The sequence below is a fragment of the Mangrovibacter plantisponsor genome (assembly GCF_003182475.1).
Taxonomy (GTDB): Bacteria; Pseudomonadota; Gammaproteobacteria; order Enterobacterales; family Enterobacteriaceae; genus Mangrovibacter; species Mangrovibacter plantisponsor.
The window spans coordinates 1-57,671 of record NZ_QGTS01000010.1 but is presented as its reverse complement, the minus strand read 5'-3'; the positions used below and the strand labels follow the sequence as shown (position 1 = coordinate 57,671).

The window sequence follows — 57,671 nt, the reverse complement described above, 5'->3', positions numbered from 1 at the left end:
CGCTGGCGCTGAAAGTAGCGGCGCGCATGGTGGAAGATGGTGAGCTGGATAAACGCGTTGCGAAACGTTACGCAGGCTGGAATAGCGAGTTTGGTCAGCAAGTGCTGAAGGGCCAGCTCAGCCTGGAGCAAATTGCGCAATATGCCGCACAGCATAACCTGGCACCACAACACCAAAGCGGCCACCAGGAGCTGCTGGAAAACCTGGTGAATACCTGGTTGTTTGACCGTTAAGGGCCAGGGCTGCCAGAAAGCGCCCTGATAAAATCAGGCGGGAGGATACGCGGTGTGTGCTGGCGTATCCTCTGTGCTATCTGCCTGTCGGGGCTATGCACGCTGTTTATTGCCGGGAGGGTGTGGCGCAAATGTATATTGGTATTGATTTAGGTACATCTGGCGTTAAAGCCATTTTATTAAGTGAAGAAGGAGCCCTGTTAGCAACCCAAACCGAGTCGCTGGCAGTGTCGCGGCCACACCCGTTGTGGTCGGAACAGGATCCCCTGCAATGGTGGGCGGCAACCGACCGGGCGATGAAAGCATTAGGCCGCCAGCACGCTTTGCAGGGTGTAAAGGCAATCGGCCTGACCGGGCAAATGCACGGCGCAACGTTGCTGGATAATCAACAAAACATCCTGCGCCCGGCGATTTTGTGGAACGATGGGCGTTGTGCTGCTGAGTGTGTGCAACTGGAGCAGGCGGTGCCGTCTTCCCGCAGAATTACTGGCAACCTGATGATGCCCGGGTTTACTGCGCCCAAGCTGTTGTGGGTGAAAAATCATGAGCCGGAAATTTTTCGCCAGATAGATAAAGTACTGTTACCCAAAGACTATTTGCGTCTGTGTATGACAGGTGATTATGCCAGCGATATGTCCGACGCAGCAGGGACCATGTGGCTGGATGTCGCACGGCGTGACTGGAGTGATGAACTGCTGGCGGCCTGCGGCCTGACGCGCGATAACATGCCTGCACTGTATGAAGGTAATGAGATTACAGGTGAACTGCATGCTGGCCTCGCCGACGCCTGGCACATGCCGGTGGTGCCGGTTATTGCAGGTGGCGGTGACAATGCTGCAGGGGCTGTTGGGGTTGGTATGGTGGATGCCGGGCAGGCGATGTTGTCATTAGGCACGTCCGGGGTTTACTTTGCTGTCAGTGAAGGTTTTCTGAGTAAGCCTGAATGCGCAGTGCACAGCTTTTGCCATGCTTTACCGGAACGCTGGCACCTAATGTCAGTTATGCTGAGTGCTGCTTCCTGCCTGGACTGGGCCGCAAAATTAACCGGGCAGCCTTCAGTTCCTGCTTTGCTGGCAGCGGCAGAACAGGCCAGTGACACAGCAGGCGCGCTGTGGTTTTTACCTTATCTTTCCGGCGAACGTACTCCGCATAATAATCCTGCTGCCAAAGGTGTCTTTTTCGGCCTGACACACCAGCATGGCCCGGCGGAACTGGCACGGGCGGTGCTGGAAGGTGTGGGGTATGCCCTGGCGGATGGTATGGACGTGGTGCACAGTTGCGGGTTGAGCCCTGAAAGCATCACTCTGATTGGCGGTGGTGCCCGCAGCCCTTACTGGCGGCAGATGCTGGCAGATATCAGTGGCCAGGTACTGGATTACCGCACCGGGGGCGATGTTGGCCCGGCGCTGGGTGCGGCCCGGCTGGCACAGGTGGCACTAAACCCAGGTGCACCGTTAACGGCATTATTGCCGCAGTTGCCGCTGGAGCAGCGCCACCACCCGGATGTACCGCGTAACCAACAGTATGCGGCGCGCAGAGAAACTTTCCGCCAAATTTACCGGCAGCTTGCGCCACTGATGGTGTGACTATGCAAGCCTTCTGAGCATAACCGGCGGTGCCGGGCGAATTCAGCCCTGCGCCGCCGTTTTTTTATGCTGACCCCGTTCCTGTTTCCCGCTTGTCCGCCCGTACCCCTGTTCTGTCCGTTTTTGGTATTCGCCAGGTAATTTTTTCTTGCCAGAATAGCTTCAGGTTTCCAAATGAGGCGAATGACCATGGCACGTAGCGCATTACTGAATATCGATACTCAATGTTCCTTTTTCCAGCGTGATTTCTGGGAAGACAGTAATTTTGCTGATTTTTCCCGGAACATGAATACGCTGATAGCGGGTTGTTCTGAGCACCGGATCCCGGTGGTGGATATTTTCCATGTCGATGACAGCGGGCCGTTTTCAATTGAGTCCGGTTTTGTCACGCCGATGCCGTTTTTAACCCATAAACCCGCCACGACTTTTCATAAACACGTGCATAATGCTTTTACCGATACCGGGCTGGATAACTGGCTGCGTCGCCAGAATATCGGCCATGTGATTATCTGTGGTATGCGCACTGAACAGTGCTGTGAAACCACGGCACGGGTGGCGTCCGACCTGGGGTACAAAGTGACATTTGTTAGTGAAGCCACACTGACATTTGCCATGACATGGCAAGGGGTTACGCTGGGCAGCGATGCATTGCACCACCGTACTGAAACGGTGTTGACCGGGCGTTTTGCCACAATCAGTACGGTTGAAGAGTGTCTGGCGGGTTTAACCATGCAGGAGTAATAACGATGGCGGTGGATGTCTGGTTTGTGGTGTTGCCCGGGGTGCTGGCTTTAGATTTAACTGGCCCGGCAGAAACCTTTGGGCTGGCGGGGGGAGCATTTCGCCTGCATTACATTGGGCCGCAACCTGAAGTGGTCAGTTCGATTGGGCTGACACTGGGCGGTATTGCGCCATTGCCAGATACCCTGCCGCCTGGTAGCTTACTGGTCATTCCCGGCGTGACGGATTCCTCACGGCATTTCTCAACCCCGGAGGCTGAGCTGGTCCGGCGCTGGCTGACTCGCCTGCAACCCGCCATTCATCACCAGCAATTAGCGCTGTTATGTATTTGTTCCGGGGCATTAATGGCAGCACGGGCCGGGCTATTGCACCAGCGCCAGTGCACCACTCACCATGATGTTATTGCGCGCCTGAAGCAGGCAGCACCGGACGCCCAGGTCAAAACCAACCGGATTTTTGTTGCTGACCGGGGTATCTGGACCAGTGCTGGCATTACTTCGGGTATTGATGTCAGCCTGCATTTAATCAGCCACCTGTGTGGCCCGCATCAGGCGCTGGAAGTTGCCCGGGAAATGGTGGTGTGGTTCCGGCGCGCGGGAGATGACCCGCAGCTCTCGCCCTGGCTGCGTTACCGCAACCACCTTCACCCGGCACTGCACCAGGCACAGGATTTATTGTCTTCTGCGCCACAACAGGCGTGGTCGGTTCCGGCCCTTGCGCAACAGGTACATGTCAGCGCCCGCCACCTGGCTCGCCTGTTTCAACTGCATCTTGGCGTAACGGTACGGGATTACATTGAACAGTTGCGCCTGGCGCTGGCAGAGCAATACCTGCGCCAGGGGTTGCATGGTGAGCAGGTGGCGCTCAAGGCGGGGTTTTCGTCCCGCCGCCAGTGGCAGCGGGCATTGCTCCGTGTACCGGCTAACTCACCCAGCGCTTACGATCCACCCACTGGGTAACCGTTGCCAGAGCCAGGCTGCCGGCAAGTGTCGCGCTGAATACCCATAGCATGTCCAGCAGCGGATAACGGGTAATCTCGATATCCCGGGTGCGCAGGAAATGGATGAAAAAAGCATGGAAGCCATAAATACCCAGTGAATAGCGCGCAATGGTGGCAAGACCGGGCACCGGGCCGCCGCTCAGGGTATTTTTTACCAGAATAAACAGGCTGATTGCCGCAAGCAGCACCAGCGGGCTGGCATAACGATACCAGGTGTCTGCGAAATCGCCATGGGTATGTAAGGCATGTTGTGTTCCTTTAATAATCCCCACCACACAGGCGATAAAACCTGCCAGTGCCAGCAAAGTAACCCAGCCCCGTTCAGTTTGTAGTTGCCCCAGCGAATAACCCAGCACACCGTACAAAATGTAGTAGAACACATCGCCCTGAATATATAAGTCGACAGGTAACAGGCGGGTATGCCAGCCATAAACGGACTGCATATTCGGGTTGGCGATGACACCTAACACTGCAACCAGCAGAATCAGCACTGGCGCGCTGACTTTTCGGGCGTTGATTAATGGCGACATCAGGTAAAGCACAAATAGCGCGTAGAAAAACCATAAGTGATAGAACACGGGCTTTTGCAGAATATGCAGCCATGCCTGCCAGGCGTTGATTTGCGTGAGTGTGCTCATATAAAGAAGCGCAATGGCACTGTAAAACACCAGGCACAAAAACAGCCGGGCAATGTGCCTCGGTTGGGCGCTTCGTTCACCAAAGAACAGGTAGCCAGAAATCATAAAAAATAACGGGACACACACCCTTGATGCAGAGTTCAGGACATTCGCAACATCCCAGGTCATCAGGCTGACTTTATCGACATTGGTGAGATACCAGGTTGTGGTATGAATAACAATAACCATCAGGCAGGCAATACCGCGCAAGTTGTCAATCCAGGCGACTTTTTGATTCATCCGGTCCTCGGTTTCCGTGAATGTAGAGCCAGTGTGTTGGTTGAAACCCGCTTTGCCTCCAGGAAAAAACCGAGTTTCTTGTGGGTGACTTGCATCCGCCTGGTTCGCCCTGCACACTGGTAAATTATTACTAACATATTGATGCGGCTGGGCAGAAAACCCGGCCCGGGTTACCTGCACCCCATGCCTTTTCGCGGCTGGCCGTGGGGAGTTTGTTGGCACGAGGCGCATCGCACAGCACAACCTTTTTGATACAGAACTTATGATGACTGCGCTTTTTCGATGGCCGTTGGCAGGCCTGCTATTGCCCGTCAGCCTGCTCCTGGCAGGATGCCAGAGTGCCTCCCGGCCTGACCACACAACTTCTCGCCACTTTACACCCGCCCCGGTTGAAATGATGGCAGCACAATGCCGGGACCAGGTCTCCAGGCGCTATAACACAAAGTCCGACACGGTTGTATTCGATGCCCCGGAAGCGTTTCAGCGCAGCTATGAGATACGTGGCGCCACGCAACACCATGAGCGTTTTACCTGCACTTTTGACGACTCCGGAAAGTTTATGTCGTTATCTATGCGTTGATTGCTCAGTTAAGCAGGAAAAATGCGCATAAATGGTGTTATTTGTACGGTACAAATGATGTGTAAGGTTTTGTCGGAGGATTTGGGCTGTATATCTTGCGCCCAACGGGTATACTGACCGCTTCTTTATAAACCCACTCGTATCGCGTGCGAAATCAACATGCAAAAGTTTGATACCAGGACCTTTCAGGGCCTCATCCTTACATTACAGGATTACTGGGCTCGCCAGGGCTGTACCATTGTTCAACCGTTGGACATGGAAGTTGGTGCAGGCACTTCTCACCCAATGACTTGCCTGCGGGCACTGGGGCCAGAGCCCATTGCCGCCGCTTACGTACAGCCGTCTCGTCGCCCTACAGATGGGCGTTATGGCGAAAACCCGAACCGCTTACAGCACTATTATCAGTTCCAGGTGATCATCAAACCTTCACCGGACAATATTCAGGAACTCTACCTTGGCTCACTGAAAGAGTTGGGTATGGATCCCACGATTCACGATATCCGCTTTGTTGAAGACAACTGGGAAAACCCGACACTGGGTGCCTGGGGGCTGGGCTGGGAAGTTTGGCTCAATGGGATGGAAGTGACTCAGTTCACTTACTTCCAGCAAGTTGGCGGCCTTGAGTGTAAACCGGTTACCGGCGAAATCACTTACGGCCTGGAACGCCTGGCGATGTATATCCAGGGCGTTGACAGCGTATATGACCTGGTGTGGAGCGATGGCCCACTGGGGAAAACCACCTACGGCGATGTATTCCATCAGAACGAAGTAGAGCAATCTACCTACAACTTTGAATACGCCGATGTGGATTTCCTGTTTACCTGTTTCGAGCAGTATGAAAAAGAAGCGCAGCAGTTGCTGGCGCTGGAAAAACCGCTGCCATTGCCCGCCTATGAACGTATTCTCAAAGCGGCTCACAGTTTTAACCTGCTGGATGCCCGTAAGGCTATCTCGGTAACGGAGCGCCAGCGCTATATTCTGCGTATTCGTACTCTGACTAAAGCTGTGGCTGAAGCCTACTACGCTTCCCGTGAAGCGCTGGGTTTCCCTATGTGTAACAAGGACAAGTAAGAGGCTGCCATGTCTGAAAAAACCTTTCTGGTGGAACTCGGCACTGAAGAGTTGCCACCAAAAGCCCTGCGCAGCCTGGCCGAGTCTTTTGCTGCGAATTTTACCGCTGAACTGGATGCGGCTAATTTAGCCCATGGTGAAGTTCAGTGGTTTGCTGCACCGCGCCGCCTGGCGCTGAAAGTTATGGCTCTTGCGGCGACACAACCCGATCGCGAGCTGGAAAAACGCGGCCCGGCAATTGCTCAGGCCTTTGATGCCGAAGGTAAGCCGAGTAAAGCGGCTGAAGGTTGGGCCAGGGGCTGCGGTATTACAGTTGATCAGGCTGAACGCCTGGTGACCGATAAAGGCGAGTGGTTGTTATACCGTGCTCACGTGAAAGGCGAAACTGCAGAGAAACTGCTGCCTGCGATGGTCGGCAATGCGCTGTCTAAGCTGCCTGTCCCTAAACTGATGCGCTGGGGTGCTTCTGACGTGCAGTTTGTGCGCCCGGTTCATACGCTTACGCTGCTGCTGGGCGATACCGTGGTGCCAGCCACCATTTTGGGTATCGACTCTGACCGTGTGATTCGTGGCCACCGCTTTATGGGCGAGCCTGAATTCACCATTGATAATGCCGACCAGTACCCGCAAATTCTGCTTGAGCGTGGCAAAGTCATGGCGGATTACGCAATGCGTAAGGCCAAAATTAAGCAAGATGCCCAGGCCGCAGCCAGCCAAATTGGCGGTAACGCCGACCTGAGCGAAAGCCTGCTGGAAGAAGTGGCTTCTCTGGTGGAATGGCCGGTTGTGCTGACCGCGAAATTTGAAGAAAAATTCCTCGCGGTGCCTGCCGAAGCGCTGGTTTACACCATGAAAGGCGACCAGAAGTATTTCCCGGTGTATGACAACGACGGGAAACTGTTGCCCAATTTCATCTTCGTGGCAAATATTGAATCGAAAGACCCGCAGCAAATTATCGCCGGTAACGAGAAGGTGGTGCGTCCTCGCCTGGCGGATGCGGAGTTCTTCTTCAATACTGACCGCAAAAAACGCCTTGAAGATAACCTGCCGCGCCTTGAAACCGTGCTGTTCCAGAAACAGCTGGGTACGCTGCGTGACAAAACTGGCCGTATTGAAGCGTTGTCTGGCTGGATTGCCCGCCTGATTGGCGCGGATGTCACCCATGCTACGCGTGCGGGTTTGCTGTCCAAGTGCGACCTGATGACCAACATGGTGTTCGAATTCACCGATACGCAAGGCGTAATGGGGATGCACTATGCACGTCATGACGGCGAAGCGGAAGATGTGGCTGTTGCCCTGAACGAGCAGTATATGCCGCGTTTTGCCGGTGATGCCCTGCCATCCAGCCTGGTTGCCTGTGCTGTGGCTATCGCTGACAAAATGGATACACTGGCTGGTATCTTCGGTGTTGGTCAGCACCCGAAAGGCGATAAAGACCCATTTGCTCTGCGCCGTGCTGCACTGGGCGTACTGCGTATTATCGTTGAGAAAAACCTGCCTCTTGATCTGCAAACACTGGCTGAAGAAGCGGTGCGTTTGTATGGCGATAAACTCACCAATGCGCAAGTGGTGGATGACGTTATCGACTTTATGCTGGGCCGTTTCCGCGCCTGGTATCAGGAAGAAGGCCATGCGGTTGATACCATTCAGGCTGTTCTGGCGCGCCGCCCGACACGCCCGGCTGATTTCGATGCCCGCATGAAAGCGGTTTCTCACTTCCGAACGCTGGATGCGGCACAAAGCCTGGCTGCGGCCAACAAGCGTGTGTCTAATATTCTGGCAAAAACCGATGAGCCGCTGAATGAGCGGGTGAATGCATCGGTGCTGAAAGAAGATGAAGAAATTCGCCTGGCGATGCAGGTAACTGTATTACGTGACAAGCTGGAACCGTATTTCGCAGAAGGCCGTTACCAGGAAGCACTGGTGGAACTGGCTGAACTGCGCGACACCGTGGATGCTTTCTTTGACAAAGTCATGGTGATGGATGAAGACCCGGAACTTCGGGTTAACCGTTTGACGTTGTTAGAAAAATTGCGCGAGCTTTTCCTTCAGGTTGCGGATATTTCCTTACTGCAGTAAGGTTCTGCTCTGCTAAAAACAAAAACCCGCCTAATGGCGGGTTTTTTTGTCTCAGCTCAGGGTTTACAGGGAAGGTTAAAAAAACAGCTAACGTTTTATTGGAGTAACGGTTTTTTTGCCTGAATCAGGCGCATCAGTTTTAACTCGGTTGTGGAAGGCTGTGTCCGCCGTTCTTCCCACTCCAGGACATGGGCACGGGTAACGCCCATTGCACTGGCAAATTCATCAAGTTGCAGACCTGTGCCCTGACGTAATTGTTCATACTCCGAAAAAATGCTGTTCCGGTTTGCCAGGTTGGCCTGAGGCATATCTTTAAAAATCATCTGCTCAAGGCTTGTTAATAGTTCAGCTCCAGGGTCTTTTAATTCCATTGAGAACTCCTCAAATCTCACAGCGGAAAGGGCATACCTGTGGCACTGGGAATGAGCAAAAACAACGTGCGTTTTCCGGGGCCGCATTTTTAATAATAGACGGAAAATTGCTTGCAACAGCACAATTCATGAACGAAAAATGCGCATTGGTTTTTCGGCTTTCTGCTGGCTGGTTTTGCGAATAAATTCGTCGGATTCATAAGGAAAGGCTATTCAGTGTGCGCTGTCTGGACTATCCTTGTGTGCGTTGAATTTACGGTCGCGCTTGCGCGTTTTAAGGGTGTAAGGAGTAGAAAATGGCGACAGGAAAGTCCTGCTCTCGCTGGTTTGCGCCGTTTCTGGCGTTGTTGATGGTGGTCAGTTTGAGTGGGTGTTTTGATAAAGAAGCTGATCAGCGTAAGGCGTTCATTGATTTTCTGCAGAATACAGTGATGCGCAGTGGTGAGCACTTACCCACGTTAACCACCGATCAGAAAAAACAGTTTGGTAACTTTGTTTCTGACTACGCCATTCTGTATGGCTTTTCCCAGCAGATGAACCAGGCGATGGATTCCGGTATTAAACCGCTGGTGGACAGCATTAATGGGATTCGTGCGCCGCAGGATTATATGGCGAACCGCGACACATTACGCCAGATTAATGGCTCCCTTGGCGTATTGAGCCAGCAAATTCAGAATGCAAAAATGCAGGCTGATTCCGCGCGTTCCGGGCTGCAACTGGCAGATGACCTGAAGCCGGTATTTGACCAGGCTTACCAGAAGGTGGTGACTGCACCGTCAAATGCGGTTACCCCACTGATTCCGGCAGCACAAGTCTTGTCGCAGCAACTGGTTCAGGTGGGTGATTTTGTCCAGCAGCAGGGCGACAAAGTGAGCTTTGTGGCGAATGGTATACAGTTCCCAACCACAGAGCAGGCTAACCAGTATAACTCGCTGATTGGGCCGCTTACCGCACAACACCAGGCATTCAGCCAGGCATACTCCAGCGCGATGAGCGCCATGCAGTAAATTGTTTTTCCGCTCTGTGCCATAAACACAGAGCGGTTATTCCTGGTTTAGCTTTCCCAGTCTTGCTTTCCTCAGGCCTGTTTTGCAACAGCCGGGTTCACGCAGTTTTTCTCAACCTTACCTTCCAGCGCATTAAGCAGGTTCTCCACTGCTGTGGCCGCCATGTTGTAACGTGTTTCATGGGTGGCCGAACCAATATGTGGCAGGGCGACAACATTGGGCAGACTCAGAAGTGGGGAATCCACCGGCAGAGGCTCCTGTTCGAACACATCCAACCCGGCTGCGTGAATTTTTCCGCTTTTCAGGGCATCAACCAGCGCAGGTTCATCAATGACCGGGCCACGACCCGCGTTAATCAAAATGGCAGAAGGCTTCATCAGCGCCAGTTTTTCTGCATTCAGCACATGGTAAGTTTCATCGGTTAGCGGCAGGATACTGCACACAAAATCCGCTTCACTCAGCAGTGTATCAAGGTCACAATAGCGGGCGCCAAAGCGTGATTCTGCTTCGGTGTGATGACGGCGTGCGTTATACAACACCGGCATACCAAACCCAAAGTGCGCGCGTTGTGCCAGTGCCATACCAATGCGACCCATGCCAATAATACCGATAGTTTTATGGTGCACGTCCACGCCGTACCAGTCTGGCCCAATACTGCTGGTCCATTCACCTTTTTTTACCCGTTCGGCCACTTCCAGTACCCGACGGGCCGTTGCCAGAATCAGTGTCATCAGCGTATCTGCCACAGTTTCTGTCAGTTCGGTAGGTGTGTGCATCAGCAGGACATTGCGCTGAGTGAGGGCATCGACATCAAAGTTGTCGTAACCTACAGAAACGGTTGAAGCGGCGCGTAAAGCAGGCATGGCAGTTAACAGCGCCCCGTCCACTTTTCCCCCCGCACCTAACAAACCTGCCGCGCTGGCAAAAGCATCAGCATTGGCCTGAACAGTTTCCGGGCTCAGGTTATTCACCTGGATAACATCCACTTTTTCTTTCAGGCGGGCAACCAGGTTTTCGGGCAGTGTTTTATAGAGAATAATGGACGGCTTCATACAGGTCTCCGTAAATTCAACTGAATATTAACGGGCGGCAAATGCCGGCCACACGTTGTGATTTTGCCTGGAAAGGCTGATATGACGTTACGATTCTACTATTAGAGTACAGTGTTTGCGGAGCGGAAAAGTGCGAAAAAAGACAGATAATCACACTGTTTTTTGTGCAGATGCCCATTTTTGATGCGTTTATTCTTGGTGGGTATTTTTGTTTACTGGCAGCAGTAAAGGCAAAAACCGCATGCCGTACATATCTGGCATGAATATATATCGCCCGGCCTGAGTCTGTGCAACACAGAATGATCTTCTGGCTAAGGGGGGGGTATTTCTGATTCACTGCGCAACGGGTGGAAATACCAGAAAAAGACATGGGTAGAAAGTGTTATAAGTCAGAGTATTACCCGGGCTAATCTATAACCCGGGCGATATGTGTTACTGCAACGGCGACAAGGTAATTTCTACCCGGCGGTTTTGGGCTTTACCTTCTTCGGCTGTGTTACTGGCGACCGGGTTGGCCGGGCCCATACCAGAAGTGTGCACCCGGTTACCGGCAACACCTTGAGTAATCAGCGCACTGCCAACGCTGTCTGCGCGCTGTTGCGAAAGGCGCATGTTCAGGTCGTGCCCGCCAGTGCTGTCTGTATAACCCACCACGTTAACGGCGGTTTTCGGGTACTCTTTCAGCACCATTGCGACACCCGTTAGCGTATTGGCACCAGCAGGTTTCAACACAGCACTGTTGCTGTCAAAGGTGACATTATTGGGCATGTTCAGCACAATGTTATCGCCATGGCGCGTAACGCTCACCCCGGTCCCTTGCATTTTTTCCCGCAGCTTCGTTTCCTGGGCATCCATATAGTAGCCAATGCCACCGCCCAGTGCAGCACCGGCTGCCGCGCCAATCAGCGCACCTTTCCCCCGGTCACTTTTTGAAGAAGACAGTGCTCCCACACCGGCACCGACCAGCGAGCCAATACCTGCGCCAACGCCGGATTTTGCGGCCTGGCTCTCACCGGTATAAGGGTTTGTTGTACAACCGGAAATGACGAGTGTGGCGCATACTAATGTTGCGACCATAACCTTATGTTTTTTCATGTTATATCCTTATGCCGAAATTGAATTGTCGTAATGCGGATGGCGGTAGATTATGACGGCTTTACCGAAAGAAAATTTCGTTGAATAGTCTGATTTTGTAAAATGCGCCCACAGAGCGCGGCAAAACAACAACACTTAACACCTGCAAAGATCCCGGAGCCCATTGTGGATAAAAAACGATACCAGGTACTGACAGCAGCCCACTGGGGGCCTGTGTTGGTAGAAACTGATGGCGAAACGGTATTTTCGTCTCGTGGTGCCCTCAATACCTCGCATGAAAATACGCTCCAGACCGTTGTGGCAGACCAGGTTCACAGTCCAACCCGGGTGCGTTACCCCATGGTGCGTAAGGGCTACCTGGCATCACCGGACAATCCCCAGGGTATGCGTGGTCAGGATGAGTTTGTTCGGGTCTCCTGGGAAGATGCGCTGGCACTGGTTGACCGCCAGCACCGCCGTATCCGCCAAACCTGGGGCGCGTCGTCAATTTTTGCCGGTTCATATGGCTGGCGTTCCAATGGTGTGATGCACAAAGCCGCCACACTGTTACAGCGCTACATGAGTCTGGCTGGCGGGTATACCGGGCATTTGGGCGATTACTCGACCGGAGCGGCCCAGGTGATAATGCCGTATGTCGTGGGGGGTAACGAAGTTTACCAGCAGCAAACCAGCTGGCCTCTGGTGCTGGAGCACAGCGATGTGGTGGTTATGTGGAGTGCCAACCCACTCAATACCCTGAAAATTGCCTGGAACGCCAGCGACGAGCAAGGCATGAAGTATTACGAGGCGCTGAAAAAAAGTGGCAAACGCCTGATTTGTATTGATCCGATGCGTTCAGAAACCCACGATTTCTTTGGCGAGCAGATGACCTGGCTGGCTCCGTATATGGGGACAGATGTTGCAATGATGCTGGGCATCGCCACCACGTTGCTGGAAAATCAGTGGCATGACAGTGCTTTTCTGGACAAATACACCAGCGGGTTTGCTACCTTCCAGGGTTACCTGTTGGGTGAGCCGGATGGCATCAAAAAAGACGCCGATTGGGCTGCTGCGATTTGTGGCATACCAGCACAAACCCTGCGCGAGCTGGCACAGTTGTTCAGCCATAACCGCACTATGCTGATGGCCGGGTGGGGCATGCAACGCCAGCAATATGGTGAGCAGAAGCACTGGATGCTGGTGACGCTGGCCGCAATGTTGGGGCAAATTGGCTTGCCCGGCGGTGGTTTTGGGTTGTCTTATCATTTTGCTAATGGTGGTAACCCGACCAGGCGTGCAGCGGTGCTGGCGTCCATGCAGGGGAGTGTGGCGGGCGGAACTGATGCGGTAGATAAAGTGCCGGTCGCCCGGATTGTCGAGGCGCTGGAAAACCCGGGTGGTGCTTACCAGCACAATGGTGAAAACCGCATATTCCCGGATGTGAAAATGATTTGGTGGGCAGGTGGTGCTAATTTTACTCACCACCAGGATACCAACCGCCTGATTCGGGCGTGGCAAAAACCTGAGCTTATTGTTATCTCGGAATGTTTCTGGACCGGGGCGGCGAAGCATGCCGATATCGTTTTGCCGGTGACAACGAGTTATGAACGCAATGATATGACCATGACCGGGGATTACAGCCAGCAGCACCTGGTCCCCATGAAGCAGGTTGTGGCTCCTCAATATGAAGCCCGCGATGATTTCACTATTTTTGCCGACCTGAGTGAATACTGGGAGAAAGGCGGAAAACAGCGCTTTACGGAAGGCAAAGGTGAAATGGCCTGGCTGGAGACATTTTATCAAATGGCTGCCACAAGGGGGGCTGCCAACCAGGTATCGCTAATACCTTTTGCCACTTTCTGGGAACAGAACCAGCTCATCGAAATGCCAGAAAACCCGGCGAACAGCCAGTTTGTGCGGTTTGGTGATTTCCGGGCAGACCCACAGGCACATCCACTGAAAACCGAAACCGGTAAAATTGTGATTCATTCAGAGCGAATTGCCAGTTACGGCTACCAGGATTGCCCGGGGCACCCCACCTGGCTGGCGCCTGATGAGTGGCACGGTAATGCGCAACCAGAACAATTGCAGTTGTTGTCTGCCCACCCGGCTCACCGGTTGCACAGCCAGCTAAATTACAGCCGGTTGCGTGAACGCTATCAAATTGCCGGAAGGGAACCTGTGACACTCAATGCCACTGATGCGAAAGCCCGTGGTATTCGCCATGGTGATGTTGTTCGGGTATGGAATGGCCGTGGGCAAGTACTTGCCGGGGCGCATGTGACTGATGGCATTAAACCTGGTGTGATTTGTATTCACCAGGGTGCATGGCCGGATTTACAGGATGGCGAAGGTAGCCTGTGTAAACACGGCGCAGTGAATGTGCTGACCAAAGATATACCTTCGTCGCGCCTGGGGAATGGTTGTGCTGCGAATACTTCGTTGGTGTGGATGGAGAAGTTCACCGGAGAGTTACCAACGGTGACGGCTTTCACCCCGCCTGCCAGCTCATGATCCAGGTGGGCTCCTGGGTGTCGTCCTGCCAGGCGCTTTCAATAATACGAAAGCCCTGGGCATGGTAAAAACTCACTGCCCGGCTGTTTTTCTGGTATACCTCCAGGCTTAGCAGCGGGTAGCGATTTTTAACGTGGCTGAGTAATTCTCGCCCAATCCCATGGCCTACTGAATGGGGCGCGATAAAAAGCGCCCCAATAAAGCGCGATTCCAGTACGCTGACAAAGCCCTGTAACTCTCCCTGCTCATGGTAAACCCAGGTGGTGGCATGGGGCAGGTAAATATCCCGGACAACAGGCACACTTGCCTGCCAGTAACTGACCGGAATAAATTCGTGGGCTGCCGTTGTGCTGGCAAGCCAGAGTGACAGAAGTTCCGGCATGTCTCGTGCGCGGCTGCGACGAATCATCTGCCTGCCTCCGGGTGGCAGGCGCAACTGATTACATGGTCATTCACCAGCCCGCAAGCCTGCATGAACGCATAGCAAATGGTCGAACCAACAAATTTGAAACCCCGCTTTTTCAACGCTTTAGACATCGCTTCTGATACTGGCGTACTGGCCGGGACCGCAGACAATGTTTCCGGGCTGTTAATCACCGGCTGGTGGTCGACAAAACCCCAGATAAAATCTGAAAATGACTCGCCATTTTGTTCCATCGCGACCCATGCCCGGGCGTTCGTTATGATGGCTTCAATCTTACCCCGGTGGCGAATGATACCGGCATTTTGCAGCAGTTTTTCTACGTCATCCGCCTGCATTTCGGCGACTTTTTGCGGGTTGAACTGGTGGAATGCTGCACGGTAATTTTCCCGTTTTTTCAACACAGTAATCCACGACAAACCAGCCTGTTGGCCTTCAAGGCATAACATTTCGAATAATTTTTCGCCTGACTTTTGCGGTATGCCCCATTCATTGTCATGATAATCAATATAAAGTGAATCCTGGGTAACCCAACCGCAACGTTGCATGGTGCCAGTCCTTAATTGTGATGTGGTAAATCGTTATTATCGGCTATACGCTTAAAATATATACCCTGCGTTTTTGACATTGTTCAGGTAACACGCAGGTAAGAGGTAAAACTGGACGGACATCACACCATCCCGTGAGGCCCGTGGCAATCTCGGCAGGTAAATAAATCCTGTCGCAGTTGTGTTGTATATAAAAAAATACCGATAAAGAAAAAATAAAACCGAATATTTGCAGGCGTCCACCATGAACAGCATCTCCTTTAGCAGTGGCAAAGCAGTCAGTTATGCAGCCTGTTGTGGGTTGTGCGTGTTTTATTCGTCGGCGGCACTGGCGCTGGATACGCGCAGCGATAATGTCAGCACTGTTCCGGTTGCCCCACAGGAGAGCGTTGCCCGGGTGGATTACAACACTATTCTGGCACAGCACATCAAAGCGTCTCATGCACCAATGGGCAATATGGTCATGTGGCGTGACTCTTCATTGCCCGGTGAACAGTCCGTGAGTACGCACTGGCAATTCCCGTTAAACAATAACTTTGCCACAGGCCCCGTTGCCGGGTGGGATCAATACCGTGCACCCTGGTCTGGGTCGTCTGCTGAGGCGTCGAATGTGAGCCGTATTGGCTGGCGACTGGACTACGCCTGGGGTGTGATCCAGCCCTGGGCGCAGGTTGATCTTATTTCAGGTTCATCTTCGTGGTCTGAACCCTATACTGCCCAGAGTGGCCAGCAGGATGAGAAAATTGGCTTCTCAATGGGAGCAAATCTTCCATTAAATCAAAATATTGCTGCTTATGCGCGTTTGTCTCAGGGCAACACACAGCCAGGTAATGACCTGGCCACATGGCAACTGGGGCTGGACGTCGCGTTTTAAGCCAGGCCCGGAAATGGTGCAGCCTTATTTTGCCTCTGAACCTTGCGCACTAAAAAAGTGCATTTCTTGCTTGCCGCGTTTCAGCATCTTGCCTGTTCCCGATTAACTCAGTGACTTTATGGGTATTTAAGACCTGGTACACACTTTGCAACACCTTCGCCAGTTGCGTTTATTTTTGATTAATTTTATGGCGAGGTCGTTATGTCTGAACAACCGACAACATTAAAACGCTCACTGGGGAGCTTCCGGTTATGGGGCATCGCTGTTGGGCTGGTGATATCAGGTGAATATTTTGGCTGGAGTTATGGCTGGTCTGCGGCAGGAACCCTGGGGTTCCTGATAGTCGCTGTGTTGATTGCGGCCATGTACTGCGCGTTTATTTTTAGTTTTACTGAACTGACAACTGCTATTCCGCACGCCGGTGGGCCGTTTGCTTACGCTTTTCGCGCCTTCGGGCCAACCGGTGGTTTTATTGCCGGGTTTGCAACCCTGGTCGAGTTTGTCTTTGCTCCACCGGCCATTGCGATGGCGATTGGTGCCTACCTGAATGTGCAATTCCCTTCACTGGATCCCAAATGGGTAGCCTGTGGCGCCTACCTGGTATTTATGGCGCTGAATATTTTGGGCGTTGGCATTGCGGCAACCTTTGAATTGTTCGTTACATTGCTGGCAATTTTTGAGTTGCTGGTCTTTATGGGTGTGGTGGCTCCTGGGTTCCAGTGGAGCAATTTTGCCAGCCACGGCTGGGCAGGCAGTGACACGTTCTCTTCCGTAGCGCTTTCAGGTATGTTTGCTGCCATTCCTTTTGCGATTTGGTTCTTCCTGGCTATTGAAGGTGCATCCATGGCGGCGGAAGAAGCAAAAAATCCACGTCATACCATTCCTCGCGCACTGGGTGGCGGAATTATCACGTTGACGGTGCTGGCCGTAGGCGTGATGATCTTTGCTGGTGGTGTGGGTGACTGGCGTGCATTATCCAACATTAATGACCCATTACCTCAGGCAATGAAACTGCAGGTAGGTGGCAGCAGCGGCTGGTTACATATGCTGGTTTGGCTGGGGCTGTTCGGCCTGGTCGCCTCGTTCCATGGCATTATCATGGGGTACTCCCGCCAGATTTTCTCCCTGGCACGGGCCGGGTACCTGCCGGCTTCTTTGGCGCGTGTTAACCGCCGTACACAAACACCTGTTCTGGCAATCCTTGCCGGTGGTGTGATTGGTATCGCCGCTATATTTTCCGACTCCCTGATTACGATTAATGGCATGCCGCTGACTGCCAGCATCGTTACCATGTCTGTATTCGGTGCGATTGTTATGTACATCACGTCGATGGCGGCACTGTTCAGGCTGCGTCGCACGGAACCTGAGCTGGAACGCCCCTTCAAAGCACCGGGATTCCCGGTAGTTCCGGCATTTGCACTGGCTGTATCGGTACTCTGCCTGGTGGCGATGGTGTACTACAATTTTGAACTGGCGGTGATTTTCGCCGTAATGATGCTGGCCGGTTATGTATGGTTCCGAATGACAGCCACTGCTCGTGCCCGTGCTGCGCTGGATCCGCAACTGACAGTGATGTAATAAAGGTTATCCCATGTATAAAACCACTCTGGCGCACAACACATGGACATTCGCCAGTCTGAAAGAGGTTATGGCTAAGGCTTCCCCGGCGCGTTCCGGGGACCAACTGGCAGGCGTTGCCGCGGCAAGTGCGGAAGAGCGCATGGCTGCGAAATTCGTGCTGGCGGATTTACCGTTGACGACGTTTCTGAACCAGGCGCTGGTGCCTTATGAAGAAGATGAAGTCACCCGGCTTATCGTGGATACCCATGATCGGGAGGCGTTCGCTCCCATCAGCCACCTGACGGTAGGGGAATTTCGTGACTGGTTACTGGAAGATGGAACGGATCATGCGCTGTTAACCCGGGTTGCTCCGGGTATTACGCCTGAAATGGCTGCGGCAGTCAGTAAACTGATGCGCAACCAGGATTTGATCCTGGCGGCCAGCAAGTGCCAGGTCATCACCCGGTTTCGCAACACCATTGGTTTGCCTGGCCACTTAAGTGTGCGCCTGCAACCGAATCACCCCACCGATGACCTGCAGGGTATTGCCGCCAGCATGCTGGATGGCCTGCTGTACGGTAGTGGCGATGCGGTGGTGGGGATCAACCCGGCAAGCGACAGCCTGCCAGTACTTGAGCGGCTGAATTATATGCTGGACGATGTTATCAGCCGTTTCGAGATCCCCACACAGTCTTGTGTGCTGACCCATGTGACCAACACTCTGCAGTTAATGGAGCGCGGTGCGCCGGTTGACCTGGTGTTTCAGTCGGTTGCAGGTACGCAGGCGGCGAATACCGGTTTTGGTATTGACCTGGCGATGCTGGCTGAGGCGCGTGATGCCGCGCTGTCACTCAAGCGCGGTACGCTGGGCGATAATGTGATGTACTTCGAAACCGGCCAGGGAAGTTGCCTGTCGGCAGATGCCCATCATGGGGTGGATCAGCAAACCTGTGAAGCCCGTGCTTACGCGGTGGCCCGCCACTTTAAACCCCTGCTGGTTAATACGGTGGTTGGGTTTATCGGCCCGGAATATTTGTACGATGGTAAGCAAATTATTCGTGCCGGCCTGGAAGACCATTTTTGCGGTAAATTACTTGGCCTGCCACTGGGGTGCGATGTGTGCTACACCAACCATGCTGAAGCCGACCAGGATGACATGGATACCCTGCTGACATTACTGGCCGCTGCCGGGCTGACCTTCCTGATAGGGGTGCCGGGAGCCGATGACATTATGCTTAATTACCAGAGCACCTCATTCCATGATGCGCTCTATATTCGGCGTTTACTGGGGCTTAAACATGCACCAGAGTTTGCCGCCTGGTTAGAGCGGATGCAGATTATTGACCGCACAGGGCAATTACGCCTGACCGGTGCGAGCCACCCGCTGCTGAGTGCGTTACCTAAAGGAGAAGTGGCATGACATTACCGGATGCCTGGCGCTCCCTTACGCAGTTTACCGATGCCCGTATTGCGCTGGGGCGCAGTGGGGCAAGTTTACCTACCCGCGAAGTGCTGAAATTTGGCCTGGCGCATGCGCAGGCCCGGGATGCGATTCACCAGCCGTTTGACAGCGACAAAGTGGCTCAAAGTCTTGAATGTTTAGGGTTGAGAACTCTGACGGTGCAAAGTGCCGCGCCTGACAGGCACAGTTTTCTCCAGCGCCCGGATTTGGGCCGCCAGCTTAGCCTTGAAAGCCGAAACCAGCTCACCCAACTGCGTAATGATTCACCGGATCTGGTGCTGGTGGTGGGAGACGGTCTGTCATCCTGGGCGGTACATCGCCAGGCCTGTGAACTGGTTCGCGCATTACTGCCTTATCTTTCTGAACTGGGTATTTCACTGGGGCCAGTGGTTTTGGCTCATCAGGCGCGTGTTGCCCTGGCGGATGATGTTGGTGAGTGCTTACATGCAAAAGCAGTCGCCATGTTGATTGGCGAGCGTCCGGGCCTGTCTTCGCCAGACAGCCTTGGGGTGTATATGACCTGGTCACCCAGCCGGGGGCGGCGTGATGCTGAACGAAACTGTATTTCTAATGTGCGCCCGGAAGGGCTTAACTGGGATGCCGCTGCCTTTAAACTGGCGTGGTTACTGGAGCAGGCATTTATTCGCCGCCTGTCGGGGGTCAAGCTGAAAGATGAAAGTGATAACCCGGCTTTGTACGGGCGTGTTAAACCTCATTTGACACAGGTTAACGCTTTACGCGAGAAGTGAAAATCGTGATCTGCATCAAAGACAATTTTCACAATTAATATACAGGAATGGCGCGTAATACAGAGATAGTAAACACTCACATCGGTGGTTTGTGTTACGTGTCGTTCATGCATTTCAAGGCTGTTTATACCGCCTGAGATGCATTTCATTCCGCACTCAGTGCATTTCATGCCGTTTTTACCCAGTAAATTCCTCCCAAAGCGTAAGGTTACAGGCAGATAAATACCTTTCCTTATTCAGTAATGCAGGACATCTGCCATGAAAACATCAATTTCAAACCAAACGCGCTGGTTGACACTTGTGGGTACCATCGTGACTCAGTTCGCACTGGGTTCGGTTTATACCTGGAGCCTGTTTAATGGTCCGCTTTCTGAAAAACTTAATGAACCTGTCAGCCAGGTGGCATTCTCTTTCGGCCTGTTAAGTCTGGGCCTGGCGCTGGCTTCTTCTGTTGCCGGTAAGCTCCAGGAACGTTTTGGTGTCCGCCGTGTCACTATCGCTTCCGGGGTGTTATTAGGGCTGGGGCTGTTCCTGACCGCACACTCCAATAACCTGCTGATGCTCTGGCTGAGTGCTGGTGTGCTGGTTGGCCTTGCGGATGGGGCGGGTTACCTGCTGACGTTATCGAACTGTGTGAAATGGTTCCCGGAACGTAAGGGCCTGATTTCTGCCTTCTCTATTGGTGCTTATGGGTTGGGTAGCCTGGGGTTCAAATTTATCGACTCTCAGTTACTGGCTTCCTTTGGCCTGGATAAGACCTTCATGATTTGGGGTGGTATTGCACTGGTCATGATTGTGTTTGGCGCCTTATTAATGAAAGACGCACCGGTACAGGCGGTGAACCGTATCAATGGTGTCAGTAACAGTGATTTCACTCTGGCTGAATCCATGCGCAAACCACAGTACTGGATGCTGGCACTGATGTTCCTGACTGCCTGTATGAGTGGTTTGTATGTTATTGGTGTGGCGAAAGATATTGCTCAGAGCCTGGCGCATCTGGATGTCATGACGGCAGCCAACGCGGTTACGGTGATTGCGATTGCTAACCTGAGTGGCCGCCTGGTTATGGGGATCCTGTCCGATAAAGTGACCCGTATCCGTGTGATTACTTTCGGCCAGATTATTGCGCTGGTGGGTATGGCGGCATTGCTGTTCGCGCCTCTGAATGCGGTGACTTTCTTTGTGGCCATTGCCTGTATCGCCTTTAACTTTGGTGGCACCATCACCGTTTATCCTTCACTGGTAAGTGATTTCTTTGGCCTGAACAACCTGGCAAAAAATTATGGTGTGATTTACCTTGGCTTCGGGATTGGCAGTATCTGTGGTTCCATCATTGCATCGCTGTTTGGTGGCTTCCATGTGACTTTCCTGGTCATTTTCGCACTGTTGATTGTTTCTCTGGCGCTCTCTTCAACCATTCGCCAGCCTAAAGCGGATGTTTATGAAGGCGATGCTGCACATTCCCACGCCTGATGCGATAAGCTGAATTCAGCCAGATACAATTGATTGCATCTGTAAACAACGGCAACCGCGGTTCTTCCCCGGTTGTCGTTTGTTTTATCCGGCCGCGCAGGTTTACCCGCTTTCAGGTATTCCAGACTGCCTGCCAGGCAACCCTCAATTATTCCTCTGACGCCCCGCCGGCTGGCGGAACAATCCTATATTGTGGTGCAGGTTCTGTTTCCGTGCCGGTTTTTATTAATTTGTGCTGAACTTCGTCCCCCTGTCACCTGTCAGACTGCTGATTATGGCCAGTCTGGATTATTGAATGAAGATTTCTCGTCGTATTACACAGGTACAGCTCAGTTGCTTTCTTGCGCTGTATATTGGGTTGTTTCTTAACTGCTCGGTATTCTGGCGGCGTCTGCATGAGTCGATGGATATCACTCCGTTCTTCAAAGCCTTTGCGCTGACAACCGAGGTGTTTGCTACTGTTCTGGCGAGTTTCTTTGTGTTGCGCCTTTTTTCCCTTGGCGGGCGGCGTGCCTGGCAGGTATTAAGCTCATTTTTGGTGCTCTGCTCTGTTGCGGCCAGTTACTACATGGCGGTAATGAATATCACCATTGGCTACGGCATTATTGCGTCTGTGATGACGACCGACATCGATCTGACCAAAGAAGTGGTGGGCTGGCGTTTCTATTTATGGGTGCTGTTAATCGGCATTCCCCCGTTGTGGTTTATTTGGCGTAACCAGGGGCAGGATTCATTAATAAGGCAACTGTCAACGCGGCGGGAAGCCTTACGTCACCTGGGCGTGTTGTTTCTGGTTGCACTGGTTGTATGGGCGCCTGTTCGTCTTCTGGGAAACGTTCAGAAACACCACGAAAAAGGTTCCCGGGAAGATTTACCGAGTTATGGCGGTGTGGTGACCAGTGCTTATTTACCGGCAAACTGGCTTTCTTCTTTGGGGCTCTATGTGTGGGCTAAGGTGGATGAAACCCTGGATCACCGTTCTCTCATTAACCCGGCAACCCGCAACCACTGGAACGTACCAGCGAACCTGAACGATGTGCAGGTGGTGTTTATCATTGGTGAGACAACGCGCTGGGACCATATGGGCCTGTTTGGTTACTCAAGGAATACCACGCCCAAACTGGCACAGGAGAAAAACCTGGCGGCATTCCGCGGCGAGTCCTGTGATACCGCGACCAAACTCTCATTACGTTGCATGTTTGTGGGCAAGGGTGGTGTCATGGATAACCCACAGCGAACCTTACTGGAGCAAAACGTCTTTGCCGTGTTGAAACAACTGGGGTTCTCCAGTGATTTGTATGCGATGCAAAGCGAAATGTGGTTCTACAGTAATACGATGGCCGATACCATTGCCTGGCGGGAACAGATTGGTGCGGAAGGCCATAATCAGGGCAAAACTGTGGATGACATGTTGCTGGTGGATGAAATGGTCCGGTCGCAGTTGCAACACGCACAGGGTAAACACCTGGTTATCCTGCATACCAAAGGGTCGCATTATTCGTATGTTCAGCGTTATCCCCGTGAGTTCGCCATCTGGCAACCAGAATGTATGGGGGTTAACAAGCACTGTTCGGCGCAAACACTGATCAACGCATATGATAATTCAGTACGCTATGTGGACAGTTTTATCAGTTCGGTTATCGACCAGGTGCGTGATAAGAACGCGATAGTGTTCTACGCTGCTGACCATGGGGAATCGATTAGCGACAGCCTGCATTTACACGGCACACCGCGCAACATTGCACCGCCAGAACAATTCCGGGTACCGTTACTGGTCTGGGCTTCTGATAAGTTCCTGCAGACGCCAGAAAATGCGCAGCGTTTTGGGCAATTGCAGCAACAGGCCAAAGAAGGTGTGGTGCATAAACATACCGAATTATTTGACTCGGTGTTGGGGTGCCTGGGGATAACATCCCCGGATGGGGGAATTGACGCTTCACGCAACTGGTGCGCACTGCAAAATACCAAAGGGAAAAGCGACCCCACTTTGTGATGCTGGCTTTCCAGGCGATCAGAAGTCTTTTTTAAATAAGGGATTGACGCGATGCAGTGCCGGCAGTAATATGCGCCCCGCATTCGGCGAGTAGCGCAGCCTGGTAGCGCAACACGTTCGGGACGTGTGGGTCGGAGGTTCAAATCCTCTCTCGCCGACCAAATTCAGACCCGCAGTGATATCACTGCGGGTTTTTTGTATCTGGAACATTTAACAACTTTTAGAAAAGTTCTTAAATAACGACTTTGCCCGAGTGCGACGCTCAAGCGCCTTATTTTCCCCAGTTTCCTATCACGTTTTGTTATCTTTACCGCGTGGTTATTTTTATTGTCTTATGGATAACAACAGCATTTTTTACTGAAATGCCTGTCGTTGGCACTATTTTTTGTTCATATATTCACCATTCAGCCAAAAAGTTGTCATAAATCACATTGGGTTATTGCACTGCTTGTGATTCATTTGTTGGTTTTTTGTTTTGGTTTTATTGTCATAGCATAAATTTATGTGCTGTAAATAACACAAACTCCTTTTTTTCATCTTTGTTTTCACTTTCTCACATTCCGTGTAAATACCCGTTACGTATATTGACGTTTGGCTCATCAGTTGACAGATTGTAGGGCGTGAGAGGCCATTTACGGACAGTCTGTCCTGCGAGACAGTGGCCCTTGTGGAAGGATTCCCCATCCTCATCAAGCTTTACGGGCTTGCCCGAGCGAACCGGGTAAAAAATAAGAAAGGTTCGCCGGTTTAACACAACACATATCACATTGGAGCAGAAGAATGAGTATTTCCTTGAAGAAGTCAGGGATGCTGAAGCTTGGTCTGAGCCTGGTGGCTTTGACAGTTGCAGCAAGTGTTCAGGCAAAAACCCTGGTTTACTGTTCAGAAGGCTCGCCAGAAGGCTTTAACCCACAGCTGTTCACTTCCGGTACTACCTATGATGCCAGCTCAGTGCCCATCTACAACCGCCTGGTTGAATTTAAGATTGGCACCACCGAAGTGATCCCGGGCCTCGCTGAAAAGTGGGATGTAAGCGCTGACGGGAAAGTGTATACCTTCCATTTGCGTAAAGGCGTTAAATGGCAGAGCAATAAAGAATTCAAACCGACTCGTGACCTGAATGCCGACGACGTTGTCTTCTCCTTCGACCGCCAGAAAAACCCTAAAAACCCTTACCACAATGTCTCTGGCGGCAGCTATGAGTACTTTGAAGGTATGGGTCTGCCTGACCTGATCACTGACATCAAGAAAGTTGATGATTACACCGTTCAGTTCGTACTGGCTCGCCCTGAAGCACCGTTCCTTGCTGATATGGCAATGGACTTCGCTTCTATTATGTCTAAAGAATATGCTGATGACATGATGAAAGCGGGTACACCGGAAAAAGTGGACCTGGACCCAATCGGTACCGGCCCGTTCCAACTGGTTCAGTACCAGAAAGACTCCCGTATTCTGTATAAAGCGTTCCCGGGCTACTGGGGCACCAAACCGCAGATTGATCGTCTGGTCTTCTCTATTACGCCGGATGCTTCCGTGCGTTACGCAAAACTGCAGAAAGATGAATGCCAGGTTATGCCGTACCCGAACCCGGCTGATCTGGAGCGTATGAAGAAAGACCCCAAAATCAACCTGATGGAACAGCCTGGACTGAACGTTGGCTATCTGTCCTTCAACGTTGAGAAAAAACCGCTGGATAACGTGAAAGTACGCCAGGCGCTGACCATGGCTGTTAACAAAGAAGCGATTATCAAAGCGGTTTACCAGGGGGCTGGTCAGGCTGCTAAAAACCTGATCCCGCCAACCATGTGGGGCTACAACGATGCGGTTAAAGATTATCCGTATGATCCGGTAAAAGCTAAAGAGTTGCTGAAAGAAGCGGGTCTGCCGGATGGCTTCAGCATCGATCTGTGGGCAATGCCGGTTCAGCGCCCGTATAACCCGAATGCCCGCCGTATGGCAGAAATGATCCAGGCTGACTGGGCGAAAATTGGCGTGAAAGCCAAAATCGTTACCTACGAATGGGGTGAGTACCTCAAACGTGCCAAAGCCGGTGAACACCAGACCGTTATGATGGGCTGGACCGGGGATAACGGGGATCCGGATAACTTCTTCGCCACACTGTTCAGCTGTGATGCGGCGAAAGACGGTTCTAACTACTCTCGTTGGTGCTACAAGCCGTTCGAAGACTTGATCCAGCCAGCACGTGCTACAGAAGACCACAACAAACGTGTGGAACTCTACAAGCAGGCTCAGGTTGTGATGCATGATCAGGCTCCTGCTCTGATTATTGCTCACTCCACGGTTTTCGAGCCGGTGCGCAAAGAAGTTAAAGGCTATGTGGTGGATCCGTTGGGCAAACACCACTTCGAGAACGTATCCTTAGAGTGATACACCCGCGTGCCTTTCTGCGGTAATGGGTGCCAATGGCTTGTTCACCCGTTCCCGGAAAGGCCCGGATGTATTCCTGATATTTCAGCCGGCCAAACACGCGTGTGCGCCAGCCAACTGAAATATAAAGGGTATAAGACCGGACTTGTTCTGCCAGCACCCCTCTCCCGGCGGGAGGGGGTCAGGGTGAGGGAACATATATTATGTACCTCACCCTTGCTGTCTGTAATGTGGGCTGATTTCCCCGTTGCGGCAGAACCGATGTACGTTGTGAGCAATACATTTCGCTGCCCCCGGTAGCGGAAGATGATAGAGAATCCGGCTAATGTTGCAGTTCATTCTCCGACGTCTGGGATTGGTTATCCCAACGTTTATAGGTATAACCCTTGTTACTTTCGCTTTCGTCCACATGATTCCGGGTGACCCGGTGATGATCATGGCGGGTGAACGCGGGATCTCCCCCGAACGCCACGCTCAACTGCTGGCTCAATTAGGGTTAAACAAACCACTCTGGCAGCAATATGTCACCTATATTTGGAACGTATTGCACGGGGATTTAGGTATCTCCCTGAAAAGCCGCCTGCCTGTCTGGCAAGAATTCGTTCCGCGTTTCCAGGCCACTCTGGAACTGGGTGTGTGTGCCATGATTTTTGCTATTGCTGTGGGTATTCCTGTTGGGGTACTGGCAGCGGTAAAACGCGGCTCCATTTTTGACCATACCGCCATTGGCCTGGCGCTGACGGGTTATTCCATGCCGATTTTCTGGTGGGGGATGATGCTGATTATGCTGGTGTCGGTGCACTGGAACCTGACGCCAGTTTCCGGGCGTATAGGCGACACGGTCTTCCTTGATGACTCGTTACCCCTGACCGGATTTATGTTGATAGATACCGCGATTTGGGGCGAACCGGGCGATTTCCTGGACGCACTTGCGCATATCGTTCTGCCTGCCATTGTGTTGGGTACCATCCCACTGGCGGTTATTGTGCGTATGACCCGTTCCGCCATGCTGGAAGTGCTGGGTGAAGATTATATCCGTACTGCCCGCGCTAAAGGCCTGAGCCGCCTGCGAGTGATTGTGGTCCATGCTTTGCGTAATGCCATGCTGCCAGTAGTCACTGTTATTGGTCTGCAGGTTGGTACTTTGCTGGCAGGGGCAATCCTGACTGAAACCATTTTCTCCTGGCCTGGACTTGGCCGCTGGTTGATTGAAGCACTGCAACGACGGGATTACCCGGTGGTGCAGGGCGGTGTGCTGTTGGTCGCGACACTCATCATTCTGGTTAACCTGGTTGTCGACCTGTTGTACGGCGTGGTGAACCCGCGTATCCGGCATAAGAAGTAAGGGGTTATCATGACGCAAGTAACTGAAAACAACGTGGTGGCAGCCCCGGTGCCAATGACACCGTTCCAGGAGTTCTGGCACTACTTTAAACGTAACAAAGGTGCAGTAATTGGGTTGGTTTACGTCACCCTGATGCTGCTGATAGCGCTGTTCGCCAACTTTGTGGCCCCCCATGATCCAGCTATGCAGTTCCGTGATGCATTGTTGCACCCGCCGGTCTGGGAAGACGGTGGTAGCTGGAAGTTTATTTTGGGCACCGATGATGTGGGCCGCGATATTCTCTCCCGCCTGATGTATGGCGCACGCTTATCCTTGCTGGTGGGCTGCATGGTAGTGGTACTGTCTCTGATTATGGGGATTGTACTGGGCCTGGTTGCTGGCTATTTCGGCGGCACGGTGGATACCATCATCATGCGTGTGGTGGATATTATGCTGGCCCTGCCGAGTCTGCTGTTGGCACTGGTGCTGGTGGCGATTTTCGGCCCCTCGATAGTCAATGCTTCCATGGCACTGGCCTTCGTCGCGTTACCGCACTATGTGCGTTTAACCCGTGCTGCGGTGCTGGTTGAAGTGAACCGCGACTATGTAACCGCTTCGCGGGTTGCTGGTGCCGGCGCGGTACGCCAAATGTTCGTCAATATTTTCCCTAACTGCCTGGCTCCGCTGATTGTGCAGGCATCTATGGGCTTCTCTAACGCCATTCTGGATATGGCTGCGTTGGGCTTCCTGGGTATGGGTGCACAACCGCCAACACCAGAATGGGGCACCATGCTTGCTGACGTTTTGCAATTTGCACAAAGCGCCTGGTGGGTGGTGACCTTCCCGGGGCTGGCGATTTTGCTGGCCGTGCTGGCTTTCAACCTGATGGGTGATGGCCTGCGTGATGCACTTGACCCCAAACTCAAGCAGTAAGAGGCACCCGATGGCGTTATTGAATGTAGACAGTTTATCGGTGCACTTCGGTGAAGAAGATGCGCCATTCCGTGCCGTTGACCGCATTAGTTATAGCGTGGACCAGGGGCAAGTTGTGGGGATTGTCGGTGAGTCCGGTTCGGGCAAATCCGTCAGTTCTCTGGCAATTATGGGCCTGATTGATTTCCCTGGCCGGGTAATGGCAGACAGCCTGGAGTTTAATGGCCGCGACCTACGGAAAATTTCCGAGCGCGAGCGCCGCCAGTTGGTGGGCTCTGAAGTGGCGATGATCTTCCAGGATCCGATGACCAGCCTGAACCCTTGCTACACCGTTGGCTACCAGATAATGGAAGCCATTAAAGTGCACCAGGGTGGCAATAAAAAAACCCGCCGCCAGCGGGCAATCGACCTGCTGGATCAGGTGGGGATCCCCGACCCGGCATCACGTCTGGATGTGTATCCGCACCAGCTTTCCGGGGGGATGAGCCAGCGTGTAATGATAGCCATGGCAATAGCCTGCCGGCCAAAACTGCTGATTGCGGATGAACCAACAACCGCACTGGATGTGACCATTCAGGCCCAGATTATTGAACTGCTTCTGGAATTGCAGCAGCAGGAAAACATGGCGCTGGTGCTTATCACCCATGACCTGGCGTTGGTTGCTGAAGCGGCGCATAAAATCATCGTGATGTATGCCGGCCAGGTGGTGGAAGCGGCCAGTGCGCAGGATATTTTCCGTGCGCCCCGTCACCCATACACCCAGGCGTTATTACGCGCCTTACCTGAATTTGCTCAGGATAAAGCGCGCCTTGAGTCGCTCCCGGGTGTGGTTCCCGGCAAATATGACCGCCCGCAAGGCTGCCTGCTTAACCCGCGCTGCCCGTATGCCACGGATAAATGCCGGGCTGAAGAGCCTGCGTTACATGCGCTGGAGCACGGGCGTCAGTCTAAATGCCACTATCCCCTTGATGATGCCGGGAGGCCGACAGTATGAGTACCCATGAGGCCGACACGCAACAGCACTTGTTGCAGGCTATCGATTTAAAAAAACACTACCCGGTGAAGAAGGGGATGTTTGCCCAGGAGCAGCTGGTTAAAGCGCTTGACGGCGTCTCCTTCACACTGGAACGTGGCAAGACCCTGGCCATTGTTGGCGAATCAGGTTGTGGGAAATCCACGCTTGGCCGCCTGCTGACGATGATAGAAACGCCTTCTGGCGGGCAGTTGTTCTACAAAGGGCAGGACTTACTTAAGCCAGACCCTCATGCGCAGAAGTTACGTCGCCAGAAAATTCAGATTGTGTTCCAGAACCCTTACGCGTCATTAAACCCGCGTAAGAAAGTGGGGCAGATCCTGGAAGAGCCTTTGCTTATCAATACTGATTTGTCAAAGCAGGAACGGCGTGAAAAAGCTCTGTCGATGATGGCGAAAGTTGGCCTGAAAACCGAACATTATGACCGTTACCCGCATATGTTTTCCGGTGGGCAGCGCCAGCGTATTGCCATTGCCCGTGGCCTGATGCTGGACCCGGATGTCGTGATTGCCGATGAACCAGTGTCTGCACTGGATGTTTCTGTGCGTGCACAGGTACTGAACCTGATGATGGATTTGCAGCAGGAAATGGGGCTGTCTTATGTCTTTATTTCACACGACCTATCCGTGGTTGAGCACATTGCTGATGAAGTGATGGTGATGTACCTCGGCCGTTGTGTGGAAAAAGGCAGCAAAGACGCCATTTTTGACAACCCGCTGCACCCTTACACCCAGGCATTGCTGTCTGCCACACCGCGCCTTAACCCGGAATCCCGGCGAGAGCGTATTAAATTGACGGGTGAACTACCCAGCCCGCTCAGCCCACCTCCGGGTTGTGCGTTTAATGCGCGTTGTACCCGCCGTTTTGGGCAGTGCACACAGTTACAGCCACATCTGAAAGATTACCGTGGCCAGCTGGTTGCCTGCTTTGCGGTTGACCAGGATGAAAATGCGCACACAGTTTAAGTAGTGTGTTACCTGCAGGCTCGCCATCCTGGTGGCCTGCTTATCCTTGAAGTACCTTTTCCCCTGCGGTTTCTCTTTCCTCACTTCACTTTCTGATGTGCACCCGGCGTGCTACTTCACATGTACGAAAAAAGTTGCCATTCCCCTGGCATTTTGTGCTGCCGCTATCTATAGCTATCAGTAGGTTGTTAGTATTGCCATGATGGTGATGGCAAGTTGTGTGCTTTTAATGGCAATTTCATTGGAGATAAACCTCTTTGAGGTTTATCTGAATTGCGGCCTACGAAAATTGGTAGGTCAGAGGCCTGAGTTGTAATTAGGTTGTTCTCGAACCATCTCTGAGGTGTTTTATTGATAGAGAAAATATATTTCTAGATATTTCTCTGGGTAAAAATTTATGTATACAGCATTAAATGCTAACAGATTAATATTTTGTATAAAAAATAATTAATAGTTTTATTGGCTGGTTTTTTAGTGAAGTATCAATGATAAATTCATTAATGTTTGAGTTTTGTAGTTATAAAAAATTTGTATATTTTGTGCTAAAAAAAAGATGGCGTGATGACAGTGAGAGTCGATATATTAACGCTAAATATCGGCGCAAATTTTGAACAGCGCGTTCTTGCTCAAAATGACGCAGGTTATTACGCATATTTCCTCTCTGCGCTTTACTCATAATCATAATATGTATGTCAGGTTTCGTTGTTATCCTGACATGAATACACTTGCAACTTAGAGTACTCCTATGAACAGCTATGATGATCTGCAGCGGTTTAAAGATAAAACCCACACCGGTTCTATCGATTTTAAAGATATGTCAGCTGAGAAACAGGGACTCGGTGCGGGAAACAGCGCAATCTTTAGCCAGTTAACACAAGGGAACAGTGATGATGCGCAGGGCTCGCCATTTCGTGGTGCAGGCCATACATCAGTTACTGCACCGGATGCAGTTAAACCGGGTACGTTTGATGTACCTGCTGGCTCCAGTGCTGCAGTAACACCGTCAAATTCATTACCACCGGTGACCTGGACTACTGAGGTGATTAATACTGCACCCCGTCCGGTGGATGAATCCGCACCTTCTTTGCTGAAAGAAATGGCGATGATGCCCAAAGTCGTGCCAGTAAAAGTCCCGGCCAGTTCAACATCTCCGGTGGAATCCGGCAGACCGGCTGAATCGCTACAACAGGGCCATGCGCCCCTGCCAAATAGCACTCAAGCGGTGAAACCGCTGGAAACTGACGCCCCCATTATGGCGGCTCTTGCTGCCACACCACCAGGCGATGTGCCGGTTCCTACACCTGAAGCCATGCCTGAACCTCTGGTGACGCGACCATCTGCCCGCCACCCTGAACCTGTTTCTGTCCCACCTTCCTCTGACGGGAAGATTAACTTTGCTCAGCTGTTTGCTCCGTCTTCTGCGGGTAACGCACCACGCTCAGCGGTTAAAGAAATGCCATTAAAACCTTTGCTGGAAAGGATCGCCTCATGCCGTTAATTTGCGTCTGCTCACCTAAAGGCGGTGTCGGTAAGACCACCGTAGCAGCGAATTTGTCTTATGCCCTGGCACGTTCAGGCATCAAAGTTCTGGCTATTGATTTTGACGTACAAAATGCTCTGCGCCTGCATTTTGGTGTGCCGTTGTCTGACGGGCGTGGTTATGTTGCCAAATCAATGGAAAACCCCGACTGGAGTCAGTATGTGCTCACAACTGGCGGGAATATTTTTGTGCTGCCTTATGGCGACAGTACAGAAGAGCAACGCGTTGCATTTGAAGACCGTCTGGCGAATGACGAACACTTTTTAGCGCGTGGCCTTAGCACCCTGTTGAATTACCCCGGGCTGGTGGTTGTTGCCGATTTTCCTCCAGGCCCCGGGCCTGCGCTGAAAGCGATTGCCTCTATCGCTGACCTCAATTTAGTCACCATGCTGGCAGATACCGCCTCGTTGTCGTTGCTTCCTCAGGTTGAGAATCAGCGCATGATTGGCGGGCCTCTTAATCACCGTGCCGGCCACTATTTTTTAATTAACCAGGTGGATACTCGCCGCAATATTAGCCGCGATGTTACTGCGTTTATGGAAGAGCGGTTGGGCGAGCGTTTGCTGGGTGTGGTCCACCGTGATGAAAGTGTTGTGGAAGCTCATGCAGCGCAAAAATCGATTTTTGATTTCAGCCCGGCATCGGCAGCGGCGTTTGACATCGAAATCATTAGTAAAAAAGTCGCCAGTATTTTGGGTGTCAAAGTCGGGGATGGTGAGGTACATGCCAGCCCCAAACTATCGGGCTATTAATTACCCTCGGAATTTGCCATGAAAAAGCTCCAGTTTTATCTGCTGCTACTTGTGCTGGCACCAGTAGCGGTACTGATCATTATTACGCCTATGGATAGCCAGAAGCAGTATATCTTTGGCCTGATCAGTATGGCGTGCCTGTTTGTTTTAGGATGGTTTAGTAAGAAGCGCGGTATTTCAATTGTACTGGTGCTGGCATCGATTTTGATGTCTACCCGTTATATCTATTTCCGTGCGACGCAAACATTGCATTTTAATTCTGAAATTGAAGCCATCTTAGGGATTGGCCTGTTCCTGGCTGAGCTTTATACCTGGGTGATGCTGCTGCTCAGCTATTTGCAAACTATGTTCCCCCTTGAGCGCAAAATTGTGCCGTTGCCAGAAGATGAATCGCTGTGGCCGACGGTTGATGTCTATGTGCCTACGTACAATGAAAGCCTGGAAGTCGTGCGTGATACCGTTCTTGCTGCACAATGCCTTGATTATCCTAAAGATAAAATCAAAATCTATTTACTGGATGATGGGAAGCGTAGTGAGTTTGCGGTGTTTGCGGCAGATGTCGGTGTGGGCTATATCACTCGTACCAATAACGCCCATGCCAAAGCAGGTAACCTGAACCATGCAATGAAACTGACCAATGGTGAGTTGATTTGCGTATTTGACTGTGACCACGTCGCCACCCGTGTATTTTTGCAGGCAACAGTGGGTTCATTCCTGCAGGACCCGAAACTGGCGCTGTTACAGACGCCACACTATTTTTACTCCCCGGATCCCTTTGAGCGTAACTTGTCACGCGGCCTGAATATCCCCAACGAGGGGTCGTTATTTTATGGCCCAATTCAGAAAGGTAACGATAACTGGAATGCGACATTCTTCTGTGGCTCTTGTGCGGTTATCCGCCGCAGCGCGTTGGAAGAAATTGGTGGGTTCGCCGTTGAGACCGTAACTGAAGATGCTCACACTGCGCTGAAAATGCAGCGCCTGGGCTGGAAATCGGCGTTTCTGGGAATTCCTCTGGCCGCCGGGCTGGCAACTGAACGCCTGGTTCTGCATGTGATTCAGCGTACTCGCTGGGCGCGTGGTATGACGCAGATTTTTCGGGTAGATAACCCGTTGTGGGGCCGCGGGCTGCAGTGGCAACAACGGCTGTGCTATTTGAGTGCGATGCTCTACTTCCAGTTCGCGCTGCCACGTATTGCGTTTCTAACCGCGCCACTGGCTTACTTACTGTTTAACCTGAATATTATTCACTCTTCAGCCAGCCTGATTTTTGCCTATGCGCTGCCGCATTTGCTGATTTCTATTTTTGTCAGTTCGCGTCTGAATGGCCGCTTCCGTTACAGCTTCTGGGGTGAAATATACGACCTGGTGCTGGCGTTCCATATTGCCTTGCCCACGATGATTACCATGATTTTCCCCAAACGAGGCAAATTTAACGTAACGGACAAAGGCGGGTTGTTGAACGTCGGTTATTTCGATTTCAGCATTGTTCGCCCTCACGTAATTGTGGCGATTTTGCTGGCGATTGCCGTCGTAGCAGGCATTGTACGTGCTGTGGCATTTAACTACTTTGCCGTGGATCCGAACGTTATCGCTCTGAACGTCGGGTGGGGGTTATACAGCCTGTTCTTCCTGATGGGGGCGATAGCTGTTGCGCGTGAAACACGCCAAACCCGTAAAACGATTCGCCTGGATGTGGCTATTCCCGCAGTTATTCACTATGCCAGTGGGGTCTCTTCCCGAACTGAAACCCGAGACCTTTCTATGGGCGGTTGCCGCCTTGTGGCGCCGGATGACCGCCATCTGAATGACGAAATAGAAGAAGTGGAACTGCAGTTGAATTCTGGTGCAATAAGTATTCCGGTGCACATGATTTCGTCTGAAGACCACCAGGATAACGATATTCGCCTCATGTTTGATGACATTCCTTTATCGCGCCGCCGTGAGCTGGTGCGGGTGGTGCTTTCCCGTGCTGATGCCTGGGTACAGCCGCCGAAACCACAGGATAACCCTTTCCGTTCCCTGGCGACCATTGCCCGTTGTGTCTTTGATTTGTTCTGGTTGACATGGAAAGACCGCCAAAAAATACGCCGGGAAAAGAAACTGGCGAGAATGGCGGATCATGAGGAGGAGAGCGCAGTATGAAATGGATGCGATGGTATGCGCTTTCACTGTGTGTGGCGCTGTCGGGTTCGTTGCGTGCGGCTGAACAGCCAGCTGCCTCCTCTGAACCCACGCAAACAGAGGGCGCTTCAGCACTGGTTGACTCAGGAATCACAGATGCACCGGCTTCTGATGCGGGTACTCTGCCACTGGATTTGCCTGCACCAACACCGGCAGACGCACCGGATATGGCTGCGAGCAGCATAACACAGGCGACTGTCAGCAATATTACGCTGGCACAAATGGGGCAGCCTCTGGGGCTGGCTTTGAGTGGCGGGCAGTTGCAGGCCGGGATTAACTTTACGCTTCCCAGCGACGAAGTGGTTACCACGGCACAATTGGTTCTCAACCTGAAAGTTTCGCCTGCACTGGCTGCACGCAACACGACGCTGCAACTGATGATGAACGGGCAGCCACTGGGTACGGTGCCGTTGGGCTCAGCGCAATCAGATGATACGACTTACCAGATGGACGTTCCGGCTGCTCTGGTGGTATCCAGTAATAACCTTAGCTTTAAAATCAATGATGGCGATGCATTGTTATGCCAGCGTGAACTGACGGACAAATATCAGGTGACGATATTGCCGACCACACGCCTGGAGCTGGAAGGGCAACAACTGAATATTGGCTCGGATTTAAGCCATTTCCCGCGTCCCTTCTTCGATACAATGCAGATGACACCGGCTTCTATCTCCATTGCTTTTCCGGAGAAATTTACCCCGGATGAAGTGAGTGCGGCGGCATTGATTGCCTCCTGGATGGGTATTCAGGCAGATTATCGTGGGGTTTCTTTTGATGTGCAGACCAATTCACTGCCAGAGAAAAATGGCATTCTGATTGGCGCACCGGGGGATATTATCGCCGGGGTGCAACTGCCACAAAGCAACGGCCCTCTGCTGCAAATTATCGATAACCCGGGCAACCCGGTTTACAAACTGTTATTGGTTGTGGGGAAAGATGATAACCAGTTGCGGGCTGCCGCCTGGCGCCTGACTCGTGGGCAATTTAAACCGCAAACGGCATCTCTGGCAGTCAAACCCCAGGCTATTCCGGTCAGCAAGCCTTATGATGCGCCACGCTGGATAACCACCGACCGCCCTGTACGCCTGAGTGAGCTGATTCGTAAAGATCAGAGCATGACCGTTACCGGCATTTGGCATGATGTGTTGCGGGTGGCTTTCCGTGCGGCACCGGATCTATTCCTGTGGGATGGCGATACCATTCCGATGCGTATTAGCTACCGTTTCCCGTCAGAAAACTGGATTGATGAAGACAAGTCTTACCTGAACCTGACGTTTAACAACACGTTCCTGCATAACCTGCCAGTTAACAAGCAGGGGATCCTGGAAAGCTTGTGGCACAAGCTGGGTGGAGACGCACGCCAGGAGCGGGCTGATATTCCGCTGGAACCTTATATGATTTATGGGGATAACCAGTTATCGCTCTATTTTAATATCACCCCGAAAGCCAGTGCGCCTTGTGGTGTGTTGTTAAACAACAATATCAAGAGCCGTATCGACGAAGATTCATGGATTGATTTGAGCCATACGCGCCACTTCGCGCAGTTGCCCAATCTCTCTTATTTTGTTGGTGCATCCTTCCCGTTCACTCGCCTGGCGGATTATTCACAAACGGCGTTATTGCTTCCGGCTCACCCGGGTGACGCGCAAATTGCAACACTGCTGGATCTGGCTGCCCGTTCAGGTAACGCGACAGGAACAGCGCTGAACAATAACCGGGTGCTGTTTGGCCTGCCGGAAGGTGGGGCCAATAAAGCCTGGCTTGATTCCCGGGATATTCTGGCCGTTTCCACTCTGGGTGAGGAAGCTTTTAACCGCGCAGTTTTGGCCGATTCGCCCTTTGTCACCAGTGACCACACGCTTGGTGTGCGTGAACCTTCTCGCTGGCAAAAAATTAAGCGCTGGGTGGAAGGCAACTGGAATCTGAATGGCCTGGAAGCTGACCGCTATTTTTCATCAAACGAAGCCTGGCGTGGGTTTGTTAGTTATCGCTCCCCGTGGAATGACCAGCGGGTTGTCGTGATGGCGATTGGCAGCAACGATGACCAGCTTTCCCGCCTGCATACTGATTTGATGTCGGCAAAAATCAACGCCGCCATTCGTGGGGATGCGGCAGTGATTACCGATGAAAACGGTGTGCGCAGTTTCCGTGTCGGGCCTCAGTTCCCAAGCGGCCAGTTACCCTGGTATATGAGGATTATCTGGTACGCCAACCAGCACAGCGCCATGCTGGCTATTTTGGGGGTGATTCTGAGTATGTTGGTGGGACTTGCGCTGTACAGCGCACTGAAACGCCGTGCTCGTAACCGTCTTAATCCGGAGTCTGATTCGTGAAAACAGTGGGTAAAAAAATGAATCATAAAACAGCCCAGGTGCTATCGACTGTCTGCCTGTCCGGGGTATTAAGCCTTGGTATGGCGGTGGGGCAGGCGCAGGCGGATGCCGACAGCCCGGCGCTAAAGGCCTTGTTTGACCAGGCCAATTACTGGCATGAAAAATCCCATGATGAGCTGGCAATGCAGTCGCTGCGTAAAGTGTTGATGGTGGATGCCAACAACACTCAGGCACTGTACCTGATGGCATTATGGTCCCAACAAAACGGTAACCTGAAAGAATCTGCGCAATGGCGTGCCCGGTTGGCGAAAGCCGACCCGGCGGCACCACAGCTCCAGTCTCTGGATAATGCCCGCCAGTTGCAGCAAGTCCCTCAGGGGCAACTGGCATTAGCTCGCCAGCAAGCGCGCAGTGGCAATATTTCTGCGGCGTTATCTACCTGGCGCGGCTTATTTAATGGCAATGAGCCGCCCGCGAGCCTTGCTCCAGAGTATTACCTGACGATGGCCGGGGATAAATCCCTGTATCCGCAGGCGCTCTCCGGGTTGCGCCAGTTAACGGCCGAACACCCGCAGGATAACGCTGCTCGTGTAGCACTGGGTAAGGTGCTGACCTACCGTGATGACACACGCCGTGACGGGATTGATTTGCTGGAAGAAATGGCCAGTGGCAACAAAGATGCCGACAGCAGCCTGCGCCAGGCGCTGTTGTGGCTGGGGCCAAAGTCCGGCGACGAGCATTATTATCAAACCTGGATGCAGCGCCACCCGAAAGACGCCGATGTGCTGGCCTATTACCGCAAAAATGTGGGCGGTGCGGCGAAAGGTGCTGGCTTTACTGATTTGAACAGCGGTAACCTGGCCTCTGCGCAAAGCCAGTTCGAAAAAGTGCTGCAGGCCAACCCGACGGATGCCGATGCTCTGGCCGGGATGGGCTATATTGCCCAGCGAAAAGGGGATTACCAGGCTGCATCGCAATACCTGAAACGGGCCGCTGAACAAGGCGGAGATGCTTCTGCAGAGCGCCAGAAACAAGGGGAAGATGCCGCGTTTTATGGGCAACTTGCAGAAGCGCAGCAGGCGTTCAAACAGGGTAATACCGCCCAGGCGCTGTCTCTGAGTGCGCCTCTGGCACAACAGAGCGGAGACAAAGGTCTGGCAGCGAAGCTGTTCCGTGCCGATGTTTTACGCCGTACCAAAGATTATGCGCAGGCTGAGCAAACGTTGCGGGATATTCTGACCAGCGACCCGGGCAATGCATCTGCCAGAGAAAATCTCTATTACGTTCTGCGTGATCAGAATAAAACCGATGAAGCGCAGGCCATGCTGCAAAGCCTGCCTGCATCACTCCAGGCGAAACTGCAGCCAAAAGGTGGGTATGGTTCACCCGCGGATCCGATTCGCCGCCAGGCTCAGCAGGCACTGGCCCGGGGCGATACCACACAAGCTATTTCTGTTTTGCGCCAGGGTATCAACCGCCTGCCGTCTAACCCCTGGTTGCGGCTTGACCTGGCCCGGATTCTGAACAAGCAAGGGAATAATGCCGCCGCCAGCGACGTGATGGCGCCGTTATACCGGGCAGGCTCAGGTACCGAATCTCTGTATGCTGCCGCGCTATTTGCCAGTGATCAGGGAGCCTGGCAACAGGTGCAAACGTTAATCGGGCGTGTTCCGGCTTCTGCGCGTAACCGTGAGATGCGGGATTTGTCGCAAAGGGCGAATTTTAACCTGCAAATGGCGACCGCAGAAAGTTACCTGGCTTCCGGTAACCAGGTGGCCGCTGCCAACACACTGAAAGCGCTGTCGGGCCAGGTGCCGGACAGCCCGGCAGATGCCGGGAAACTGGCGCGCCTGATGGCACAAAGTGGGGACATGACCTCGGCAGTCGCGGTTGTGCGCAGTAACATTGCCCAGGGTGTTAAAGGCAATGCCGGCGATTATGCAGACCAGGTGGCGGTGTTAAACCAGGCGGGTTTGCGTAGTGAAGCGCAAACACTGTTATCCAACCCTGAACTGCAGGCGAACAGTACACCAACGCAACTGGCCGGGATCCGTAATGGCTACGTTATCAATGAAGCCGATAAACTGCGTGAGCAGGGCAATTACGCGGCGGCATATGACAAGCTGATCCGTGCCATGCAGCAGGATCCTCAAAATACCGACCTGATGTTTGCCATGGCGCGGTTATACCAGTCGGGCAAAATGAACAAAGAAGCGGGTGTGGTCTATGACTACCTGATGACCAGAGATACCCCGCAGCAGGATGCGCGTGTTGGTGCCATCGATGTAGCGCTGAGCAGTGGCGATGTTAAAAAGGCTCGTTCCCTGGCAAGTGGGTTACGCGATACGCAAACACCTGACAGATTGTTGTTAATGGCCCGGTTGTCTGAAGCCGAAGGTAACCACCAACAAGCACTGGCCTACCTGCGCAATGCCCGCGGGCAATTGGTGGGCCTGCAGCCAGGTACTACGTCAACATCGCCAATGATTGGCGGGCTGGTGCTGGCGGATAATCCGTTTAACGGGTCTTCACCAACCTCTTATGCCAACACCTCGGCCTCACAGTCTGGTTCAGCCATGCCATGGCAGGTTGCCCAGATGGGGCGCAATCCGCAGACTGCGCCTGTGAACACTGTGCGCCCTGATTTGCCAGTGGAATCAGCGCAAAGCAGTACGCTGCGGCAAGTCGATGAAATGATGCAACAGCTTGATGATAAAACGTCAACCTGGGTGCAGGGTGACCTGGCCGTTCGTGGTCGTGATGGTGAAAGTGGCCTGAGCAAACTGACGGAAGTGAAAGCACCGCTTCAGTGGTCTACGGTGCCTTTTGGCGATGCACGCCTTGATTTGAACGTGACTCCGGTCTCGCTGGATGCGGGTAGCTCATCTGTTGATGCCAGCCGCCGCTTTGGTACTGGCGCGTTAATTCAGGGCCAGGTTGCCAAAGCGAATGGGACATCGTCCCTTGCCGGAGATACCCTGCCAGATGTGGCCTCTCAGGGCTCGCAGAGTGATTCCGGTGTTGAAGTCGGGATGGCGCTGAGCGGCGATAGCTACAAGCTGGATGTGGGAACCACACCGCTGGGCCCGGACCTGAACACTGTGGTCGGTGGTATTCAGTGGTCGCCACAACTGACTGATTACCTGAAAGTTATCTTTAAAGGTGAACGCCGTGCCATGACAGACAGCCTGCTGTCTTATGTTGGGGCGCAGGATAAATATTCGGGTAAGCGCTGGGGGCAGGTCACTAAAAATGGTGGCACGGTACAACTGAGCTACGATGACGGCGATGTAGGCTTCTATTTCGGCGGCGGTGGCTGGAGCTATATTGGTACCAATGTAGCCAGTAACACCAGTGTTGAAGGTTCTGCCGGTTTCTACTTGCGGCCATTGCGGGCAGACGACCGCGAGCTGAAAACTGGGATCAGTATCGGGTACATGGATTTCTCCAAAAACCTGAGTTACTACACCTATGGCCAGGGTGGGTATTTCAGCCCACAAAACTATATAAGTGTTTCTTTCCCTGTGGATTATACCCAGCGGTTCAGCAACTGGAAAATGTCTGTTGGGGCCGCATTGGGCTACCAGTCCTACAGCCAGGATGATAGCGCATACTTCCCGAATGACCCGGACTTGCAGTCCCAACTGGAAAGTTACGTGGCCGCAGGGCAGGCGAAGGAAGCGTACTACGGCGGTAAGAGCCAAAATGGTATGGGCTACAACCTGCACGCTGGTGTCGACTACAACATCAACAAAGATATGACTGTCGGTGGGCGTGTGGGTTACGACACCTTTGGCGATTACAACGAAAGCACCGCACAGGTGTGGTTCCGCTATATGTTGGGAGACCGTTAACAATGGCGTTAAATGAGCAGAATCCTGCTGTGCTGGGGTATTTCCAGCAACAACAGACTCCGGCCGGGTGGTTCGACATGCTGACCATTATGGTCGATGGCATGGTGCGTAATGTTGGCGAGAAAGACAGCCATCCTTTCCTGACACAGATGGGTATCTCTTTTGGGCAGGCATTCCCCCTGCCTGAAGCAGAGACCATTGGTGAGCTGGAAGCGCATATCAACAACCGGCTGGCGCAGTTTAACTGGGGTATTGTGGATATCGATGTGGAGGATAACGCGATGGTTATCCGCCACCAGGCATTGCCGGTTGCACGTAATGGCCGTGAACAGAACAGATGGTGTAACGCATTTTGCGCTATGATGGAAGGCGTATATGCGAGCTGGATGCGCCAGCAGGGTGGCAAAGACAGTGTAGCCCTGTGGCGTGACCAGTCCTGGTCATTGACCGATGTTCAGTTCCGTTATCAGGGACGCTTTTAAGGAAAACTATGTTACAACGGGGTTTGGCACTGGTGGCGCTGATGGCGTCACTGGTGATGTCTTCGTTCGCACACGCCGATGTGGACTGGGGGCATTTTAAAGCGCGTTTTTTAATGGCAGATGGTCGAATCATTGATACCGGAAATAATAATGTGAGCCATACCGAAGGCCAGGGGTTCGGTATGCTGTTTGCGTTGGCAGGAAATGACCGGGAAAGTTTCGATAAAATGTGGACCTGGACCAACACACACCTGAAGAACCCGAAAAACGGGTTGTTTTACTGGCGTTATAATCCGGTAGCACCCGACCCGGTTGAAGATAAAAACGACGCCTCTGATGGTGATGTATTGATTGCCTGGGCCTTGCTTAAGGCCGGAGAAAAATGGGGCGACCCTGCCTATTTCAAGGCGTCAGATGCCATTACCAACGCAGTGATAAAGCACACCGTTATTGATTTTGCCGGCAAGAAAATCATGCTGCCCGGTGCCAGCGGCTTTAACCTCAATAGTTATGTCAACCTGAACCCGTCTTACTTCGTGTTCCCGGCCTGGCGCGCATTTGCTAAACGCAGCCATCTGGCGGTGTGGACACAGCTTATTAATGATGGGCAAAGTCTGCTGAAAAAAATGGGTTGGGGTGAAGCTAACCTGCCAACGGACTGGGTTTCACTGTATGCCGATGGGCGAATGGAGCCTGCCAAACAGTGGCCTGCACGTATGAGCTACGATGCTATACGTATCCCGGTTTACATTGGCTGGGACCAGCCTGACAGTGCGTTACTGATGCCCTGGCGTACCTGGTTTGGCCGTTTCGACCGTCTGCATACCCCTGCCTGGGTGAATGTGAATGATAACCAGCAAGCTCCCTACAATATGCAGGGTGGATTGCTGGCAGTACGTGACCTGACAATGGGAACCCTTACCAGTATGGAAACGAAAGTCACCAGTCAGGATGATTATTACTCTGCCAGCCTGAAATTGCTGTCTGCAATGGCCGCGCAAGGGATGTAGCCACCGCAGCCAGTTTACGTGCCCGCACAGCCGGGCACGTTTTAATGATTCAGATACCACTCAACCCCTGTTTGTAATCCCTCAGCAAAAAACATCAAAAAGACATACCAGGCACAGGATTTACAGCCACTCAGCACAACACAAATAACCCGCCACTTGCAGCGAGGCCCGTTCACAGGCTGTGAAGCCGCATTGAGCGCATCACTGCAAGTGAACGGAAACCGCCACACTGACACAGTGAAAAGTGAACACAACAGTCACCGCAGTAACAGTAATCTGTCAGTACAGAGCCAGTTGCGCGCCGTGTCAGCAACACTGCTTTCTCTCACCACCAGCGCCCGGCGCCCGCAGGGGGCACTGGCCCCCTGCACCCCCTTTCGTGGCCGGCAAAATCGCCGCTTCGCGGACATTCGGCTTACCCCGGCGGCCTGTTCGGGTACCGCTCCGAGTCGGCATCCTGCCTCCCGTCGCTCTGCCTGCGTCCTGCAGGCAGCCCCGGCCCGCCAGGCACGCCTCAACGATTTAGAGGCCACACCCCACACCTGCCTGTAATATCTCAGCAAAAAACATCAAAAAGACAGACCAGATACAGAACTTACAGCCACTCAGCACAACACAAAAAACCCCGCTACTTGCAGCGAGGTCTGTGTCGCGTAAGACCGGTGAACCGGAGAAAGGAAGACAAGGTTATTCCGCCCGGACGGCGGAATAAGGCGAACCGAGGCAGGGATGCCGAGTCGAGCCGGCCGCAGGCTGACTGCCCGGAGGTGAACGTAGTGCGCAGCACCGGTCGCCCGCGAAAAACCGGATTGTTAAGGGGCGGGCCCCTTAACACGTTCACAGGCTGTGAAGCCACATTAACCACATCACTTCAAGTGAACGGAACTTTCACCACACTGACCCAGTGAAAAGTGAACAGAAATAACCACACCCGGTGAGCGTATCACACTGCACCGGTCGCCCGCGAAAACGGGGATTGCAAAGGGGGCGAGCCCCCTTTAGCCCGTTCACTGGCTGTGAAGCCACATTAACCACATCACTTCAGGTGAACGGAAACAACCACACTGCAAGTGAACGGAACCTTCACCACTTACTGCGGATAAGGCACCCAATCCCCACTATTCAACCTGACCCATGGCTTATTCTGGTACTCAACCACAACCGCATTCGCGTTTTCAGATACCGGCGCAGTTTGTGGCAAACCACTGGTCAGTGCATTCCAGTCAACATGGTCGGCAACAAAGTTTTTGCCATCTAACGAGCGCACGACCAGTTCGGATATAGCCAGATAGCTACTGGGGCTGTTGATTTCAATTGGCGCACCCTGATGTGGGTCCTTCATACCAATAAATTTCACGCCTACCGGAACATGAGTGATAGACGGGCTGGGAATATCACGCAGGCCGGACACCTGCATTTTATCGCCTTTAAGCGCTGCGCCATGCTCAGGCACAACAACAACCATTACCCGGCGGTTTGATTTCTCCAGTTGGGTGAGAAACGCATCCAGTTCATCAAACAGTTTCTGAGCACGGAGCTTATAGTCTGCGGTTTTGCTGTTGCCAGGGTAATGGTTTCCGTCATGCAATGGCAGCAGGTTAAAGAAGGTGGCGTTGCGCTCATTGCCTGGAACGGTATTCATCCAACGTTCCAGCACGGCCGTGTCATCGTAAATGGGCGAATTATCAAAAGAAAGCAGGTTGACCGGCAGTTTGCTTTGGTCCATCAACGGAACAGAAACCCCGCCATTTTCCTGAACTTCTTTCAGGAAACCACCAAATTGACCATTGTGGTCAAGCATCAGGTGCATTGGGAAACCCAGTTTCGCCAGGTTATCAAACAGGTAGCATTGTTCACCTGCCGGTTGGTACAGATTCTTGTGGGAACTCTGCCCGCAACTGGCCCGCAACAGGCGAATCGCTGCCGGACCACTGTATGAAGTAGCTGAATTAAAGTTCTTAAACAGAATATCGAAATGCGACCACAGCGGATGAGAAGCAAGCCCTGTCTCTTCAATATCGGTCCACGCCAGTGAACAAATATTGATAACCAACACCTGGAAAGGCTCCGAACCTTCAGGCAAAGACTCCGGGAAAGGCGTTTTACGTTTTGCTTCACTGCTATAAAACGTGTTGAGCCAGTCGTTAATATTGGCAGAGTTTGCAGGGGCTGTTTGTACCGGAATATCGCCACTTAACACAGGCGCTCCCGAAGCTGGCGCGCTGGCTGAACCAGCAGCAGGTGCTGTGGCGGTATTCGCGGCGGTTGCCGGTAACAGAGAAATAGCCGGGCCGGCAATGTTCAGAACATTCAGCCACACCATTGCCAGCACCACAAACACGGTGACACGAATCCACTGCGAGAGGAAAAGCCAGCCTACAAAGAGCACGAAAACTGCACCAACCATATCCCAGTTAATAAAGCGCGTGACCAGGTCCAGAATGTAATCAGCGCTGAACCCCGCGACTTGTGAACCCTGGCTAAGGATGCTTTCCGGGCCAGGTAGCCAGGTGTCGTGCCAGAACAAACCAAACCCAATGGGAATGGCTACCCACTGGCGGATGCGGTGCAGGCGGTCAGATGTTATGGGCAGCAATAAAAAAACAAGAAATGCCAGGTTTTTTAGCTCATGGAAATTCAGGTAACCCGCCCACAGCAGGCCAAATTTAACTAAAAAATAGAAGTTCCATGCTCCCGGCCCGCGCCAGGCTTTCCAGTAAGATGAAAAAGAGGACGATGGTGTTTTATTTGTCATGTTTGTCTGCCCTGACAGGTGCATTACGGCGTAAAACCCCAACAGGTTTTACGTAACGCGGTTTGCCTAAAATTTGGCGCACGCGTAAATGAAGAACAGGTAACCAGCGCCTGGCACTGTAGCCCAGCGGCAGAAAAATGATGGCGCACAGCACAATTAATTGAAAAATATCGGCAAGACTCATCATGGGTTCTGGCCCTCCGCGCCGGGCTGTAACAGGGCGAGTGGCACAGGGACCCGCCGCCACACGCGGCCAGAGTGCTCGGCGTTGACTGGCGAAGGTGTATTGTCCTGAGGTGAAATCGGTGACTGCCAGTCGGTTTCCGGGATAGTGCGCATTTGTGTCAGTTCTGCGGCAATGTCGTTATCTTCGAACCAAACCACACGGTTGGAGATAATATCGCCCACGGGTAACGGGAAAATATGGCGCAGGGCAATTTCCAGATCATTGATACGGCAATACGATAAAAACAGCATCAGCCGGTTGTTGCCCAGTGTCACAAAATCGCCCATACGGTTTGTCTTGCACAGTGTCAGTAGTTGCTCAACCCGCAACCCCGGCACCGGGCGCAGGGCGACCAGTACACCTTTACTGTCTTTGGGTGCCATGGGGTTATTCAGTGCTGATTTTACGGCGTCGCAGAATTTATCCCATGGCTGGAAACCACGCAGGTTGAGTGGGCGCAGGCTCGCAGTCAGTAATGAAATATCGTCGGGCACGTCACGGGTAAAAAACTGCCCCTGAACACTTTCTATCATGTTCAGACAGCGCGACAGAGGCGCGTTATAAGGCACAATAATATTTGCGCCACAGGCCATTAACAGGCGCTCATCGGTGGCACGCAAACCCGGGCGGGTTTCCCGGACAATGAGCTTTATCACACTTCCGCGTTGTTTGCGCAGCGTATGAATACAGCTTGCCAGGTGGTCAATTTGCTGGTTGTTTTCCAGAGCAAAGATAGCCGTGGCGGCGTGGTGCTGGCGGGCCTCAGTGAATACAGCTTCGTTGTCAGCAAACAGTGACCAGTATTCAGATAATATAGGGGCACCTTCCAGAACTGCACTATGGCTCAGAATTTGCCGTTCATCGCTACGTAGTTGAGGCTCATGTTTCTCGGTAATTTTTACTGACCAGGCCTTTTCACCTTTATTCAACGCAATACGTTGCCGGGCGCTGACACCCATCTTGTTTAGCCAGAAAGTGACATCAAGAATATATTCTCCTTGTTCCTGGCGAACTGATGCAATTCCGGAAAGGCTTTGATGTTGATTAGAGAGTAACGAGGTGGCTTTATCTGAATTATTGTCCGGATTAATGATAAGCAGTGCACAGTTATTCGTTTTGACCCAACGCTTCATATTGGCCAGCCATTGTTTAATGGCATCGCCAGAAATACTCCGCCAGAACCCTTCCTTTGCAAGGAAAATGAATAAGTAATTATCAGGAATGACTGAGCAAAGCAGGTCGGAAGACAAAGAGTATAGACTATTCTTATTTACCGGCATGCTGAATAACTGGATTTTTTCAGGACCGTGAAGTTGATCTAATTCAATACCCGACGATGCGTTTTCACCCATAGTGATAACCGCCGCAAGAGCTTGATTACTCTGTGCTGCAAGGGTGCTGTTGGCAAGAAGTTGCGCATCTTCAGCCTGGTCAGTATTTACCCACCAGATTCCACCCGTGGTCATTTGTTGCAACTCATCCCAAAGTGCATGTATGCCAAATGAAAATAGTGATTCCATGGCGTCTCTCTTGAATCGAAGTGGCTACTTTCAGAGTGTACTAGCGCAGGCCTGAAAATAAACCTAACATTGAAAATAAACGGCATCAGATTTAGCATTGTAATTCAATGTGTCTCTGTGGTCATTATCTTACGCGTTTTCCAGAGAATTCAGTCGGGGAATACAAAAAATGTGTCCAGACGAACAAAGTCGTGAGGCAAAAGAAAAGTACCAGGTTAATGCGTTTCAAAATGATATTCAGTCATTATGTAAGACTTTTTCATTACCTGAATTCGATTATGCCGATATTTCCCAAATGGAACGTTTAGCGGCAGCAATCAAACGCTGGCCTTTGCTTGCGGAATTAGCGAAACAAACCGGGAGTGTTTGATGGCCATTATTGGCTTACAAGGATTGCGTGGCGGCGTGGGGACAACTTCTGTGACAACAGGGCTTGCCTGGGCGCTACAACAACTTGAAGAATCTGTTCTGGTGATTGATTGTTCACCAGACAATATGCTGCGCCTGTTTTTCAATGTTGAATTCACCCGCCCGGGTGGTTGGGCTCGCGCGTTACTGGATAAAAGCGAATGGGCAGAAACCGCCTGGCGTTACACTTCGCATCTGGATATATTGCCGTTCGGGCAGTTGTCTCGTGAAGAGCAACAACAACTGGCCGCACAACCCGGCTATGCACAGGCTGCCGGGCAAATGATTGACAGTCTGGTAAGCCAGAATGCATGGCGCTGGATTTTGCTGGATTTACCCGCCTCAGAGACACCTTTCACTGAAGCGCTGACTGCGCGCGTTAATCACCACCTGGTCGTTGTTAACCCGGAAATGAATTGCCATGTTCGCCTGCATCAGCAGGCGGTTCCCAGTGGCTCACATATTTTGGTGAATAACTTACTGGTTGCCAGCCAGATACAGGACGACATTTGGCAGATGTGGCTCAAAAGCCAGTTGGCGCTGGTTCCGATGGTTCTGCATCGGGATGAAGCGATGGGTGAAACCCTGGGCGCCAAGCAGCCAGTGGGCGAATACCGCCAGGAAGCACTTATTACCGAAGAGTTAAACACCCTGGCGAACTGGTGCCTGCTGAATTTTGCCGGGAGTGCCTGATGAGCCGCCTGTTACGCTGTGTCTTAACCACGCCTGTGGCAGGTGCATTGAGTGCGCAGTATCGCCATTATCGCGCACACCGCACATCCCTTTTTAGTGCGGTTGTTGGGTGTATCTGGTTGTGCCTGGCCTGGTGTTTTTTACCACTGGAAAACGCCAACTGGCAAAGGGTACGCAGCAACTTTCGTCTTTGGTTCCCTCAGGTTAACCCGGATAAACCTGGCCCACTGGATGTTATTCGTATCCTGATCCAGGGTTGTTGGTTAGTGGTGTTGGTGCCCGGGGATCTGTCAGGGCTGGCTGTGCAGAAATATCTGAGCCGGGCTGCGGCCTGGCGTAAAGACTACCATGACTGGTTAACAGCATTACCTGGCAGAGTAAAAGCCCGGGCTGAAAGCCAGCAGCAGCGCCGTGAGCTACGCCATGTCTCGTCACGGATCCGCCGCCTTGTGCTGGGTGTGGTGGTGCTATTTTCTTTGACACTGTCGATTCTGTGCATTACCCAGCCCTTTACCCCACTGGCTCAGTTTGTCTTTTTATTATTGCTTTGGGGTATCGCTTTAGTGGTAAGGCGTATTCCGGGGCGCTTTCCGTCACTGATGCTGATTGTGCTGTCGTTGACAGTCTCCTGCCGTTACATTTGGTGGCGTTATACCTCAACACTGAACTGGAACGACCCATTAAGCCTGATGTTCGGCCTGATTTTGCTGTTTGCCGAAACCTATGCCTGGGTCGTTCTGGTTATGGGGTATTTCCAGATTGCCTGGCCGCTTAATCGCCACCCGGTTCCTTTACCCGAAGATCAAAGCCAGTGGCCGGTGGTGGATATTTTTGTCCCCACCTATAACGAAGACTTAAACGTAGTCGAAGGCACTATTTACGCTGCTTTGGGCATAGACTGGCCGAAAGATAAACTCAATATTTGGATTCTGGATGACGGCGGGCGGGAATCGTTCCGGGCTTTTGCTCAGAAAGTGGGTGTGAGATACATTGCCCGTACGTCACATGAACATGCTAAAGCAGGGAACATCAACAATGCGCTGAAGTATGCCAAAGGCGACTTTGTGGCAATTTTTGACTGTGACCATGTGCCAACCCGTTCTTTCCTGCAACTGACAGTCGGCTGGTTCTTTAAAGACAAGAAACTGGCCATGATGCAGACTCCGCACCACTTCTTCTCCCCGGACCCCTTTGAACGTAACCTGGGCCGTTTCCGTAAAACGCCAAATGAAGGCACGTTATTCTACGGGCTGGTGCAGGATGGCAATGATATGTGGGATGCAACGTTCTTCTGTGGTTCCTGTGCGGTGATTCGCCGTGGGCCACTGGATGAAATTGGGGGCATTGCTGTTGAAACGGTAACGGAAGATGCGCACACCTCACTGCGCCTGCACCGCCGGGGTTATACCTCCGCGTATATGCGTATTCCGCAGGCGGCTGGCCTGGCGACAGAAAGTTTATCCGCGCATATTGGGCAACGTATTCGCTGGGCGCGGGGGATGATCCAAATTTTCCGTATGGATAACCCGTTGTTTGGTAAAGGCCTGAAACTGGCGCAACGGTTATGCTATGCCAATGCTATGTTGCACTTCTTATCGGGCATCCCGAGGTTAATCTTCCTGACAGCGCCGCTGGCCTTCCTGCTATTTCATGCCTATATCATTTTCGCGCCTGCGCTGATGATTGCGCTCTTTGTTCTGCCTCATATGGTGCATGCCAGCCTGACCAACTCCCGCATCCAGGGGAAGTATCGCCACTCTTTCTGGAGCGAAATCTATGAAACCGTTCTGGCCTGGTATATTGCGCCGCCAACGGTGGTGGCACTGATTAACCCGCATAAAGGGAAGTTCAACGTTACCGCCAAAGGTGGGCTGGTGGAAGAAGAGTATGTGGACTGGGTGATTACCCGGCCTTATCTCTGGTTAGTGATGGTTAACCTGTTGGGTGTGGCTGTTGGGATCTGGCGCATGTTCTATGGCCCTGACCATGAGGTACTGACCGTGGTAGTCAGCCTCGCATGGGTATTCTACAACCTGATTATTCTGGGTGGTGCTGTTGCGGTGTCGGTGGAAAGTAAACAGGTCCGCCGGGCGCATCGTGTTGAGATTGCCATGCCGGCTGCTGTCGCCCGGGATGACGGCCACTTATTCGCCTGTACTGTACGCGACTATTCCGGTGGTGGGTTAGGTATTCACTTGCAAGGAACGGCGGCATTTTTGCAGGACCAAAAAGTGAACCTGTTACTTAACCGCGGTGACCAGGAGTTTTTCTTCCCGGCTCGAGTGGTGCGGGTGAATGGCCAGGAACTGGGGATACAACTCAGTGACCTGTCAACACAACAACATATCGATTTTATTCAATGCACATTTGCCCGTGCTGATACCTGGGCCCTCTGGCAGGACAGTTTTCCTCAAGATAAGCCAATGGAAAGCCTGCTGGATATCCTCAAACTGGGGTTTCGCGGGTACAGGCATTTGGCGGAATTTACTCCGTCAGGCATGAAGGTGGTATTTCGTTCTGTAACTACGCTGGTTGACTGGATTGTGTCGTTTATTCCACGTCGCCCCGACGCGGTAAATGAGGACGCGCGTCAGGACTCTGCTGGCTCAACAATGATGACAATGCGATGAAAAGAAAACTATCGTGGCTATATGCAGTGGCCGTCGGAATAGGGATGTTACCCGGGTTCACCGCGCTGGCGGCTCCAGGTGAAGCTCAGGTTCAGGCAGGTATTGAAGATAGCGCACAAGCCGTACCGGGAAATGCCGGCCAGCCGGAAACCATGGGCGTGGTTGAGCCTGGTGTTGATCATGCCGGTGCGCCAGTTGTTGCAGTTAATGCGCCAACGCGAGAAGTCAAACTGGATTTTGCCCGTATTGCACCGCCTCCGGGCAGCATGGTGTTACGTGGCGTCAGCCCTGATGGTTCTGTCGAGTTTGGTATGCGTAGCGACGAAGTGGTGAACAAGGCGATGTTACACCTTGAATACACCCCATCTCCGTCGCTGATTCCGGTTCAGTCACAGGTGAAGGTGTACCTGAATGATGAACTGATGGACGTTTTGCCCATCACTAAAGAGCAGCTTGGTAAAAAGACCCAGGCTGTTGTGCCTGTCGACCCGTTGTTTATTACTGATTTTAACCGGGTACGCCTTGAATTCATTGGCCATTACCGTGATGTGTGTGAAAACCCGGCGAATACCACCTTGTGGCTGGATGTTGCCAGAAGCAGCTACCTTGATCTGACTTTCCAAAAACTGGCTGTGCAGAATGATCTGTCACATTTCCCGGTCCCATTCTTTGACCCACGGGACAGCCGCCCGCTGAACTTGCCAATGGTATTTTCACATGCGCCAGACATAGACCAGCAGCAGGCTGCCGGGATTATCGCCAGCTGGTTTGGTTCACGCGCTGGCTGGCGGGGAAATAACTTCCCGGTGCTGTATAACGCGTTGCCTGACAGAAATGCGATTGTGTTTGCCACCAATAAAGACCGGCCGGATTTCCTGAAAGAGCACCCGCCAGTGAATGCGCCAGTAATTGAAATGGTCAACCACCCGGATAACCCTTATGTGAAACTGCTGGTGGTGTTTGGCCGTGACGATAAAGACTTGTTAATGGCGGCGAAAGCTATTGCGCAAGGTAACCTGCTGTTCCGTGGCGAACATGTGGTGGTAGACGGTGTAACGCCTTTGCTACCACGCAAACCTTATGACGCGCCTAACTGGGTGCGCACGGACAGCCCGGTCACATTTGGTGAACTGAAAACCTACGACGAGCAACTGCAATCGACCGGGATCGAGCCTGGCCCGGTAACGGTCAATCTTAACCTGCCGCCTGATCTTTACCTGTTGCGCAGTACCGGTATCGATATGGATCTGAAATATCGTTATACCGCACCACCCATGCAGGACAGCTCGCGGATGGATATCAGCCTGAATAACCAGTTCCTGCAGGCCTTTAACTTTGAGCCAAAAGATAAGAGCGGTAAGTTGTTGCTGCGCTTACCTGTTGTTCAGGGTTTGCTGGATCGTTCCCAGGATGTCTCTATTCCGGCTTTAAAATTGGGTGCGACCAACCAGTTACGTTTCGACTTCCAGTACATGAACCCCATTCCTGGTGGTTCAGTTGATAACTGTATTACCTTCCAGCCAGTGCGTAATAGTGTGGTGATTGATGATGATTCCACCATTGATTTCTCTCATTACTACCATTTTCTTGCGATGCCGGATTTACGGGCATTTGCTAATGCCAGCTTCCCGTTCAGCCGTATGGCGGATCTCTCGCAAACGTTGGTGTTTGTTCCGGCTAAACCCACCCCGGAACAGGTCACTACGTTGCTTGATGCACTGGGAACAGTCGGTGCACAAACCGGTTTGCCTGCTGTGAATGTGAGCCTGACAGATGATGCCGGTACACTGAGTAAGGCAGATGCCGATATTCTGCTGATTGGCCATTTGCCGGATAAATTCAATGACGATAAACAAGTCGATTTGTTGGTCAAAGCAACCCAAAGCTGGGTGAAAACACCGCGGCGTAATAGCCGGGATGGTTTTATCTACAACGCAGATGACCGTGCGGCTGATGTAAAAACAGATATCTCATCACCCGGGCCGATGGCCGCTATTATTGGCTTCCAGTCGCCGTTTAATAGCCAGCGTAGTGTGGTTGCAATGCTGGCAGACAGCCCACGCGGCTACACGTTACTCAACAATGCTCTCAACGACAGTGGTAAACGCGCAGCAATGTTTGGCTCCGTTGCTGTGATTCGGGAATCAGGCGTAAACAGCCTGCGTGTGGGCGATGTCTATTATGTCGGGCATTTACCCTGGTTTGAGCGCATTTGGTTTGCGTTGTCGAACCACCCGATCTTGCTGGCTATCTTTGCCGCTATCAGTGTGTTGTTACTCGGTTGGGTGTTGTGGCGGTTGCTGCGCATTGTGAGCCGCAAACGCCTGGAACCGGATAACGAATAATGCTCACCAGGCCATTCTGCGGGTTGTTGGTGGCCAGTGTATTGTTCATCTGCAGGCCGCTTTATGCGGCCTGCGAGTGGCCTGCCTGGACTCAATTTAAGCAAGATTATATTCGTGCCGACGGGCGTGTCGTGGACCCGAGCGATGCCCGGAAAATTACCACTTCTGAAGGGCAAAGTTATGCGCTCTTCTTCGCTCTGGTTGCTGATGACCGCGACACGTTTAACCAGGTACTGGGCTGGACACAAAATAACCTCTCTGCAGGTGCTTTAACGCGCCATTTGCCAGCCTGGTTGTGGGGAAAAAAAGACGATGGCAGTTGGGGCGTTTTGGACAGCAATGCCGCATCTGATGCCGATCTCTGGATAGCCTGGGCGTTACTTGAGGCCGGCCGCCTCTGGCAACAACCCCGGTTTTCGGCAATGGGAAGCGCTTTGTTACGGCGTATTGCGGATGATGAAGTCGCCTGGCTCCCCGGTTTTGGTTTTCTGTTATTACCCGGTAACGATGGCTTTACCAGTGATAATCGCTGGCGGCTTAACCCCAGCTATCTTCCACCGCAAGTGATTCAGCGCTTTGCCCGTTATGGCGAGCCATGGCGTTCGATGAGTGCCAGCATGGTGCCTTTTTTGCAGGGGAGTTCACCAGCAGGTATCGCGCCGGACTGGGTTGACTGGGTGGTCGATAAAGGCTGGCAACCCGCAGGGGAGCCAAAGGAAAACAGCGAATATAACGCCATTCGGGTTTACTTGTGGGTGGGCATGATGAGTGATGAAGACCCACGGAAAAAAAAGCTGCTGGCCCATTTTTCACCGGTCGCGGACATCATGAAGCAGCGCGCGTTACCTCCAGAAAGTATTAACTCCCGTACAGGCAAGCCTTCGGGCAATGGGCCTGTCGGTTTTTCTGCAGCTCTGCTGCCATTTCTGTCCGGCCATGCTCAGGAAGCACAGCGCCAGCGGACAGCATCCGCGTTTCCAGGCGCAGATGCTTATTACAGTTATGTGCTGACGCTGTTCGGTCAGGGATGGGATCAGCACCGTTTCCGGTTTACTTCGCAAGGTGAGTTATCACCTGTTTGGGGGCGGTTATGCGCAACTTCACACTAAATTTTCTTGCGCTGTCTTTAGGGATGGCACTGACCTTTCAGGCTCAGGCTGAAGTATCTGCTCAACAGCACTTACTGGAGCAGGTACGGCTTGGCGAAGCGACCAATCGCGATGAGCTGGTTCGCCAGTCACTTTATCGCCTTGAGCTTATCGCGCCGGACGACCCTCAAGTCGTTGCCGCGAAAATGCGCTATGAATTGCGCCGGGGCGACAGCGCGGCGGCAAAAAAAGATCTGGACCGGCTGGCGCAGTTGTCTCCGGGGTCAGATGTGTATTACCAGGCAGTAAACAGCATGACGCTGGCCAGCAGCGCAGGGCGCCAGCAATTGCAGGAAGCGCGGCTATTAGCTGTAGCTGGCAAAACCAGTGAAGCGATAGCGGCCTATAAAAAACTGTTTAACGGGCACCCACCGCAAGGTGATATGGCTGTGGAATACTGGAGTGTGGTTTCCAGCGACCCGGCACAGCGTAATCAGGCTATCAATGCGCTCAGTGCGCTCAATCAGCGGTATCCCAGCACCCAACTGCGCAGCAAGCTGGCACAACTGTTACTCGCTAATGGCCGCCGTGAAGAAGGCTTCAAAGTACTGGAGCAAATGGCCCGTTCCCGGGATGGCCGCAGTGAAGCATCTGGCCTTTGGTACGACCAAATATCGTCACTTCCTCCATCAAACAGTGCCGTTCAGGCGCTGCAACGTTACCTTTCCATTTTTACTGACGGTGACAATGCCGACAAAGCACGCAGCCAACTGGCGGATATGCAGCAAAAACTGGCTGATCCGGCATTTCGCCAGCGTGCCAATGCACTGGCTGCGGTGAGCAGTGGTGATGCGGCGAAAGCATTACCCGCATTGCAGAAAGCAGCTGCTCAGCCACAATCTGATGGCGAAGTGATGGGCGCGTTGGGGGAAGCCTGGTCGCAAAAAGGTAACCGGGCAAGAGCCGTTCAGTCTTTTGAACAGGCACTGCGCCTGGAGCCAGACGGGCCAAATAGTGACCGCTGGAAAGGGTTACTTTCCATGAACCGCTACTGGTTGTTAATTCAGCAAGGGGATGATGCTCTCAAAGCACAAAACACCGACCTGGCTCAGCGTAAATACCAGCAGGCACGCAATACTGATAACACAGACAGCTATGCCGTGTTGGGCCTGGGCGATGTCGCGGTTGCCCGTAAAGATGATGCCCTGGCGGAACGCTATTATCAGCAGGCATTGCGTATGGACAGAGCCAACAGCAACGCGGTGCGTGGCCTGGCGAATATCTACCGTCGCCAGTCGCCAGAAAAAGCCAGTGCCTTCCTTAACAGCCTGTCTGCGGCACAACGCCGAAGCGTGGATGATATTGAGCGCAGCCTGCGCGATGAGCAACTGGCTGACCGTGCTCAGGCTCTGGAAGAGCAGGGGCAGTGGAACCAGGCGGCAGAACTCCACCGCCAGCGCCTGGCAATGGACCCGGAAAGTGTCTGGGTAACCTACCGCCTGGCGAAAGACTTGTATGCGGCAGGCAGGCATGACGAAGCCGATACGCTGTTTCGCAACCTGGCTCGCCGCCACCCCAGTGACCCGGAACAAGTTTATGCCATGGGGCTCTACTTGTCCGCCAATAACCAGGATAGCGCGGCACTGGCTCATCTTGATACGCTGCCCCGTAGCCAGTGGACAGACAATATCCATGAACTGGCAGGCAGGCTGAACACCAATAAAGTGATGGACGATGCCAATCGCCTGAGGGATAACGGCCAGGAAAAACAGGCGGTTGCCTTACTTGAACAGCAAACACCTTCACCGCGTATTTCGCTGACTCTGGCTGAGTGGGCCGCAGCCAGGGGAGACAAAGCACAGGCGCAACGCCGCTACGAAGGCCTTATTCAGCAAGAGCCGGATAACCTGGATGCCCGCCTTGGCCTGGCGGAGTTGTTTATCAGTGAAGGCGACAAAACAGCTGCACATCAACAAATTACCGCTGTAGAACAAGCAAAAGAAACTGCACCGTTATCATTAAATACCCAACGCCGCCTGGCTGGAGCGCTGGATGCAACAGATGAAACGGCAAAAGCACGCACACTGTGGCAAAAGATTATCCCGGAGGCGAAAGCGCTGCCGCCTTCGATAGACAGTGCCCTTGTGCTGCGTGATGCTGCTCGTGCTCAGGCGAAAAATGGTGATCCCGGCCAGGCTCTTGATACCTGGCGTGATGCGATGGTGGCGGCGGATATAACGCCAACCCGGCCTGAGGATAACGACACTTTCACCCGCCTGACCCGCAACAATGCCAGTGATGACTGGCTCAAGCGTGGTGTACGCAGTGATGCGGCGGATCTTTATCGCCAGCAGGATGTGAATGTCTCGCTGGATTATGACTATTGGGGTTCCAGTGGTACGCCGGGGTACTCAGACCTGACGGCACACACCACAATGTTGCAAGTGGATGCGCCGTTATCTGGCGGGCGGATGCTGTTCCGTACCGATATGGTGCATATGGATGCCGGTAGTTTCCAGGCCGATGAAAATGGTAACTATGACCCGCGCTGGGGGACTTGTGATACCCGCAGTAATGACCCTAACCTGAGTTATGCTGACAGCCTTCTGCCATGTAGTGGTAGCCGTAACCAGACTGCGACCGGGGTTAGTGTAGCTGTGGGCTGGCGTAATGATACCTGGGCGATGGACCTGGGGACGACGCCAATGGGCTTCCCGGTTGTGGATGTGGTTGGGAGCCTGAGTTACAGCAATAAAGTGGGCGTTATTGGTTATACCGTGGATGCGCACCGGCGGCCTGTATCCAGCTCATTGCTGGCGTTTGCCGGGCAAACGGATGCTAAAAATACAGTTGATTCAAATGGTGGAAAACATACTGGCGTCACCTGGGGCGGTGTGCGGGCCAATGGTGGCGGCATTAGCCTGAGTTACGATCAGGGTGAAGCGAACGGTGTCTGGTCCAGCCTGAGCGCAGACCAGCTCACGGGTAAAAATGTGGCAGATAACTGGCGGGTACGCTGGATGACGGGTTACTACTACAAGCTTATCAATGAAGATAATCGCCGGGTCACCGTGGGCCTGACCAATATGCTGTGGCATTACGATAAAGACCTCAGTGCATATACCCTGGGCCAGGGCGGCTACTACAGTCCTCAAAAATATGTGTCTTTTGCCCTGCCTGTTACCTGGCGCCAGCGTACCGAAAACTGGTCCTGGGAACTGGGTGGCTCAGTATCCTGGTCCCATTCACAGTCCAATTCGCAACGGCGCTACCCCATCAGCGGCCTGATCCCCGATAATTATGCAGATAAATATGACGATATCAGTGGCAGTAGCAGTAACGGTATCGGGTACACCGCCCGGGCCATTATAGAGCGTCGCCTGACGTCTCACTGGTCACTGGGGTTAGGTATCGACATCCAGGAAGCAAAAGATTACACCCCAAGCCACGCAATGCTCTTTGCGCGTTACTCACTGGCCGGGTGGCAAGGCGATATGAACATGCCGCCACAGCCTTTAGTGCCATATGCTGACTGGTAACCTGCGCGTCATACTTCGCGCTGCAGCTGTGTTGGCAGCCTCAGCGCGCCCTGGTCACTTACCAGTGTAAGCTCCCGGGAACTTGCCTCGTTGCCGCCTTGCTGCAACCCGAATTATTTAGCGCAGGCGGTGGGTTAATTTTACGCGGTGCTGGCTGCCTGCCAGTTATCTGTTAGTTCGGGGCAAATTGCGCGCCGTGTCAGCCACACTGATTTTACTCACCCACTGTGCCCGGCGCCCGCAGGGGGCACTGGCCCCACCCCCTATTGTGGCCGGCAAAATCGCCGCTACGCGGACATTCGGCTTACCCCGGCGGCCTGTTCGGGTACCGCTCCGAGTCGGCTTCCTGCCTCCCGTCGCTCTG

General features: G+C 52.7%; 42 protein-coding genes and 1 tRNA gene (1 of these 43 running past the window's edge). 34 read left to right on the top strand and 9 right to left on the bottom strand.

What is annotated here, in order from left to right; genetic code table 11:
- The 4 genes from xylA to DES37_RS16560 all read left to right on the top strand — a co-directional run.
- On the top strand, positions 1-233 hold the 3' end of the coding sequence (gene xylA, locus DES37_RS16575) for a xylose isomerase (RefSeq protein WP_036107078.1). It extends 1,090 nt beyond the left edge of the window; only the last 233 of its 1,323 coding nucleotides appear in the window; the start codon falls outside the window, past its left edge; it ends in the stop codon at positions 231-233.
- Positions 234-364: 131 nt separating this feature from the next.
- The gene (xylB, locus tag DES37_RS16570) at positions 365-1,819 is read left to right on the top strand and encodes a xylulokinase (protein WP_110027047.1); all 1,455 of its coding nucleotides are present in this window, start codon (positions 365-367) and stop codon (positions 1,817-1,819) included.
- A gap of 189 nt (positions 1,820-2,008) precedes the next feature.
- Entirely contained in the window at positions 2,009-2,560 is a 552-nt protein-coding gene (locus DES37_RS16565) for an isochorismatase family protein (protein WP_110026875.1), read from the top strand.
- A 5-nt stretch (positions 2,561-2,565) separates the two neighbouring features.
- Positions 2,566-3,519 carry a GlxA family transcriptional regulator gene (locus tag DES37_RS16560; protein WP_036107083.1) on the top strand — a complete coding sequence of 318 codons (954 nt, stop codon included), beginning with the start codon at positions 2,566-2,568 and terminating at the stop codon, positions 3,517-3,519.
- Here DES37_RS16560 and DES37_RS16555 read toward each other — a convergent pair.
- Positions 3,482-4,477, bottom strand: a complete 996-nt coding sequence (locus DES37_RS16555; protein WP_110027045.1) for an acyltransferase — start codon at positions 4,475-4,477, stop codon at positions 3,482-3,484. The genes DES37_RS16560 and DES37_RS16555 overlap by 38 nt on opposite strands.
- A 262-nt stretch (positions 4,478-4,739) precedes the next feature.
- On the opposite strand from DES37_RS16555, the gene DES37_RS16550 reads away from it, so the two are divergent.
- From DES37_RS16550 to glyS, 3 genes are all read left to right on the top strand, one after another.
- The gene (locus DES37_RS16550) at positions 4,740-5,057 is read left to right on the top strand and encodes a YsaB family lipoprotein (protein ID WP_110026873.1); all 318 of its coding nucleotides are present in this window, start codon (positions 4,740-4,742) and stop codon (positions 5,055-5,057) included.
- Between the two features lie 159 nt (positions 5,058-5,216).
- Positions 5,217-6,128, top strand: a complete 912-nt coding sequence (gene glyQ, locus DES37_RS16545; protein WP_036107088.1) for a glycine--tRNA ligase subunit alpha — start codon at positions 5,217-5,219, stop codon at positions 6,126-6,128.
- Between the two features lie 9 nt (positions 6,129-6,137).
- Positions 6,138-8,207 (top strand): glycine--tRNA ligase subunit beta, encoded by a 2,070-nt coding sequence (gene glyS / locus DES37_RS16540; RefSeq protein ID WP_110026871.1) that lies wholly within the window; start codon positions 6,138-6,140, stop codon positions 8,205-8,207.
- Positions 8,208-8,302: 95 nt separating this feature from the next.
- Here the strand turns inward: glyS and DES37_RS16535 are convergent, their stop codons facing one another.
- Positions 8,303-8,578 (bottom strand): HTH-type transcriptional regulator, encoded by a 276-nt coding sequence (locus DES37_RS16535; protein WP_110026869.1) that lies wholly within the window; start codon positions 8,576-8,578, stop codon positions 8,303-8,305.
- 296 nt (positions 8,579-8,874) lie between these two features.
- On the opposite strand from DES37_RS16535, the gene DES37_RS16530 reads away from it, so the two are divergent.
- Entirely contained in the window at positions 8,875-9,585 is a 711-nt protein-coding gene (locus DES37_RS16530; RefSeq protein WP_036107093.1) for a DUF3053 domain-containing protein, read from the top strand.
- A 71-nt stretch (positions 9,586-9,656) separates the two neighbouring features.
- Here the strand turns inward: DES37_RS16530 and ghrB are convergent, their stop codons facing one another.
- The gene (gene ghrB / locus DES37_RS16525) at positions 9,657-10,637 is read right to left on the bottom strand and encodes a glyoxylate/hydroxypyruvate reductase GhrB (RefSeq protein WP_110026868.1); all 981 of its coding nucleotides are present in this window, start codon (positions 10,635-10,637) and stop codon (positions 9,657-9,659) included.
- Positions 10,638-11,069: 432 nt separating this feature from the next.
- Positions 11,070-11,732, bottom strand: a complete 663-nt coding sequence (locus tag DES37_RS16520) for an OmpA family lipoprotein (protein ID WP_110026866.1) — start codon at positions 11,730-11,732, stop codon at positions 11,070-11,072.
- Positions 11,733-11,897: 165 nt separating this feature from the next.
- On the opposite strand from DES37_RS16520, the gene DES37_RS16515 reads away from it, so the two are divergent.
- Entirely contained in the window at positions 11,898-14,225 is a 2,328-nt protein-coding gene (locus DES37_RS16515) for a molybdopterin guanine dinucleotide-containing S/N-oxide reductase (protein ID WP_245930113.1), read from the top strand.
- On the opposite strand, the gene DES37_RS16510 is transcribed toward DES37_RS16515, so the two are convergent.
- Positions 14,203-14,634, bottom strand: coding sequence for an N-acetyltransferase (locus tag DES37_RS16510; RefSeq protein WP_036107101.1), 432 nt, complete (start codon positions 14,632-14,634; stop codon positions 14,203-14,205). The genes DES37_RS16515 and DES37_RS16510 overlap by 23 nt on opposite strands.
- Complete coding sequence (gene tag, locus DES37_RS16505; protein ID WP_110026862.1) at positions 14,631-15,194, bottom strand: DNA-3-methyladenine glycosylase I; 564 nt, start codon at positions 15,192-15,194, stop codon at positions 14,631-14,633. Before tag ends, DES37_RS16510 begins: the two co-directional genes overlap by 4 nt.
- 244 nt (positions 15,195-15,438) lie before the next feature.
- Here tag and DES37_RS16495 point away from each other — a divergent pair, with 244 nt between their 5' ends.
- The 19 genes from DES37_RS16495 to DES37_RS16400 all read left to right on the top strand — a co-directional run bounded on the left by DES37_RS16495 (position 15,439) and on the right by DES37_RS16400 (position 42,103).
- A complete protein-coding gene (locus tag DES37_RS16495; RefSeq protein ID WP_110026859.1) occupies positions 15,439-16,068 on the top strand; it encodes a hypothetical protein in 630 nt (209 codons plus the stop codon).
- A gap of 201 nt (positions 16,069-16,269) precedes the next feature.
- Positions 16,270-17,646, top strand: coding sequence for an ethanolamine permease (gene eat / locus DES37_RS16490; protein WP_036107110.1), 1,377 nt, complete (start codon positions 16,270-16,272; stop codon positions 17,644-17,646).
- A 13-nt stretch (positions 17,647-17,659) separates the two neighbouring features.
- The gene (locus tag DES37_RS16485) at positions 17,660-19,048 is read left to right on the top strand and encodes an ethanolamine ammonia-lyase subunit EutB (RefSeq protein WP_110026857.1); all 1,389 of its coding nucleotides are present in this window, start codon (positions 17,660-17,662) and stop codon (positions 19,046-19,048) included.
- Positions 19,045-19,839, top strand: a complete 795-nt coding sequence (gene eutC, locus DES37_RS16480) for an ethanolamine ammonia-lyase subunit EutC (protein WP_036107116.1) — start codon at positions 19,045-19,047, stop codon at positions 19,837-19,839. Before DES37_RS16485 ends, eutC begins: the two co-directional genes overlap by 4 nt.
- A 258-nt stretch (positions 19,840-20,097) precedes the next feature.
- Positions 20,098-21,312: an L-lactate MFS transporter gene (locus tag DES37_RS16475; protein WP_110026855.1), complete on the top strand. Its 1,215-nt coding sequence runs from the start codon at positions 20,098-20,100 to the stop codon at positions 21,310-21,312.
- A gap of 295 nt (positions 21,313-21,607) precedes the next feature.
- A complete protein-coding gene (gene eptB, locus DES37_RS16470) occupies positions 21,608-23,305 on the top strand; it encodes a kdo(2)-lipid A phosphoethanolamine 7''-transferase (RefSeq protein WP_110026853.1) in 1,698 nt (565 codons plus the stop codon).
- Between the two features lie 84 nt (positions 23,306-23,389).
- Positions 23,390-23,466: transfer RNA gene (locus DES37_RS16465), tRNA-Pro, on the top strand.
- Positions 23,467-24,085: 619 nt separating this feature from the next.
- Positions 24,086-25,693, top strand: a complete 1,608-nt coding sequence (dppA, locus tag DES37_RS16455; protein WP_110026850.1) for a dipeptide ABC transporter periplasmic-binding protein DppA — start codon at positions 24,086-24,088, stop codon at positions 25,691-25,693.
- A 325-nt stretch (positions 25,694-26,018) separates the two neighbouring features.
- The gene (dppB, locus tag DES37_RS16450; RefSeq protein ID WP_036107125.1) at positions 26,019-27,038 is read left to right on the top strand and encodes a dipeptide ABC transporter permease DppB; all 1,020 of its coding nucleotides are present in this window, start codon (positions 26,019-26,021) and stop codon (positions 27,036-27,038) included.
- A gap of 9 nt (positions 27,039-27,047) precedes the next feature.
- A complete protein-coding gene (gene dppC, locus DES37_RS16445) occupies positions 27,048-27,950 on the top strand; it encodes a dipeptide ABC transporter permease DppC (protein WP_110026848.1) in 903 nt (300 codons plus the stop codon).
- 10 nt (positions 27,951-27,960) lie between these two features.
- Complete coding sequence (dppD, locus tag DES37_RS16440) at positions 27,961-28,944, top strand: dipeptide ABC transporter ATP-binding protein (RefSeq protein ID WP_036107130.1); 984 nt, start codon at positions 27,961-27,963, stop codon at positions 28,942-28,944.
- Positions 28,941-29,948, top strand: a complete 1,008-nt coding sequence (gene dppF, locus DES37_RS16435; protein ID WP_036107133.1) for a dipeptide ABC transporter ATP-binding subunit DppF — start codon at positions 28,941-28,943, stop codon at positions 29,946-29,948. Before dppD ends, dppF begins: the two co-directional genes overlap by 4 nt.
- A gap of 745 nt (positions 29,949-30,693) precedes the next feature.
- Entirely contained in the window at positions 30,694-31,446 is a 753-nt protein-coding gene (gene bcsO, locus DES37_RS16430; RefSeq protein WP_110026846.1) for a cellulose biosynthesis protein BcsO, read from the top strand.
- Positions 31,437-32,240 carry a cellulose biosynthesis protein BcsQ gene (gene bcsQ / locus DES37_RS16425; RefSeq protein ID WP_036107139.1) on the top strand — a complete coding sequence of 268 codons (804 nt, stop codon included), beginning with the start codon at positions 31,437-31,439 and terminating at the stop codon, positions 32,238-32,240. The genes bcsO and bcsQ (DES37_RS16425) overlap by 10 nt, the downstream gene beginning before the upstream one ends.
- 18 nt (positions 32,241-32,258) lie before the next feature.
- Positions 32,259-34,385, top strand: a complete 2,127-nt coding sequence (gene bcsA, locus DES37_RS16420) for a UDP-forming cellulose synthase catalytic subunit (RefSeq protein WP_110026845.1) — start codon at positions 32,259-32,261, stop codon at positions 34,383-34,385.
- On the top strand, positions 34,382-36,757 hold the full coding sequence (gene bcsB / locus DES37_RS16415; protein ID WP_110026843.1) for a cellulose biosynthesis cyclic di-GMP-binding regulatory protein BcsB: 2,376 nt from the start codon (positions 34,382-34,384) through the stop codon (positions 36,755-36,757). The genes bcsA (DES37_RS16420) and bcsB (DES37_RS16415) overlap by 4 nt, the downstream gene beginning before the upstream one ends.
- Positions 36,758-36,774: 17 nt before the next feature.
- Positions 36,775-40,611 (top strand): cellulose biosynthesis protein BcsC, encoded by a 3,837-nt coding sequence (locus DES37_RS16410; protein WP_110027043.1) that lies wholly within the window; start codon positions 36,775-36,777, stop codon positions 40,609-40,611.
- A 2-nt stretch (positions 40,612-40,613) separates the two neighbouring features.
- Positions 40,614-41,093 (top strand): cellulose biosynthesis protein BcsD, encoded by a 480-nt coding sequence (gene bcsD, locus DES37_RS16405; protein WP_036107141.1) that lies wholly within the window; start codon positions 40,614-40,616, stop codon positions 41,091-41,093.
- Positions 41,094-41,101: 8 nt separating this feature from the next.
- On the top strand, positions 41,102-42,103 hold the full coding sequence (locus tag DES37_RS16400; RefSeq protein ID WP_110026842.1) for a family 8 glycosyl hydrolase: 1,002 nt from the start codon (positions 41,102-41,104) through the stop codon (positions 42,101-42,103).
- A gap of 1,090 nt (positions 42,104-43,193) precedes the next feature.
- Here the strand turns inward: DES37_RS16400 and bcsG are convergent.
- Genes bcsG through bcsE form a run of 3 tightly spaced genes read right to left on the bottom strand, consistent with a single transcriptional unit; the run spans position 43,194 to position 46,604 of the window.
- The gene (gene bcsG / locus DES37_RS16390) at positions 43,194-44,858 is read right to left on the bottom strand and encodes a cellulose biosynthesis protein BcsG (RefSeq protein WP_110026838.1); all 1,665 of its coding nucleotides are present in this window, start codon (positions 44,856-44,858) and stop codon (positions 43,194-43,196) included.
- Positions 44,848-45,045, bottom strand: a complete 198-nt coding sequence (bcsF, locus tag DES37_RS16385; RefSeq protein ID WP_036107149.1) for a cellulose biosynthesis protein BcsF — start codon at positions 45,043-45,045, stop codon at positions 44,848-44,850. The genes bcsG and bcsF overlap by 11 nt, the downstream gene beginning before the upstream one ends.
- The gene (gene bcsE, locus DES37_RS16380; protein WP_036107151.1) at positions 45,042-46,604 is read right to left on the bottom strand and encodes a cellulose biosynthesis protein BcsE; all 1,563 of its coding nucleotides are present in this window, start codon (positions 46,602-46,604) and stop codon (positions 45,042-45,044) included. Before bcsE ends, bcsF begins: the two co-directional genes overlap by 4 nt.
- 169 nt (positions 46,605-46,773) lie before the next feature.
- On the opposite strand from bcsE, the gene bcsR reads away from it, so the two are divergent.
- The 6 genes from bcsR to bcsC are packed head-to-tail and all read left to right on the top strand — an operon-like array spanning position 46,774 to position 57,307.
- Positions 46,774-46,974 carry a cellulose biosynthesis protein BcsR gene (gene bcsR / locus DES37_RS16375; protein WP_036107152.1) on the top strand — a complete coding sequence of 67 codons (201 nt, stop codon included), beginning with the start codon at positions 46,774-46,776 and terminating at the stop codon, positions 46,972-46,974.
- The gene (gene bcsQ, locus DES37_RS16370) at positions 46,974-47,705 is read left to right on the top strand and encodes a cellulose biosynthesis protein BcsQ (protein ID WP_036107155.1); all 732 of its coding nucleotides are present in this window, start codon (positions 46,974-46,976) and stop codon (positions 47,703-47,705) included. Before bcsR ends, bcsQ (DES37_RS16370) begins: the two co-directional genes overlap by 1 nt.
- Entirely contained in the window at positions 47,705-50,335 is a 2,631-nt protein-coding gene (bcsA, locus tag DES37_RS16365; RefSeq protein WP_110026837.1) for a UDP-forming cellulose synthase catalytic subunit, read from the top strand. Before bcsQ (DES37_RS16370) ends, bcsA (DES37_RS16365) begins: the two co-directional genes overlap by 1 nt.
- Positions 50,332-52,680, top strand: a complete 2,349-nt coding sequence (bcsB, locus tag DES37_RS16360) for a cellulose biosynthesis cyclic di-GMP-binding regulatory protein BcsB (protein WP_110026836.1) — start codon at positions 50,332-50,334, stop codon at positions 52,678-52,680. The genes bcsA (DES37_RS16365) and bcsB (DES37_RS16360) overlap by 4 nt, the downstream gene beginning before the upstream one ends.
- Positions 52,680-53,789, top strand: coding sequence for a cellulose synthase complex periplasmic endoglucanase BcsZ (bcsZ, locus tag DES37_RS16355; RefSeq protein ID WP_110026834.1), 1,110 nt, complete (start codon positions 52,680-52,682; stop codon positions 53,787-53,789). Before bcsB (DES37_RS16360) ends, bcsZ begins: the two co-directional genes overlap by 1 nt.
- Positions 53,771-57,307, top strand: coding sequence for a cellulose synthase complex outer membrane protein BcsC (gene bcsC, locus DES37_RS16350; protein ID WP_110026832.1), 3,537 nt, complete (start codon positions 53,771-53,773; stop codon positions 57,305-57,307). The genes bcsZ and bcsC overlap by 19 nt, the downstream gene beginning before the upstream one ends.
- The last annotated feature ends 364 nt before the right edge of the window (positions 57,308-57,671 follow it).

Coding starts and splice junctions, on each gene's coding strand:
- eptB (WP_110026853.1), top strand. CDS start 21,608: ATGAAGATTTCTCGTCGTATTACACAGGTACAGCTCAGTTGCTTTCTT.
- bcsA (WP_110026845.1), top strand. CDS start 32,259: ATGAAAAAGCTCCAGTTTTATCTGCTGCTACTTGTGCTGGCACCAGTA.
- DES37_RS16485 (WP_110026857.1), top strand. CDS start 17,660: ATGTATAAAACCACTCTGGCGCACAACACATGGACATTCGCCAGTCTG.
- bcsB (WP_110026843.1), top strand. CDS start 34,382: ATGAAATGGATGCGATGGTATGCGCTTTCACTGTGTGTGGCGCTGTCG.
- DES37_RS16550 (WP_110026873.1), top strand. CDS start 4,740: ATGATGACTGCGCTTTTTCGATGGCCGTTGGCAGGCCTGCTATTGCCC.
- DES37_RS16560 (WP_036107083.1), top strand. CDS start 2,566: ATGGCGGTGGATGTCTGGTTTGTGGTGTTGCCCGGGGTGCTGGCTTTA.
- bcsQ (WP_036107139.1), top strand. CDS start 31,437: ATGCCGTTAATTTGCGTCTGCTCACCTAAAGGCGGTGTCGGTAAGACC.
- DES37_RS16565 (WP_110026875.1), top strand. CDS start 2,009: ATGGCACGTAGCGCATTACTGAATATCGATACTCAATGTTCCTTTTTC.
- DES37_RS16475 (WP_110026855.1), top strand. CDS start 20,098: ATGAAAACATCAATTTCAAACCAAACGCGCTGGTTGACACTTGTGGGT.
- glyQ (WP_036107088.1), top strand. CDS start 5,217: ATGCAAAAGTTTGATACCAGGACCTTTCAGGGCCTCATCCTTACATTA.
- glyS (WP_110026871.1), top strand. CDS start 6,138: ATGTCTGAAAAAACCTTTCTGGTGGAACTCGGCACTGAAGAGTTGCCA.
- DES37_RS16535 (WP_110026869.1), bottom strand. CDS start 8,578: ATGGAATTAAAAGACCCTGGAGCTGAACTATTAACAAGCCTTGAGCAG.
- bcsO (WP_110026846.1), top strand. CDS start 30,694: ATGAACAGCTATGATGATCTGCAGCGGTTTAAAGATAAAACCCACACC.
- bcsZ (WP_110026834.1), top strand. CDS start 52,680: ATGCTCACCAGGCCATTCTGCGGGTTGTTGGTGGCCAGTGTATTGTTC.
- tag (WP_110026862.1), bottom strand. CDS start 15,194: ATGCAACGTTGCGGTTGGGTTACCCAGGATTCACTTTATATTGATTAT.
- DES37_RS16400 (WP_110026842.1), top strand. CDS start 41,102: ATGTTACAACGGGGTTTGGCACTGGTGGCGCTGATGGCGTCACTGGTG.
- bcsD (WP_036107141.1), top strand. CDS start 40,614: ATGGCGTTAAATGAGCAGAATCCTGCTGTGCTGGGGTATTTCCAGCAA.
- eutC (WP_036107116.1), top strand. CDS start 19,045: ATGACATTACCGGATGCCTGGCGCTCCCTTACGCAGTTTACCGATGCC.
- bcsC (WP_110026832.1), top strand. CDS start 53,771: ATGCGCAACTTCACACTAAATTTTCTTGCGCTGTCTTTAGGGATGGCA.
- bcsE (WP_036107151.1), bottom strand. CDS start 46,604: ATGGAATCACTATTTTCATTTGGCATACATGCACTTTGGGATGAGTTG.
- DES37_RS16555 (WP_110027045.1), bottom strand. CDS start 4,477: ATGAATCAAAAAGTCGCCTGGATTGACAACTTGCGCGGTATTGCCTGC.
- DES37_RS16495 (WP_110026859.1), top strand. CDS start 15,439: ATGAACAGCATCTCCTTTAGCAGTGGCAAAGCAGTCAGTTATGCAGCC.
- eat (WP_036107110.1), top strand. CDS start 16,270: ATGTCTGAACAACCGACAACATTAAAACGCTCACTGGGGAGCTTCCGG.
- dppD (WP_036107130.1), top strand. CDS start 27,961: ATGGCGTTATTGAATGTAGACAGTTTATCGGTGCACTTCGGTGAAGAA.
- dppB (WP_036107125.1), top strand. CDS start 26,019: ATGTTGCAGTTCATTCTCCGACGTCTGGGATTGGTTATCCCAACGTTT.
- dppF (WP_036107133.1), top strand. CDS start 28,941: ATGAGTACCCATGAGGCCGACACGCAACAGCACTTGTTGCAGGCTATC.
- DES37_RS16410 (WP_110027043.1), top strand. CDS start 36,775: ATGAATCATAAAACAGCCCAGGTGCTATCGACTGTCTGCCTGTCCGGG.
- bcsQ (WP_036107155.1), top strand. CDS start 46,974: ATGGCCATTATTGGCTTACAAGGATTGCGTGGCGGCGTGGGGACAACT.
- dppA (WP_110026850.1), top strand. CDS start 24,086: ATGAGTATTTCCTTGAAGAAGTCAGGGATGCTGAAGCTTGGTCTGAGC.
- bcsG (WP_110026838.1), bottom strand. CDS start 44,858: ATGACAAATAAAACACCATCGTCCTCTTTTTCATCTTACTGGAAAGCC.
- xylB (WP_110027047.1), top strand. CDS start 365: ATGTATATTGGTATTGATTTAGGTACATCTGGCGTTAAAGCCATTTTA.
- DES37_RS16520 (WP_110026866.1), bottom strand. CDS start 11,732: ATGAAAAAACATAAGGTTATGGTCGCAACATTAGTATGCGCCACACTC.
- dppC (WP_110026848.1), top strand. CDS start 27,048: ATGACGCAAGTAACTGAAAACAACGTGGTGGCAGCCCCGGTGCCAATG.
- DES37_RS16530 (WP_036107093.1), top strand. CDS start 8,875: ATGGCGACAGGAAAGTCCTGCTCTCGCTGGTTTGCGCCGTTTCTGGCG.
- bcsA (WP_110026837.1), top strand. CDS start 47,705: ATGAGCCGCCTGTTACGCTGTGTCTTAACCACGCCTGTGGCAGGTGCA.
- DES37_RS16510 (WP_036107101.1), bottom strand. CDS start 14,634: ATGATTCGTCGCAGCCGCGCACGAGACATGCCGGAACTTCTGTCACTC.
- ghrB (WP_110026868.1), bottom strand. CDS start 10,637: ATGAAGCCGTCCATTATTCTCTATAAAACACTGCCCGAAAACCTGGTT.
- bcsB (WP_110026836.1), top strand. CDS start 50,332: ATGAAAAGAAAACTATCGTGGCTATATGCAGTGGCCGTCGGAATAGGG.
- bcsR (WP_036107152.1), top strand. CDS start 46,774: ATGTGTCCAGACGAACAAAGTCGTGAGGCAAAAGAAAAGTACCAGGTT.
- bcsF (WP_036107149.1), bottom strand. CDS start 45,045: ATGATGAGTCTTGCCGATATTTTTCAATTAATTGTGCTGTGCGCCATC.